Origin of the sequence: Campylobacter concisus, from assembly GCF_003048835.2 — a bacterium.
Taxonomy (GTDB): domain Bacteria; phylum Campylobacterota; class Campylobacteria; order Campylobacterales; family Campylobacteraceae; genus Campylobacter_A; species Campylobacter_A concisus_D.
Window position 1 is genome coordinate 1 of the sequence record NZ_CP060705.1, and the last position, 55,411, is coordinate 55,411.

The window sequence follows — 55,411 nt, forward strand, 5'->3', positions numbered from 1 at the left end:
TTGCTAGCAGACGAGATTTTAGAGCTTTTACAGACAAAAATATCAGCTAATGAATTTGACTGCTACATCAAACAATTAAAATTTAATGAAAAGGCTTCAAACGAAGATTTTATAGTTTTTAACGCCACGAGTGAATTGATGGCTAAATTTATAAAAACTAGATACGCCGAAAAGATCGCCTACCTTTACGAAGTAAAAACCGGCAAAAAGCCAGAGGTCGAGATAACAAGCCAAACAAAGCTAAAAAATATAAAACAAAGCCAAGTAAATGTAAAGCAGATCAAGGCGCAAAGCAGCATCTTAAACCCTGGATATACATTTGAAAATTTTGTCTGTGGCGACTCAAATCAGTTTGCATTTTTAAACGCAAAAGCAGTCGCAGACAAACCTGGCGTGCTTTACAACCCACTTTTTATATACGGCACAACTGGTCTTGGCAAGACGCACTTGCTTCAGTCAGTTGGCAACTACTGCCTAGATCAAGGCAAAGTAGTCATCTGCGTGACGAGCGATCAGTTTATGATTGATTTTACCACGCATCTAAATAGCCACTCGATGACTAAATTTCGTGAAAAGTACCGAAACTGCGACGTTTTACTAATAGACGACGTGCAGTTTCTTGGCAAAACAGATAAAATTCAAGAGGAGTTTTTCAACACCTTTAACGAGCTCATTGCTAAAAAAGGTCAGATCGTCATGACCTCAGACCGCCCAGCAAAGATACTAAAAGGCTTTGATGAGAGGCTAAAGTCTAGGTTTGAACAAAGCATCATGGCTGATATCACGCCACCTGAGCTTGATACAAAGATAGCTATCATCATAAAAAAATGCGAATTTGACAAAATTTATCTAAACAAAGAGGTCATCGACTACATCGCTACAAACATGGGCGATAATATCCGTGAGATCGAGGGCGCTATCATAAATTTAAACGCCTATGCAAGCTTGATGAGAGTTGAGATAACGCTTGAATTTGCTAAAAACACACTAAAAGATCTCATCAAAGAGAAGCATGAAAATATAAATCTTGAAACCATTATAGAGATCGTTAGCAAAGAGCTAAACATCAAGCCAAGCGACATAAAAAGCAAGTCAAGAGTGCAAAACATCGTAGAAGCCAGACGCATCATCATCTATCTTGCGAAGATGCTCACGACAAATTCGATGCCACAAATTGCAAACTATTTTGGTATGAAAGACCATAGCGCCGTTAGTCACAACATAAAAAAGATAAACGAGCTCATGGAGAGCAACGAAATTTTCAACCTCAGAGTAACTGAGATAAAGAACAAAATTTTAACAAAAGGATAAAAACAGAATGAAATTCGTGAATAAATGTGAAGAAATGAAAAATTCTTTTCACATTTTAAATAACGATGCTGGCGTGAGAAAAGATGGTTTTCACACTTTCACGCTACCAACTAATACAACAAAAAGAAAATTAAAAATAAGAGGGAGTATTTAATGAAGGTTTTAATAAACAAAAACATGCTTGAGAGCATAGTAACAAACACTAATCCATATCTCGAAAAAAGAGATCTTAGTGCTATCACTTCTCACATCTACATTTCAGCAAAAGATGGAGTTTTAAACATAAAAGCGACTGATCACGAGATAGGACTAGCATATAAACTAAGCAACGCAAAGATCGTTGATGAGGGCTATGCAACAGCAAATGGCAAAAAGCTACTTGACATCATCAAAAGCCTAAAAGATGAAGAGGTAACGCTTGAAACTGTTAATAACTATCTTTACATCAAACAAAAAAACTCAAAATACAAACTTCCTATGTATAAATTTGAAGATTTCCCAGAGTTTCCAACGATAGAAGGCAAGGCTAAATTTAACATAGACGCCATAATGCTAGGCAGAAGCTTAAAGAAAATTTTGCCATGCATTGATAGTAACAACCCTAAATTTGAGCTAAACGGCGCTTTACTAGATATAAAACAAAACTATATAAATATAGTAGGCACCGATACAAAAAGGCTAGCTGTATTTAAATTTGCAAATGAAGCGAGCAATGAATTTTCACTGATCATCCCTAAAAAGGCGATAAATGAAATTCAAAAGCTATTTTTTGACAAGATAGAAATTTACTATGATGAAAACGTCCTCATCGCTCAAAGCCAAAATTTTGAGTTTTTCACAAAGCTGATAAATGGCAAATTCCCTGATTATGAGCGCGTTATACCAAAGGATATTGCTATAAGATTTGAGCTAAGCAGAGATAAGATGGTTGAGGGTATCAAGACTATATCGATGCTAAGCGATCAGATGAAGATAACTTTTTCAAAAGAGAGCATCACATTTGAGAGCATAATAGAGGACAACTCTGAAGCCAAAACGATGATAGAGTTTCAAACTGGACTTGAAGAAGATATCAGCATAAATGTCAAAAATAGAAATTTAATAGACTTCTTACAAAGCATAGAAGATGAGAAATTTGAGTTTGGATTTAAAGATAAAAATTTACCTTTCGTTGTTAGCTCAAAAGAGCTTTTAACGGTTATAAGTCCATTAAATATATAAGTTAAAAAAGGTTTATGATGGAAAATAATTACGGCGCAGAAAATATTAAAGTACTAAAAGGGCTTGAGGCGGTCAGGAAGCGCCCAGGCATGTATATAGGCGATACTAACATAAGCGGTCTTCACCATATGATCTACGAAGTCGTTGATAACTCTATCGACGAAGCGATGGCAGGATACTGCGATACGATAGATGTTGAGCTTACACGTGATGGCTCAGCGATCATTAGTGATAATGGTCGTGGTATCCCAGTAGATATGCACCCGACTGAGAAAATTTCAGCTGCGACTGTTGTTCTAACTGTGCTTCACGCTGGTGGTAAATTTGACAAGGACACTTATAAAGTCTCTGGTGGTCTTCACGGCGTTGGTGTATCTGTCGTAAATGCTCTTTCTAAAAAGCTAATCGTAAATATCAAACGTGATGGCAAGCTTCATAGACAAGAATTTTCAAAAGGTATCCCACAAAGCGACCTTGAAGTGATAAAAACTACAAATCGCACAGGCACGCAAGTCGAGTTTTGGCCAGATGATAGCATATTTGAAGTGACTGAATTTGACGATGAAATTTTAACAAAAAGATTTCGTGAGCTAGCCTATCTAAACCCAAAGATAACTATAAATTTTAAAGATCAAAGAAATGGCAGAAGCGAGAGCTTTCATTTTGAGGGCGGACTTGAGAGCTTTGTAACTGATATGAACAAGGCAAATGCTGTCAGCAAAGCGGTCTCATTTAGCGGCGGCGAAGATGATGTTATGGTTGATTTTGCCCTGCTTTACAACGACACTTATAGTGAAAATTTACTAAGCTTTGTAAATAACATCAAAACTCCAGATGGCGGTACGCACGAAGCTGGCTTTAGAGCGGGCCTTACAAGAGTTATCACAAACTATGTTCAAGCAAATGCTGCTGCACGTGAAAAAGATACAAAGATAACTGGTGAAGATATCCGCGAGGGACTTATCGCAGTTGTGAGCGTAAAAGTGCCAGAGCCGCAGTTTGAGGGACAAACAAAGGGCAAACTAGGTTCAAGCTACGTAAAACCTATCGTTCAAAAGATGGTTTTTGACGTGCTTACAAAGTATTTTGAAGAAAACCCTATCGAAGCAAGAGCGATAATGGAAAAAGCCCTAATGGCAGCTCGTGGTAGAGAAGCGGCTAAAAAAGCTAGGGATCTAACTCGCAAAAAAGAGAGCATGAGCGTAGGCACACTCCCTGGCAAACTAGCTGACTGCCAGAGTAAAGATCCAATAATTAGCGAGCTATACCTAGTGGAGGGCGACTCTGCGGGCGGTTCTGCAAAGCAGGGTCGCGATAGAGTTTTCCAAGCGATATTGCCGCTTAAGGGTAAAATTCTAAACGTTGAAAAGGCAAGACTGGATAAAATTTTAAAGTCTGATGAGATAAAAAATATGATAACAGCTCTAGGCTGCGGTATCGGAGATGAATTTGACGCTGAGAAGCTTAGATATCATAAGATCATCATCATGACCGATGCCGACGTCGATGGTAGCCACATTCAGACACTGCTTTTAACCTTCTTCTTTAGATTTTTAAATAAAGTTGTAGAAAACGGCCACATCTACCTAGCTCAGCCGCCACTTTACCGCTATAAAAAAGGTAAAAAAGAAATTTATCTAAAAGATGAAAAGGCACTAAATGAATTTCTTATCGAAACTGGTATCGAGGGCGTTGATATAGAGGGTATCGGCAGTGCGGATCTCATCGACTTCTTAAAGATCGTTGCAGCTTATAGAAGCGTCTTAAAAGAGCTTGAAAAACGCTTTAACGTCCTTTCAGCGATCCGCTATATGATAGAAAATCCAGATATCGTATCAAAAAGCTACAATGAAATTTTTGAAATTTTGAGGGATTTCTTAAAAGCTGAGGGTCATAACATCTTAAATCACTACGTTAGCGAAGATGAGATTAGAATTTATGTGCAAACAGAGAGCGGCTTAGAAGAGCTTGTGGTAAATGAAAATTTATTTACAAACCCACTCTATGAAGAGGCACTTTACATCAGCCAAAAGATAAAAGAGCGTGGCCTAGACTTGCATAGTGACGTTATAGACGTACTTGATGAAGTAGAGAAAAATGCGAAAAAAGGTGCATATATCCAGCGCTACAAAGGTCTTGGTGAGATGAACCCTGAGCAGCTTTGGGAGACTACGATGAACCCTGAGAATAGAAGACTTTTAAAGATCGATATAAACGACGCTATAAGTGCTTCTGACACGTTTAATCTCTTCATGGGCGATGAGGTTGAGCCAAGAAGAAACTACATCCAAGACCACGCAAAAGACGTTAAACACTTGGATATTTAAAAGGTGATCAAATTTAAATTTGACCTGGTTAGTAAAAATATAAAGGATAAAAAATGAGCGAAGAGCTAGATATAGAGATGAAATATGGCGAGAAAATTTTGAAAGAATTTGACGTAGAGAGTGACCTTGAGGTCTGGGAAAATAAGCAAACAAGGGACTATGTCATAAAGATCACTCTGCCTGAGTTTTGCTGCCTTTGCCCTCGCTCTGGTTATCCTGACTTTGCGACCATATACCTTGAGTATATCCCAAACAAGCTAGTTGTTGAGCTAAAAGCGATAAAGCTTTATATAAATAGCTTTATGAACCGCAACATCAGCCACGAAGATAGTATAAATGAAATTTACTCTGTTTTAGAGAAAAAGCTTGAGCCAAAATTTATGAAGATAGTTGGCGACTTTAACCCACGTGGAAATGTCCATACGGTTATCGAGATTAGCTCTGATCTAGTCGTAAAAAAGCCAGCAGAAGAGAAAGAATTTACTCCAAGAACTAGAGAAAGAAGTAGCTTTGGTGATAAGCCACGTGAAAGACGTAGCACGAGTGATCGTGGCAGTAGCAGGGTCAGCAGTAGGGCTGGTGGCAGCAGAGGTGGCAGAGATGATAAATTTAAAAAAGATGACAAGCCAAGAAGAAGCTCAAACAAAGAGGGCTTTAGAAAGATAAGCTACGCCGATGATAAGAAGCCAAAAGTAGTCAAAAAGGATAAATAATGATAAGTGCTAAGCTTATAGAACATATCTTTAAAGCAGCATCTATATCACGTTGGAACGACTATCCAAAGATGACAAATTTAGTCGAGCTTGACAAGCAGGCTCATAAATTTATCATCGCTTATTTCATAGCAAAACAAGAGCAAAACGCCGATATGAACTACATCATCGAGGCTGGAATTTTTGAGTTTTTAAGCAGGGTCGTAGTCACAGACATACGACCAGACGTCTTTCACCACATTCAAAAGACAAAAAAAGAGCAGATAAATAGCTGGGTTTTAAGCAACCTTGAGACACTCATCTCAGATATCGAGGGTGGCGAGTTTTTAGAGAGATTTAAAAACCACTATAAAAACGATAAAACTCACGAAAAAGAGCGCCTCATCTTAAAAGCAGCCAGCTATCTTGCCACGAGGTGGGAATTTTCTATCGTCTATCAAACTAGCCAGTTTTTAAGCGATATCGACGAGCTTAAGGCGAAGGTTGAGGAGGAGATGGAGGATTATTACGAGTTAATTGGCGTTAGAAAGATCGCTATGAATCAAAAATTAGCCCGTCTTGTTGATCTAAGTGGCAGGCTAAGGTTTCAAAAGCGCTGGGCACAAACGCCTCGTATCCCTGAAACTGCGGTCTTAGGACATATGCTAGTTGTTGCGATACTTAGCTACTTTTACTCACTCAAAGCAAAAGCTTGTAAAAAACGCCTAGAAAATAACTTCTTTTGTGCCCTTTTTCACGACCTACCAGAGAGCCTTACAAGGGATATCATAAGCCCTGTAAAATACGGCGTAAAGGGGCTAAATGAGATCATCAGCGAGTATGAGATGAGGCTTATTGATGAGAGGATTTTGCCATTTGTGCCTGAAAAGATCAGAGATGAGTTTAGCTACATCCTTGGTATCAGAAAAGATGGCGAGAAATTTATCAAAGATGAGTTTGAAAATAGGACATTCGAGCGCAAGATCATCTGCCACGAAGGGACTATGGAGAACGTAAATGAGGATAAATTTAACCCAATAGACGGCAAAGCGCTAAAATACTGCGATAAGCTCTCAGCATACATCGAAGCCGGAATTTCCATAAGCTATGGTGTCAAGTCAAAAGAGCTAACTGATGGCTTTAATAATATGTATAAATTTTTTAGCGAAAAACCTAAGATCGACGGAGTGGATTTTTTAGAAATTTGCGATGATTTTAATGAGCATTTTGGTTTAGAAAGACCCCCTCTCAGATGACTGCGGCACACACTTAATACAAGTGCTCTGCTGTGTTCCCACCCTGAAGCGGTGCTCATAAAAAGCATTGCACAGGTCTAAGAAGGAGCTTCGCAATCATACAAAAACTATACTTAAATTTAGTTTTATAGTTACATTTTTAAAAATTTAGCTTTAAGAGTATATAATCTCACATAAATTTCACCAAAAGTAGGGCAATGCCAGGAAAGATCAAACTTCGTTTTTTATCGGCTTTTAGGGATTTTTTCATCTATCACCACAAGTCTTTAGAGTTTCGTGCCAAAATTTTTGCTGCTATGATTTCAGCTAAATTTGACCCAGACGAGGATGATTTTTCCATCTTAAATGACATCGTAAATGAAATTTATGAAAACGACCAAACTAGAAAAGACTTCTTAATCCAAACCGTTAGAGAGTACGTTGCAAGGGTCAAAAGAAACGATAGAATCACGCTTGACACGCTTCTTTTATGCATAGATAAAGATATGAAAGACCACAAAAGATACGCTAAAAAGATAGACTTTTCGCACCTTCGCCGATTGATGAGTGGCTGTGAGGAGGAAATTTTAGTGCAGCAAAGGGTCTATGAGTTTTTGATAAACGAGGTCAAACTCTACTCGCAAAGCGCTTAAATTTTCATCTAAATTTAATCAAAATTTTTCGTGGCTTGTAGCTAAATTTTCTCGTTTCTGACCTTGTTTTTTCTTTTTAACTCGCTAGTTTAGGCGATTTATGACTAAAATTCGAAACAAAACTTCATAAGCTAAATTTACATTTATAAATGTAAATTATTTTGTGATAAAGCTGTTACTAAGATAAAAAATAAGCGCATAGATTAGTCCGCTTGTGATGAGTGGGACTGGTTGCACTTTCTTGGCGTCGCTTGCTTGTTACCTTGCAAAGGGTAAGAGCCTAGAGGAGGCTATAGGGCTTTCAAAAGAGTATATCTGCTCCATTATAAAAGAGAGTATCGACACAAAGCTAGGCAAAAACCGCCTTCTTTGGCACGGAGCGAAGTAAATTTAAGCTGCTTTTTGCACGGCGGCTGAGTGGGTTATGATGTCGTGCAAATTTAGTCTGTCTTTTCTGAAAAAACAAAGGCAAAGTCCGATGATGCTAAAGCCAGCAAATGCAAAGCAAATTTGACGCAAGATCGCGTGAAGAAGGCTTAGTTTTTTGCCAGTTTGTAAATTTATGAGATAAATTTCTTGCGCTTTGTAGCCTGGAGTTTGCGCCTTTATGCTAAAAAATAGACACATTATAAATGAAATGAGGCTATTTACGCCAAAGATCGCAAGCTGGTTGTGTAAAAACGCCTCTTTGCCGTCAAGCAAAAGATAGGTCGTGGCGTAAAATATCGGCATGCCGATGATAAAAAGATCGATGATAGAGGCCTTTACTCTAGCCCAGATCGGTGCGATTTTTGCCTTTTGCTTTGCCAAGTTATTTTCCTGTGTTTGTGTAGATACGGCTAAATTTCTCCCAGTCATATAGGTAGATAAGACAGTTGATCACCTCGCAGCTCTCATCGTAAAGATCGCCGTCCTCGCCGTTGTCTTGCATGATGGGCAGCATGCCTGATCCTCGCGAGACCTCACACCAATACTCATAAAAATCAAGCTTTTTGATATCGCTCTCTAGCACGCCAAACATGCCTAAAAACTGATAGACGCTAAGGTTAAAAAAGCTCTTATTTTCAGTTTTTTGCAGGCGTTTTACGCTATTTGTGTGCATCAAACTAGCTCTACGCCCTTGCCGCCTATCACTTCGCCGATCACGTAGCCATCGCTATTTGCTAGGACTGCATCAACGTTTTCTTTAGGCACAACAAGGATCATGCCAACGCCCATATTAAATGTCCTCATCATCTCGCTATCTTCTACTTTTTGCGCGAGGATTTTAAAAATTTCAGGCGTTTTTATAGCGCTTTTTTGCACCTTCGCACCAAGCCCAGCAGGAAAGACGCGAGGCAGGTTTTCAACTATGCCGCCACCAGTTATATGCGCCATTGCTGTGATCTTATCTTTTAAGCTTAAAAAGTCGCTCACGTAAATTCTAGTTGGCTCAAGAAGCACGTCGATGAGCGCTCTATCGCCCACTTTTTCGTCAAATTTTAGTCCAAGCTCGCTTACTACTTTTCTTGCCAATGAAAAGCCATTCGAGTGTAGGCCGCTGCTAGGAAGTGCGACTAAAACTTCACCAGATTTTACAAATTTGCTTCTATCGATCTCATCAGCCTCGGCTATACCCACGGCAAATCCAGCAAGGTCAAAGTCGCCCTTTTCATACATCGACGGCATCTCGGCTGTCTCACCACCGATTAGCGCGCACTGCGCCTTTTTGCAGCCATTTGCGATGCTTTTCACCACCTCTTTAGCGCTTTCTATCTCAAGCTTTGCAGTCGCATAGTAGTCGAGGAAAAAGAGTGGTGTGGCGAAGTTGCAGATGAGGTCATTTACGCACATAGCGACTAGATCCTCGCCAACGCCCTCAAATTTCTTAGCGTCGATAGCTAGACGAAGCTTCGTGCCAACGCCGTCTGTGGCACCTAAAATGGCTGGATTTTTATATCCGCTTGGCAGTCTGACCGCACCTGAAAATGATCCGATGCCGCCTATGACGTTTGGTGTTTGCGTAGATTTTACGAAAGGCTTGATCGCCTCAACAAAGCTATTTCCAGCATCTATATCAACTCCGGCATCTTTATAACTTATCATTTTCGCCCTTTTGGTTATTTTTTAAAACTTTAGCCAAAAGTTGCTAAAATTGTTATCAATTTTCAAAAATGGAGCGGCTTTGCAGAAATTTCCAAATGCCTACGTCATCACAGGCTCGATCGCCAGCGGCAAAAGCACGGTTGTAAATTTACTAAAAGAGCGAGGTTTTAGCGTGATCGACGCAGACGTGATCGCACACGAGCAGCTTGAAATTTGCAAAGGCGAGATCGTTAGAGAATTTGGCGAGCAAATTTTAGATGAGGCTGGTAAGATAGATCGCAAAAAACTGGGTGCGATCGTCTTTCGTGAGCCAAAAAAGCTTAAAAATTTAGAGCGAATTTTGCACCTAAAGATAAAAGCTGAAATTTTATCAAAGGCCTCGCAGATTGAGCGCTTAGAGCGGGTTTATTTTATAGATATTCCGCTATTTTTTGAAAAAAAGGAGCGTTACGCTGAGTTTAAAAATGTAGCCGTGATTTACGCGCCAAAAGAGCTTTTACTAAGCCGTCTAATGAGCCGAAACGCTCTAAGCTTAGAGGATGCAAAAGCTAGAGTAGAGCTTCAGATAGATATAGAGCAAAAGAGAGAAATGGCAAATTATCTTATCGATAATAGTGGTGACAGGGAGAATTTAGAGCTGGAGCTAGAGAAATTTCTAAGGCAAATTTGCGCTATTTCTTGATAAATTTACTAGCAAATTTATATGTTTGCAGGGTCTCTTTGCTTTGCAAATTCCAGCTTTCAAGCTCGGCTTTTACTAAATTTGGAAATTTCTTGCTTATATCTTTTAGGGCATTGCCAACTGATTTTCTAAGATACTCGCTCGCATCGTCTTTTAGGCTAGAAAGCCGCCAAATGGCCTCATCTGGGTTATCTTTAAAATAAGGCCTACTAGTCCATATCCTAAGCCCCTCGCTTACAGCTCTTTTTGCATTTGCGTTGCCATTTTTTAGCCACTCATCGATGACAAAAAGTGCCTGCTCGTAGCCAACTTTTTTACAAAACTCGTCAAACGCCTTTGCCAAAATTTCTTGAACTCGCCAGTTTTCATCTTTTGAAACCTGATCTCTCATAAACGTCAAAATTTCTTCACGATCCGAAAGGTGTCCAAAGAGAAAAACCGCATACATCCGCACTTGATAGAGTTTTGAGCTGTATGCTAGGAGTGCAAGCTCTTTGCACTGCTCAGCTCCCTTTGCTTTATAGTCAGCCAAAGCCCTACTTTCTTGCTCTTTGAAGCCATTTTCTATCAAAGAAAACTCTTTTTCTAAATTTAAGATATAGCTCTTCAAAACAGCTCCTTTAAATTTATTAAAAACTCTTACCTAAATTTTAGTAAAATCACGCAAAAAATAAAAGGACAGCTCATGCAAGTCTCAAAGTACAACGCTAGCGGCAATGATTTTGTCATATTTCACACATTTTTGAGTAAAGATAGAAGTGAGCTTGCAAGGCAGATTTGCAGCCGAACAAACGGCGTGGGAGCTGACGGGCTCATCGTGCTTTTACCTTACGAAAAGGGCGTAAAATGGGAGTTTTACAACAGCGACGGAAGCTACGCGGCGATGTGTGGCAACGGCTCGCGCGCGGCTGCTAGATATGCCTATTTAAACGACCTTGTAAGTTCAAACGAATTTGTCCTGCTAACTGGCAGCGGCGAGGTGATGGCAAGCGTTAAAAGTGAGTGCGTCGAGGTCGTGCTAACAAGTCCAAAAATTTTAAGCAAACCGCTAAATGAAGGTGGCAAAACTTGGTATTTTTACGATACTGGTGTGCCTCATCTTGTAAATTTTACGCAAAATTTAGATGAATTTGACGTCAAAGCGTGCAGGGCGCTTCGTCAAAAATACAATGCAAATGTAAATTTAGCCAAATTTGAGGGCGGAGTTTTAAAGGTGAGAACCTATGAAAGGGGCGTGGAGGACGAGACGCTAGCTTGTGGCACTGGTATGGCGGCTTGCTTTTACGGTGCTACTTTAAATTTAAACGCACCGCAAAGCCTAAAAGTCTATCCAAAAAGCGGCGAGGAGCTTGGTCTTAGGCTGGAAAAAGGTAAAATTTTATTTAGCGGAGCAGTGAAACACTGCTTTGATACGAGTATTGAAATTTAGCTATTTTTGCTGCTGGGTAGTTAAATTTGGCTAGTAGTTTGTAAAAGTCGTGGGTAGTAAATTTAAATTTCATATCAAATTTTGTGTAAAACAAAGAGTTTTTGTTATTAAATTTTAAAGTGTATAAAAAAGAAGATCTCCGCCGAAGCGGAGAAAAGGTTTATTTCAAAGCATCTTTTGCTTGTTTTGCAAGTGCCGCAAATGCCTTCGCGTCATTCATAGCTAGATCAGCTAAAATTTTTCTATCAAGTTCTATGTTAGCTTTGTTTAAGCCGTTGATAAATCTTGAATAGCTAATGTCGTTTAGTCTGCAAGCTGCGTTGATACGAACGATCCATAAACGTCTGAAATCACGTTTTTTCTGGCGTCTGTCGCGGTATGCGTAAACTAAACTTCTCTCTAGTTGCTCTTTAGCTTTTCTAAAGTGTTTATGTCTAGCACTGAAAAAGCCACGTGCTAGCTTTAAAACTTTCTTATGGCGTCTTCTTCTAACTACGCCTGTTTTTACTCTTGCCATATTTATCCTTTTACAAATTGGCGCTCACGAAGTGAGTCTTGCCCCTAAATTTGGGGGAGTTTGAATGACTTTTTGTCAAAAACTTAAATCTACAGCTGCTTATACGCCGAGCATTTTGCGAACGGCTGGGACATTTGTGCTATCCACGTATTGTGGGCCACGCAAATCTCTCATACGCTTACTAGGTTTTTTTGTTAAGATATGGCTTCTGAAAGCAGAGCCTCTTTTTATCTTATTTTTACCTACTTTAAAGCGCTTAGCAGCACCGCGAACGGTTTTCATCTTTGGCATGCTAATCCTTTTTGAAATTTTATACGCAAGTGCGTAAGATTTGGATTATAGCGAAAAATCCTTTAGAAAATTTAAATTTCACTTAGACAAAATTTGCAATAAATTTACATTTAACTTAAAAAAGTTTTAAAATTTAGAATTAAATTATTAAATTTGAAATATAATCACATATAAGAAATTTATTTTACTAAAGGAGTAAAAATGAAAGGCAAAATTCTCGCATCTATCGTCGCTATGAGTGCGATTTTAGGCACAAGTAGCTTGGCATGCACTACTATTTTAGTAGGAGATAAAGCTTCAAACGACGGCTCTATGTTAGTAGCTAGAAGCGCTGATAGCAAGGCTATAAAGGCACAGGTCTTTTTAATACATCCAGCAAAGAAAAACCAAACTGGCATGCACAGCTCAAAGGCACATGACGGCGCAAATGATTTTACATATCCGCTTCCAAAAGATGGTATGAGATACACAACCATCGCAAACTCACACACAAAACTTCACGGAGCGGTCGGCTACAACGAGGCTGGCGTTGGACTAAGCGGCACTGAGACTATCTACGCAAAAGATGAGCTTTTAAAGATCGACCCATATAACGAAGAGACTGGTATCACCGAGGACGACATACCAGACGTGCTTTTGCCACGTATGAAGAGTGCAAAAGAGGGTGTTAAACTTCTTGGCGATATAGTGGAGACAAAGGGCGCTGGAGAGGGCTTTGGCGTGGTATTTATCGACGCAAACGAGCTTTGGTACTTTGAAACAGGTACAGGTCATAAATGGATCGCTTCAAAGATCCCGCAAGATGAGTACTTCGTTACCGCAAACCAAGGCAGACTTCACGCTTACAAAGAGAATGATCCAAATTTCATGGGTGTAAAAGATGTCATCAAATTTGCGATCGATAACAAGACTTATGACCCTGCAAAAGATGGCGAATTTAACTTTACAAAGGCCTATACAAGGGACGATGAAAGAGATGTGACTTACAACTACCCACGTGTTTGCTGGGTTCAAAGTATGTTTAACCCAAGCTTAAAACAAGACTTCGCTGACGGTCAGAAATTTCCAGTATTTTTAAAACCAGAGAAAAAACTGGGCGTTGAAGACCTAAAAGCTGCAATGAGAGCCCACTACGACGGCACTGCGTTTGACAACTACGCTAGCAAAGATGAAGATAAGAAAAACATCTATCGCGCTATAAGCGTCTTTAGAACATACGAGTCTCACGTCATGCAGGTGCGCCCATGGCTACCAAAAGAGATCGGCCGCGTGACCTACGTCGCTCTTGGCATGGCTGATCTTAGCGTTTATTTGCCGTATTATGAGGGGCTTGATGGCTTTATAAAAGGCTACTCAGATGGCTCATACGATGCTGATGATACTTCGATATACTGGGTTTATAGAAAGCTTCAAACACTTGTAATGACTGACTATGAGAAGTATTCGCCAGTAGTAAAAGAGGCATACGCTAAATTTGAAAAAGAGTTGGCGGTAAAACAGGCTAAATTTGAAGATGAGTACGTAAAACTTTATAAAAAAGATAAGAAAAAAGCGGACAAACTCCTAAATGAATTTAGTAAAAAGACTATGCAAGAGGCTAAAGATTTAACTCAGGAGCTTACAAACAAGGTCTTTACTATGCTTACAGCTGATATGGACGCTAAGCTAAAATCCCTAAATAAAGGCAAAAAAGACTAAAAGTTTTGGGCGTGAAATTTAGTAGCGCCCAAATTTAAACAAAAATTTGGCAAAGAGCGTTTATAATGCGGCAAAAATTCACTACAAAGGAAAAACGCTGATGCCTTGTCCCATGCATAAAGCTCGTTAATCTCGGCAAAAAACATATCAGCGATTTTCAAAAAACACGCAAATTTTTAAACAATTTTACATTTTTTCACATTGATATTAATCCATTTTTGCTAGCAGGTCCGCTGCATTGTAACTGCATTTTTAAAAATAAAACTAAGCAGTGTTTAAAATTTGGCAAGGATCTTTTTAGTAGGGTTTTTTATAAATTTTATTTTAGCTTAAGAAGAAGCGGGTGTCATCCACCGTGTTTGGGGTAACTCAGACTTGTGCGCAGCGCAACAACATTGAACGTGCTGGGGGTTTGGGTTGTAGGGATAATGGGGCGCTTTCGTAATTCTAGCCCCCTTGTACCTGTATAAAAATATTTAAGGTTGCTGTGCAGGGCGCAGATTTAATTAAAAAATAGAAATTTATAAAGGATAAAAATGATAAAAAGTTATGTTTTAGGTTTTCCAAGAATTGGAGAAAAAAGAGAGTTAAAGCGCGCGTTAGAGGGCTTTTGGGCTGGTAAAGAGGGCTTTAGTGAAGAGAATTTGCAAGAGACTGCAAAGACGCTTCGTCAAAGACACTGGAAATATCAACAAGACGCTGGGATTTCGGCTATTAGCGTTAATGATTTTTCATTTTACGACCTAATGCTTGATAACATCATCGCTTTTGGCGCTACACCTCCAAGATTTGCAAATTTAAGCGGCTCGGAGCAATATTTTGCTTGCTCAAGAGGCAACAAAAATGGCGTTGCGATGGAGATGACAAAGTGGTTTAACACAAACTACCACTACATCGTGCCAGAGCTTAGCAGCGAGAGTAAATTTAGCCTAAAAGCGGACAAAATTTTAAATGAATACAAAGAGGCGAAGGCCAACGGCGTAAAAGGTAAGGTAAATTTGATTGGCCCTATCACGTTCTTGGCTCTTTCAAAGGCGACCGACGGCAGTTGCCCATTTAAGCACCTTGACGCACTTGTAGGCGAGTACAAAAAGCTGCTTGAGCAAATTTCTAAGCTTGATGATGAAATTTTAGTGCAGTTTGACGAGCCGATCTTTGTAACAGACAAAAACGAAGAGCTACTTTTACCACTTATCACAAAGGTTTATAACGAGCTAACAGGCGTTGCGAACAATGTTAAAATCGTATTTGCGACATATTTTGAGCATGCGATCAAAGCAGTTAGCGAAGTGGCTAAAACTAAAATTTATGGTATCGCACTTGACTTTATCCACGGCAAGAGAAATTTTGAAGCACTTGAGACTATCAAAAACAGCCATTTAACGCTATTTGCAGGCGTGATCGACGGCAGAAATATTTGGAAAAGCAACATAGATGAGAAAGTAAAGCTTGTTCGTGAAATTTCAGAAAAAATAGGCGGCAAAGACTTTTATATCGGCACTTCATGCTCGCTTCTTCACGTGCCATACACGCTAAAATATGAAGAGAATTTAAACCCTGAGATCAAAAGCTGGCTAAGCTTTGCGGTTGAGAAGCTTGACGAGATCAAGATCATCACAAAACTTGCAAACGGCGAGAAGCTTGATGAGAGCGAAACAAAAATTTATGAAGAGAACAAAAATGCTGTTAAAACCCGCGCTACTTCAAAGCTTATCCACTCAGATAGCGTTCAAAGCCGTATCAAAAATTTAAGCAAATTTGAGCGTGACGAGAAATTTGAAGACCGCATCAAAATCCAACGCGAAACGCTAAAATACGGCATATTACCAACAACAACGATAGGCAGCTTCCCTCAAACGGTTGATCTTCGTGTACTCCGCCAAAATTTCAAAAAAGGCGAGATCGATGCGGCTGCATATGAAGCAGGCATCAAAAAATATATCGATCACTGCGTGAAATTTCAAGAAGATATCGGCCTAGACGTGCTAGTGCACGGCGAGCCAGAGAGAAACGACATGGTCGAGTACTTTGGCGAGCAGATCAGCGGATACGCATTTAGCCAAAATGGCTGGGTGCAAAGCTACGGCAGCCGCTGCGTCAAGCCACCACTTCTCTTTGGTGACGTGAGCCGCCCAGAGCCGATGACTGTTAAGTGGATGAAATACGCTCAAAGCATCACAAAACACGTAATGAAGGGCATGCTAACAGGTCCTGTAACGATGTTAAACTGGAGCTTTGTGCGTGACGATCTACCAAGAAGCGAGGTAGCAAAACAACTTGCACTTTGTATCTATGACGAGATCGCAGACCTTCAAAATGCGGGCATCAGAGTGATCCAAGTCGATGAAGCAGCGTTTAAAGAGGGCTATCCGCTAAGAGCTGAAAATATCCCCGCCTATGAGAAATTTGCGGTTGATTGCTTCAAGCTTTCAGTGAGCTCAGCCGAGGCAAAAACTCAGATCCACACGCATATGTGCTACTCTGAATTTAACGACATCATCAAGACCATCGAAGCTATGGATGCTGATGTTATCAGTATCGAGACTGCAAGAAGTGGCAACGAGCTACTTAAAATTTTCAAAGCCGTTGGCTACAAACAAGAGGTCGGACCTGGCGTTTACGACATCCACAGCCCACGTGTGCCAAGCGTCGAAGAGATCGTCGCTCAGATCAAAGCTCTGCTTGAAGTCTTGCCAAAAGAGCAACTCTGGATCAACCCAGACTGCGGCCTAAAAACCAGAAAATGGGAAGAGGTCGAGCCGAGCCTTAAAAACATGGTAGAAGCCGTTAAGATCGTAAGAGGTCTATAAATTTTAATTAAAAAGGATTTGAAAAATGAAAAGGATTTTTCTATTTGTAATATTAGTTATCTTTGCGTCCGGATGTAGTTCTGGACGCCACTCTATACCACTCAACAAAGGTGCGTACAAGCAAACAAATATCTATAGTATCAGTGAGGCTTTAAATTTAGAAGCTGCCAAAAAAGAGCTAGCAGGCTTTGAAAATGTGAGGCTTGAATTTGGCTCAAACGACCAAAATAAAAGCGTCATCAAGGCAAATGTAAAGGTTCAAAGATTTATCACTGATAGCGGAGATATAAAGGGCTATTGCCAAGAGGCTTTTGTTGCCGTCATAAAAAGATATATGATAGCTGCTAAAAAGCAAAATGCCGACGTGGCAAATATCGTGAGCTTTTGGCGAGCCGACGCGAAACACCTAAAAGACGAGTTTGTCTGCATGTCGTCAAAAAGTTCTGTTGGCGTGGTGATGAGGGCTGATCTAGTTCAAAAGTGAGAAAATGCTAAAAGAAAAAATTTTAAACAAAGAAAAAGGGCTCGTGCTCTATGGTCTCACGCCGCCAAAGGCTGAGTTTGAAGAGGCAAAGCTACGTGAGATCTCAGAGCGCTGGAGTGGGCGGATAAATGATATCAAGGCCGACGGACTCGTGCTTTACGAGGTGCAAGACGAGAGCGAGAGAAATGATAGCGAGAGGACATTTGAGTTTAGTGGGACGCTAAGCCCAGAAATTTACTACAAAAAGTACCTAAACGTCGCTACTCCTAGTATATTTTACCGCGTGGCTAGCGGATACGGCGAGGATGATTTTCGCGCAGCACTTAAGGCTCAAAGCTCAAATTTAAACGTGCTAGTGGGGGCAACTTCAAGCACGCAAAAAGTGAGGCTAAATTTAGCTCGCGCCTACGAGATCGCTAGCGAATTTAAAGAGTTAGCAGTAGGCGGCGTCTGTATAGCAGAGCGTCACGCTAAAAAGGGCGATGAGCCACAAAGGATGCGTGAAAAGATCGCAGTTGGGGCTAAATTTTTCATATCGCAAGCGATCTTTGACGTACAGCTAGCACGTAAATTTTTGGAGGATTGTGCGGCTGCAAAGATAAGCGAGCCGATATTTCTTACATTTAGCACAGCGGGTAATGCAAAAACGCTTGAATTTATCAAATGGCTCGGAGTAAGCGTGCCAAGCTCGGTTGAGGAGAGGCTAAATTTAAGCTCTGACTACCTAGCTAGTAGCTGCGAGATCATCAAAGAAATTTGGTGCGAGCTAAAGAAATTTGGTGATGAAAATGGGCTAAATTTAAGCATAAATATAGAAAGCGTCATGGCAAAACGCGCCGAGATCGAAGCGAGCCTGGAGCTTACAAAAAGCATAAGAGAGTTGGTGTAAAGCCAGCTCTTGCTATAAATTTATACAAATTCTTTCTTGATGACCTAGTGGCACCACAAATCCACAAAGAATAGTCGTTATGATTAGCGATCACAAGCTGTTTTAAAGGTCGGTTGGCTACTGCTTGGCAAATTTTCAAAAAGCTGTTATAGCAAAAATGATATGGCTTTGGCGAGATATATGATACGGCAGGCGCTACTACTATTTAAAATATAAAAAAGGGCAGGTAAATTTTTCAAAGGTGCTGTGAAAATCGTTGCAATAAAATAGTCAAACAAGGCAAGAGTTTTTGCAAATTTAAGCAAATTTGATCCAAAAGTATAGAAATTTAGCTTCAAATAAGATCTAAATTTGACTAAATCCCTCTCACTCCACCTTATATCCAGTGCCTCGTACGGTTTTTAGGCAAATGGCTGGGATCTTAGCTCTGATCTCCATTGCGAGCGATCTTATGCGGTCTTGTGATAAGGTTTCGTTTTTATATAGATGATGATCTATCTCGTCGTAGGTGACGACGTGGGGCGAGTTTTTACATAAAATTTCAAGCAGCTGGCTCTCTTTTTTGCCAAGGTAGATGACCTCGTCTCTTTTCTTATGCAAAGGGAGTCTTTGTCAAATACTAGGCCATTTTTTAGCTCAAATTTAGAGCCTAAAAGCACCTTGCAAAGCTAAAGGCGTGAAATAAAAACTCTTCAGGGTAAAATGGCTTGATGATAAAGTCACTCACATAGCGTAGTAAATCCTCTTAAAAACGCTAGGGACGCTAACGCCCCGCAAAAGCATAATGGGAGTGATATTTTGGCTATCTCTTATAAATTTAACCAGATCAAGGTTTAAATTTCTAGCCTTTACGTCAAAAACGTACAGATCATATCTGTTGCCACACTCAAAGTCCTTGATGACTGAGCACGCACTTTTGAGCTGGATCATCCTAAACTCAAAGCGGTAAAGCGATGCATTTAGGATGATATTTTGCCAAAAGTCGATTAAGAGCAAAGAGCAGCAAAGCTTCTTCATCAGCCAGCCATGCCACCGCCAGCTGGTTTTTTGGCGTCTTTTTCAGCCTTTTGTTTTAAAAATTCTTCTTCGTCTTTTGTAGGTTTGTATTCATCTTTGAAGAATTTTTGCTTAGTTTCGATCCTCTTTTCGATCATCTTTTTATCATAAATTTTATATGACGGCTTCCAGTACTCAAGGTAGTTTCTAAAGCCAGCGCTGTGACCTGCGTCGTAGTGGCAGTTTACACATTTTAGCTCTTTAGGAGTGCCAAGAAGCTTTTTGTAGTGAGCGTGCATCTTTTGAGCCTGCGCTGAAGTGCTATTGCTGTCTATCACGTTTGTGTGGCAGCTTGTGCAGCCGTTGTCAAAGACAAAATGCTCGCGATTTTTGAGGTTTTTGTGCCAGTCGATTGCGTTAGGATCGCCAAAGAAATGCACCCAGCCCTCTAAAATGCCATTTTTCGCCTTTGTTAGGGCGTATTTTGCGATGTTGTCATGTGGTATATGGCAGTCGACGCATCTTGCTTTGATGCCGGTTTTGCCCTTGCCGCTGTGGATGTCGTCGTTATAGGCGATCACCATAGGATCCATCTCGTGGCAAACTACGCAGAATTTATCCCCACTTGTCTCATCAAGTGCGTAATGAACTGGCAGAACGACTAAAAATCCAACAATTCCGCTTATGAAGATTATAAGCGCTAGTAATTTTTTTGAAATTTTCATGGTGTTACTCCATTCATCCATTGTGGCACCTCGTGTTCATGGCACTCAGAGCACATGTTTGTAGATGGTTTGTGCTCGTTGTGGCACTCGTCGCAATACAAAGTTGGACCATCGTGAACAGAGTTGTGAGGATTTGCCTTTAGAGTATCCATAAATTTTAGTCTATCAGCTAGGAGTTTTTTACTCTTGTGGCAAGATAAACAGCCAGCGTCGCCGATCGCTTTAAATTTGCTAGGATCATCGCCTTGGTTTTGGTGACAATCAACGCAGTCAAAGCTTAGATGTTCGTGATGAGGTTTGATCTTATACTTGGCTCTTAGCTCATCAGAGACTGCTACTTTTGTGACGTTTAGATCGCCCTTTGGCATATCGGCACCAAAGAGATGAAACGAAAATAAACAGGCAAAAATAGCGATGAATTTAAGCTTATTCATACCCTTTTCCTTTCTATTAAGATTTATAAACATCAAATTTCAATGAAAAACTAATATTTTTACTTAAACTTACTTTTATGAAATTATAGTCCTTGCTTGATTAAATCTGCATTAATAATATTTTAGAGTGCTAAAATATAGACTAGTTTTATGAAGTTGAATTTTAAAGAAAATGGCAATTAAGCTAAATAAAATGGAAAATAAAATATAATCCCAAATCTTTGGTCCCGTAGCTCAGTTGGTAGAGCACTACCTTGACATGGTAGTGGTCGATGGTTCGAGTCCATTCGGGGCCACCATTTCTATATCAAATTCTCCAAAACACAAAAATCCAAAAAATAAAATTTAAAAATATTTTTTTGTAACTCTACCATTTTTAAATTTTTAAACTAAATCCCTAAAATACGGCAAATTTTTACTAAATTTAACTCAAAAATTTATAACTTCATATTTCTAAAATGTCACAACTGTACCAAAGTACAATAGCAAAGAACTAAAATATTTACTTATAATTGCAGCATAAAAACTAAAAACATAAAAAGGAAATGTTATGAGTAAAGTTAAAGGACTAATAAAATCAATAATCGGCACGGATGCCATCGTCGCAGTTGATGCTAACGGAAATCAAAGAACTCTAAAAGCAGGCGACGTGATCTATGACAACGAGGTCATAAAAGAGCAAGATGGCGTAAAGGTTGAGGTGCAGGCTGCGCAAACTCAAAATGAAAATGCTAGCGATGAGACTGGCAAAGAGATAGCATCGCTACAAGAGCAATTATTAAATGGTAAAAATATCTCTGATCTTGAAGAGACTGCAGCTGGCGGCACTCAATCAGCAGGTGGAGTAAGCTCGAATGGCGTGAGCCTTGGCGCTGCTGGCTTTACAAATGGCGGTCACTACTCAAACGTAAATGCAAATTTTGGCGATCTAAGCTCTCAAGCAAATGCTAGCGTAGAGGCTTTTACAAATGTAAGCGGTGGCGCAAGCGAGGAGGACTTTAGTCTTGACACACTTGCAGCTGCGATAGATAATGCATATAACAATATATTGCCACAGACTCTAGAAGTATCTGCCACAGCAGTTGATGATAACGTAGTGACTGGTAATACAGATCAGGCAGTAAGCAGCAACCTTGACATCGAGGGCAATATCTTAGAGCATGAAAATTCACAAAGAACAGGTCTGCATATCACAAACGATAGCACTCCAGCTTTAGTTGGCAAGGCTACTTCAAACGCTACTATAAGCATATTTGATGGCGAAGGTGAAAATGCACCACTGCTTGGCACGACAACTGCTGATAATGATGGCAACTGGTCATATGCTCCAACTTCGCCTTTAGCTGATGGAGATCATAAATTTACTATCGAAGCTAGTAAAGTAGCTGCAAATGGCGAAGAACTAAAAGCTACAAGTACGCAAGAGATAACTGTCGATACAGACAATAGCACCTTGTCTATCACAAAAATATCTACTGATGACTTTTCTGACCTGTCACACTATAACGCAATGTATGATAGCAATAAAGAATATGACTTCTCGCCGACTATCGAGGGCAAAGCAGAGGCATTTGCCGATGTAAATTTAGTTGTGAAAACAGCTGATATTCACTACTCAGATGGTAGTGTTAAATGGGGTCACGTAGTAGAAGAGTTAAGTGCCAAGGCTGACGCTGAAGGCAACTGGAAAGTTGAGAGTGGTGTTTTAAACAATAGAGATTTTGAATACAAAGTTGAAGCATCATCAGTAGACGAGGCTGGCAACAAATACTCTGAGCCACAAGCAACGACATTTTATATGCCACTTGAGCCTATAACCGTCGCTCCAACAGACCACCTATAAAACATAAAATTAATGTGGAGAGCCTTTCTCCACTCACTCTTAAATTTACTTCAAATACTCTTTTACGTCGTACTCTTTGCCGGTATCGTGATCTTTTAAAAGCCTTGCTACGACGGGGCTTAGAAGGATAATGGCGATCAAATTTGGCACAACCATAAGACCGTTAAACATATCAGCTAAACTCCAGACAAAATCGACCTTTTGCAAGCTGCCTAAAAAGACAAAAACGACAACTAAAATTTTAAAAATTTTAACCGCCTTTGCGCCAAAAAGGTAGCGCACGTTGATCTCAGCGAAGTAGTACCAGCCAATGATCGTCGTAAATGCGAAGAAAAATAGGCAGATCGCCACGAAGCTATAACCGCCAGTTTTGCCAAAGATATGCGACGAGAAGGCCTCTTGCACCAAGGTGATGCCTGTAAAGACCGCCTTGCCGTTTTCAAAGCTGATGACGTTTGCTGTTAGCACCACAAAAACGGTTATATTTAGGATGACAAAGGTGTCTATAAAGACGCTCATTATGCCAAGGACAGCTTGATCGACTGGGTGTTTGACGTTTGCAGCAGCGTGTGCGTGCGGAGTAGAGCCCATGCCAGCTTCGTTGCTAAAAAGTCCCCTTGCGATGCCGTATCTCATAGCAGCTGCGATGCTAGCGCCAGTTGCGCCGCCCCAAGCAGCCGAAGGATCAAATGCAGCTCTAAAGATTAGTGAGATCGCCTCTGGGATTTGGTGAAAATTTAAGGCGATTATAACCACGCCAACGACGATGTAAAGTAGCGCCATTAGCGGCACGATCTTTTCAGCGACCCTTGCGATCGCTTTTACGCCACCTATGAAAATTAGCGCGCAAATGAGAGCCAAAAACGCCCCTGTTAGCCACTGCGGTATGCCAAAAGCGCCACTAAAGCCATCAGATATGGAGTTTGCTTGAACCATGTTGCCGATAAAGCCAAGTGCGATGATGATAGCGATAGCGAAAAATCCAGCTAGAAATTTCGCCCACTTTCCATTTAAGCCGCGGCTTATGTAAAAGGCTGGACCGCCTATTGTGTGGCCGCTGTCGTCCTTCGTGCGGTAAATTTGAGCGAGGCAAATTTCAGCGAAATTTGTAGCCATGCCCAAAAAGGCTGCGCACCACATCCAAAAAATGGCTCCAGGACCGCCCATGATAAGAGCTGTCGTCGCACCCACGAGGTTTCCAGTGCCAACTTGCGCGGCGATAGCGGTTGCTACTGCTTGAAACGAGCTCATACCAGCCTTGCCAGCAGCCTCGCCGTGAAGCGAGAAATTTCCAAAAAGCTTGCCTAAACCCATTTTAAATTTAAAAATTTGAACAAAGCCAAGTCTAATGGTAAAAAATAGTCCAGTACCGCAAAGTAGGGCGATAAGGAAGTATGGACCCCAAAGAAATGAATTTATACTTTCAACACAATTATTTAAAATTTCAGCAAAATTTGTAGGCATTTTCTTGACTTTCATTGGTGTAGTTTAGAGAGCGAGTATATTTAAAAAAATATAAAATTAGAATAAATAAGAAAAATTTTTTAGCTTGGCTTAAAATTTCGTGCTAGTTTTCGGCTTACTCGCGGTGAACTTGCTTTTCTAGCAAGATTTTACGACCAATATTTTTACGCTCTAAGGCGTTTTTTGATTGAAAATTTCTAAATTTATCTCACAGTGAAGGTTTAGAATGGCTAAAATTATTTCTTGATTTTTGGATTTTAAAATTAGGTTTTTGCGTTTTTTAGAAGGCTTTTACAAACAATTCGCTGTTTTTCCTGCGTGGGCATAGCTTGGCAAAACGTATTTGACTATTAGTTTTGCTAAAAATTTTATCAAAAGCGTTTAAAAGGCTTTGGCTATTAAATTGCTTAGTCATCTTTGTAAAATTTGCCCGTCTTTTGTTTAACTGGGTTAAATTTACCGCTTTGCACCGATTTTTATAAAATTAGGCAAACTAGCAAAATACCTTGCAGACTACCAGTAAGTTTTCTTTCTGGTTTAAGTTTAATGGTAAAATTTTCAGCCTTACCGCGTAATTTTAACGCTATTCTATAGGCTTAAACTGCGTAAAATCCACACCGGTCGCGTCAAGAACCGCACGCGAATAAAAGTAAAAACTATAAAACAAATCATCATCGTAAAAGTGCTCTTCCCAAAGCTCCTCGTCGTTTTCATCGCTTTGCGGCCACAGGTATTTTTCGGCTAGCATATCAGCAAAGCTACCCAGTGGTGTAGTATGATTAATTTTATCGGCATCGCTACAAACCATAAGCATAAACGCGAAAAATTCACCCAGACGGGACACGATAAGCTCTGCCACCTCGTCTTTATCGCCGTTATCAGCGACCAACTTCGCCCGCATAAAAATTCTCGCCAAAAATACAAGTGCAAAAGGCGTAGCGTGCCAAAAAGTACTTTGATGCTCTATTTCTTTAAAAATTTTATCAAGCACGTCACAAGCAGCTTTGGCGTTAAATTTTGCTTCATTGTTATTTGCTGGATTTGCCGTATTTTGTCCGCTATTTGACTTGCTGGTAGTCAAACTTTGCGTCAAATCTTTCTTGCCGATCGCTGCCGAAAGCTGTTTAAAAATTTCTGGAAATCTGCTTGCTCTGCCATAAGTCGTCGTTAATCTACTCCAAGGCACGTCTTCTATCTTTAAATTTGCGATGTACGCTAAAATTTGCTTGTTCATCTGCATTCCTTTTAAAATTTACTCTTATACTTGCCATAAATAAATCTGACAGAGTAAAGCCTAAATTTAGCCTTTTGACTTTATCTTTTCTAGCCACTCATTTAGTGTTTTTTCAAAGCCTATGCCCTTGCTTTTGTAAAAAACGAGCGGTTTTTCTAGGTATTTTTGCTCGACCCAGCCGCCAAAATCATGCGGATAAATGTAGTCTTTGCTCTCTTTTGTGTGATTTTTTAGATATGGCGGAATTTTTAAAATTTCCTCGCTTTGCACGTATCTTAGGGCGGCATTTATCGCGTTGTAGCTGGAGTTTGACTTTGGCGAGCTGGCTAGATAGATAGCGCACTGAGCCAGTATGATCCTAGCCTCTGGAAAGCCTATCTCTTTTACCGTGCTTAGCGTGCTTGCGGCTAAATTTAGCGCATTTGGGTTTGCGTTGCCGATGTCTTCGCTGGCAAATATCGCCATCCTTCTAGCGATGAAGTCCGCACTCTCGCCAGAGTCTATGAGCCTTGCAAGGTAGTATATGACGGCGTTTTCATCGCTTCCACGCAGACTTTTTATAAAAGCGCTTGCTAGCTCGTAGTGCGTGTCATCCTCTTTTGCTCCCTCTTTTAGGGCATTTTGGCGAAGTGTTTTTAAATTTTCTAAGCTTACATTTTCATCAAGTGTGACGGCAAATTCTAGTAAATTTAGCATGGCTCTTGCGTCGCCGCCACTACTTTTAAAGAGATATTCCTTTGCCTCCTCGTCTATGCTAAATGAAATTTGCTCTTTGATCTTGCCAAGAAGCTCCTCAAAATCTCTACTACTAAGCGGTCTAAACTCAAAGAGCATCGAGCGACTTCTGATGCCTGAACTTAGCGTGAAAAAGGGATTTTCGGTGCTAGCGCCGATAACTAGGGCTTTGTAGTTTTCCATGGGTATAAGCAGTGCTTCTTGCTGGGTTTTGCTAAGCCTGTGGATCTCGTCTATGAAAAAGAGTGGCTTGTTTAGGGCGTTTTCGTAGTTTTTTAAAATTTTGCGAAAGTCATCTATCTTTAAATTTCCGCCGTCAAACTCGTAAAAGTCGTAGTTTGCCCCACTTGCCACAGCCCTTGCAAAGCTCGTCTTGCCACAGCCTGCTGGACCATAAAATATGGAGTGCGGTATCTTGCTTGTGGCTATAAATTTTAAAAAGGCTGCTTTAACCGCCTTTTGGCCGCAAATTTCATTCAAGTTTTTTGGTCTAAACATCAGTGCAAGTGAGCTCAAATTTACTCCTTTGCCGCTTTTGGCAAAATTTTGGCCTTTGCGCTAAGGCTCTCTATCTTTAGCTCGTAAATTTTCATGTTTTTTAGCCCATACTCGGCTGCCACGTCAAAGGTGCTCATCGCGTAGGCGGTGTATTTTTGACTGAGAATTTTTAAAATTTCATATCTTTTTGCATCATCTGTCACTTCGTAAGCTCTTGTTTTTGCGATGGCACTTTTGTATTCAGTCGTAAAGACTTTGCCGCCAAGCGCCTTGCCGTCGTTCTTTATCGCTTCTAGCTCGCTATCATTTAGGTGCGGGACTTTATTAAAGCTAACGCAGACAAACTCCACTTTTCGCCCATTTTGTAGCAGTTTTGCCTTGCTACCAGCGGTCGCTCCGTGCACAAAAATGCTCTCACCAAACCTAACAGGCGAGATAGGCACGCTAAAAATTTCTCCCTCTTCATCAATGCATGAGATTACGCCGTATTCGCAACCATCGATGATCTCAAGCGCCTCGTCAGGGCTTAGTTCTCTATCTTTTCGCCTCATTTTCATCCTTTTTTTGCAAATTATTTTAAAATTTAAGTGCTTAAAGGCTAGTATAACGCAAAAATTTCAAGGAAAAATATGAAAAAATTTGCCATTTTTGCCCTTTTTTTGGGCGTAAATTTACTTGGTGCAAGCGAGGTTTGCAAGGAGTATGTAAAGCAAAGCAGGCTCTATCTTGACGAGCTTTACGCCAAAGAGAGCAAGAAGCTTGCAGGTGATGAGAAAGCGCTAAGGCTTTTTGAGCTTAAATTTGATGAGTTTAAGCAAAGGCAAATCGGCCAAGAGGCGATGATAATGCAAAATAACGATGAGAAATTTTGCAAAAGCGAGCTAGAAAAGGTAAATAAGCTTCTTACTGAGCTTAAAAAATAGCTCAAATTTAAGCGTTTAAGTCCCACTCAATGGGCGTTTTGCCGTGGTTTGCTAGGTAGATATTTGCCTTTGAAAAGTGTCTGCAGCCAAAAAATGCCCCACGAGCTAGCGGACTTGGGTGTGCTGCTTCTAAGATGAGGTGCTTGCTGGCGTCTATTAGTGGCGCTTTTGCCTTGGCTGGGTTGCCCCAGAGCATAAAGACTACGTTTTGTAAATTTTCACTTATCTTTCTTATAACTGCGTCTGTAAAGCCCTGCCAGCCAAATCCTGCGTGAGAGTTTGCCGCTCCCGCACTTACGCTAAGGGTCGAGTTTAGAAGCAGCACGCCTTGTTTTGCCCACTTTGTAAGATCGCCACTATTTGGCTCTTTTATGCCAAGGTCGGCGTAAATTTCTTTATAAATATTAACAAGGCTTGGCGGCACTCGCACGCCACTAGGCACTGAAAAGCTTAGTCCCATGGCTTGATTTGCACCGTGATATGGGTCTTGGCCTAGGATGACTACTTTGACGTCGTGAAATGGCGTTAGGTTAAATGCGTTAAAAATGAGCCCGCTTGGTGGATAGACGACGCCAGCGCTCTTTGCTTTTAGGAAATTCTCTTTGATATGAGCGAAATTTTCGCTCAAAAACTCATCTTTTAGCACCTCTTTCCAGCTTGGCTCGATCTTTACGTCATCTAAATTTATCTGCATTTTCCTGCCCTTTTTTGGTTTTAGCGGTATAATTTTAACTAAATTTATCCAAAGGAAAGAGCTGTGTCAGAGCAAATTTTTAATAAAATCCACGATCTTCTTAGCAAAAATGGGGCTAAATTTAGAGTGATAGAGCATGAGAGTGCGAGGACTTCAGATGATGTTGCCAAGATAAGGGGCACGAAGATGAGCCAGGGCGCAAAGGCGCTGGTGTGCTCTATAAAAGGCATTGATAAAGCTAAATTTAGAGAAATTTTTAAAGATGAAAACGTACTTGTTGGCTACTTGCTAGATGACGAAAGACCAGCAATGAAGGCTGGTAAAATTTACTTGCTAGCGGTCTTACCAGCGGACGAGCAGGCTGATCTTGACGCGCTTACGCAAAAATTTGATGGTAAAAGAGCAAGCCTTGCTAGCCCAGAGGAGGTTGCGGCCTTGGCTGATTGCGTATTTGGCTCGGTTCCGCCATTTAGCTTTCATAAAAATTTGCACCTTGTTGTGGACGAGAGCTTGCTAGAGCGAAACGAGGAGATCGCCTTTAATGCAGGGCTTCTTGATAGATCTATCGTCCTAAACGCAAAAGACTACGCCAGGATAGTAAAGCCGGTGCTTGTTAAATTTGCAAAAGAAAAAGTGCTAGGCTAACCACTTCCTAGCACTAAATTAGTCGGGAGAAAAATGAATTTAAGTAATGCAAAGACGAGAAATTGCTAAATTCATTTCAGGAGCAAATATTATCAGGGGTAATCTTAAAATATAATAAAATATATTGATAAAATATGCATACTTTAGGGATATTTATCTTTATATATAAAAAAATATATTTTAAAATACAAAAATTTTGGCTCAAATTTTACTAAATTTAAAAAGAATTTATAAAAATTTGCTTAGCAATTATTAAGTTTAGCTTAAAGCCCATTTTGATAAAATCCTTAATCGTTCTTTTATCGTAAAAAAGACAATTTGATATAAGGAAAAACAATGAGCGATATCATCGCATACAAACTAAATGGCGAAATAGTCGATACTCAAAGTATCGCAGGGCGTGAGAGTAGTGCTGAGCCTGTCTATTTTGAAAACTCAAAAGAGGCACTACACGTTATCAGACACTCCTGTGCGCACCTCATGGCACAAGCTATCAAGTCACTCTATCCAAAGGCAAAATTCTTTGTCGGACCAAACGTAGAAGATGGATTTTATTATGATTTTAGAGTTGATGATGAGGGCACGAAGCTAGGCGAGAGCGATCTAGCAGCGATCGAAGATAAGATGAAAGAGCTTGCTGAGAAGAAATTTGACATAGTTAAAACTTGCTCAACCAAAGCTAATATGAGTGAGAAATTTAAAAACGACGATCTAAAACAAGAGGTCTTAAAAAGAATTCCAGATGGCGAAGTGAGTAGCTACGCACAAGGCGATTTTGAAGACCTTTGCCGCGGACCACATGTGCCAAATACTAAATTTTTAAAATTCTTCAAGCTTACACGCGTAGCTGGTGCATATCTTGGCGGAGATGAGAGCCGTGAGATGCTAACTAGAATTTACGGCACAGCTTACGCAGACAAAGAGAGCTTAAAAGAGCACATCCGCATCATCGAAGAGGCTAAAAAGCGCGATCACAGAAAGCTTGGCGTCGAGATGAAGCTATTTACATTTGATGAGGAAGTGGGTGGCGGTTTGCCGATATGGCTACCAAATGGCGGACGCTTAAGATCAAAACTAGAGCAACTTCTATACAAAGCTCACAGAGATCGCGGCTACGAGCCAGTGCGAGGTCCTGAGCTTTTAAAGGCTGATGTGTGGAGAAGAAGCGGCCACTACGCAAACTATAAAGAAAATATGTATTTTACAACGATCGATGAGACAGAATATGGCATCAAGCCGATGAACTGCGTTGGCCACATCAAAGTTTATCAAAGCGATATCAGGTCTTACCGTGATCTACCGCTTAAATTTTTTGAGTACGGCGTTGTGCATCGCCATGAGAAAAGCGGCGTGCTTCACGGACTTTTTAGAGTTCGCGAATTTGCACAAGATGACTCACATATCTTTTGTATGCCAAGCCAGATAAAAGAAAATATCTTAGAAATTTTAAAATTTGCTGGCACGATAATGGAAAATTTTGGCTTTCATTATGAGATGGAGATTTCAACCAAGCCAGCCAAAGCTATCGGTGGCGATGAAATTTGGGAAACTGCTACAAAAGCGCTAAAAGAAGCTCTTGATGAAAACGGCTTTAAATACGGCATCGACGAGGGCGGCGGCGCATTTTATGGACCAAAGATCGACATTAAGATAACTGACGCGCTTAAGAGAAAGTGGCAGTGCGGCACGATCCAGGTTGATTTTAACTTGCCAGAGCGCTTTGATCTAGGCTACATCGACGCAAACAACGAAAGACAGCGCCCTGTAATGCTTCACAGAGCATTGCTTGGTAGTTTTGAGAGATTTATAGGAATTTTACTTGAGCACACTGCTGGCGAGCTGCCATTTTTTATAGCGCCAACGCAAGTCGTCATCGTGCCTATTAGTGATGCGCATTTAGACTACGCAAAAGAAATTTCACGCGAGCTAAGAAAGATCAACGTCGATAGCGAGATCGCAAGTAAAAATGAGAGTTTAAATAAGAGAATAAGAACGGCAGAAAAACAAAGGGTGCCTATGATAATCGTGCTAGGAGACAACGAAGTAGCGAACAAGAGCGTTGCTTTGCGCGACAGACAGGCTAGGACGCAGAGCGATATGAGCTTGGCGGAATTTATAAATTTAACGAAGGAGAAACTTAGTGAGGTACATTTTTGAGTAAGGAAAATGAAGTATTGCTCAATGAGGACATAAGGGCGAGAGAGGTAAGATGTGTAGGGGATGATGGCACGGCATACGGTGTCATCTCAAGAGATGAGGCTTTAGAGATCTCAAACAAGCTTGGGCTTGATCTAGTGCTTATAGCGCCAGACGCGAAGCCGCCAGTTTGCAAGATAATGGACTATGGTAAATTCCGCTATCAGCAAGAGAAAAAGCAAAAAGAGGCCAAGAAAAAGCAAAAAACCATCGAGATAAAAGAGATAAAACTCTCTGTCAAGATCGCCCAAAACGATATAAACTATAAGGTTAAACACGCAAGCGAGTTTTTGCAAGATGGCAAACACGTTAAATTTCGTGTATTTTTAAAGGGTCGCGAGATGAGCACCCCAGAGGCTGGCGTAGCCATGCTTGAGAAGGTCTGGGAGATGATCAAAGATGAGGCTGACCGCGACAAAGAGCCTATAATAGAAGGTCGTTATGTAAATATGCTTGTAACTCCAAAAAAGGGTTAAATTCTCACAAAGAGCAGGCTAGCGCTTGCTCTTTTTTCATTAAATTTTTAATACAAAAACTCATAAATAACTATTTTCAAAAATTCTATCATTTTTATATTTTCTAAATTTAAGCAAGAGCGTTTGCAGTTGATGTGGCTTGCGGTTAAATTTTTGTAGGATGAATTTAGTCGTGTTTAAATTTAGTAAATTTTGATTTTTACTTGCTGGGATTTATTCGCTTTGTTATCACTCGCATAGGCGCTGTGCTGAGAACATCTTGCGAGTTTGTAAATTTAAGTGTTTGCGTGGGTGTTTGAAATCAAATTTTGTCTAATTGCAGGCTAAATTTGGTAAGAAACTTGATTATTTGTAGCTTAAATTTAGTAAATTTTAAATTCTCTTGTCCGAATTTGATTATCTTGCTGCCACTCGAAAAAGCGCTGTGCTGAAAACTTCTTGTAAGTTTTAAAATTTGTTTATAGCTTGTATGGGTGTTTTAGGCTAAATTTGACAAGATATATGCTTGTTTGTAGCTTAAATTTAGTAAATTTTAATTTTTATTTGACGGAATTTAACCGCATTTTCGTCACTCGCATAGGAGCTAAAATTTGACTAGGCAAGAGATCGTCTAATAGAGTAAATTTGATAACTTCTTTCGATTTCTAAATTTATGGTGCGTGTGCGAGTGTCGTGAGCTAAATTTGGCAAGAAATTTCTTTGTTTATAGCTTAAATTTATAAAATTTTAATTTTTGCTTGCTGGAATTTGTTTGACTTTTTATTGTTCGCATGGGTGCTTTGCTGAAATTTGACTGGGTGAGAGCCGCATACTAGAGTAAAAATGAAAGCTTCTTTTGAGTAAATTCGATATTTGTAGTGTTTATGCGAGCGTTTTGAGCCAACTTTTGCTTAATAGCTGGCTAAATTTAATAAGTGAAATTTGGTTTTTCTTGTAAAAATGCGAGCAGTTTTTATCGCTTTAAAATGCTTTTTGCAAAGGATTTGACTGCTTTTGTTTTATGCGGTAGTAAAATTTGATAAGAGAAATTTAGGTATGGCTTAAATTTATAAAATTTAATTATCTCTTGCCAAAAATGAAACTCTTTGTCGTCTGCTTGGACAAAATTTAGGAGTTGCTCGGCTGATGGTAGGACTTCATTGTTTAGCCTTACTACGTCGAAGTTGCAAGTGCCATGAAATTTTTCGCTCGCAACGCATTTGCTGCAAATTTCTTCATCGCCAAGTAGTCACGCATAGACTGCACCACCCACGCAATCAAGCAAAAATATCCACATGATGCTCCATGGCAAAAACTTTCAATTTTACTGGATGAGCCTCGCCATACCACCATTTGCCACTATATTAGCTCTTTTGACAAAATTTCTATAAAAAGCCCTAAAAAATGTGATCTGCTAGCCACCCTAATGAAATTTAGTCAAACTTCAAATTCGCATCTGCCACGCCAGCAAAAATTTTTTAAAACGAACGCCGCATAAAATGCTTCAAAGCAGCGTAAATTTGATAGTTTGTTAGTAAAATTTGCCGTGCAAAAACCAAACTCTCTTTTAGTTAAAATCATAGCCTGCCTCGTATCGATTTACGCCCAAATTTAACTTGGACGTAAATTTACAGAGCCAAATTGGACTACACATATCCTTGATCTATCATCGCATCAGCCACTTTTCTAAAGCCAGCGATATTTGAGCCAAGCACCAAGTTGCCCTCATCGCCAAACTCTTTACTCGTTTCGTAGCTTAGCTCAAAGATGTGATTCATAATGCCATGAAGTCTGCGATCGACCTCTTCAAAGCTCCACGAAGTCATGCCGGCATTTTGCATCATCTCAAGTCCGCTCGTGCCCACGCCGCCAGCGTTTGCTGCTTTTGCTGGAGCAAAGTGGAAGTCTTTTTGCGCAAGCATGAAATTTATCGCATCAAGCGTGCTTGGCATGTTCGCGCCCTCAGCCACGAAGCGGCAGCCATTTGCGTAAAGCACTTTTATGTCAGCTAGGTGAAGCTCATTTTGTGTCGCACACGGGAAGGCTCCGTCGCATGGCACGTCCCAGACGCCGTTTCTGCCCTCTTTGTATTCGCTCACGCTTACATATTTTGCGTTTGGTCTAAATTTGGTGTATTCGCTAAGGCGCGCGCGCTTCACTTCTTTTAGCTCTTTAAGTACCGCTAGATCGATGCCCTCAGCGTCATAGACGTATCCGTTTGAGTCAGAGACGGTGATAGGCAGTGCGCCTGCTTGATAGAGCTTTTCGACCGTGTAGATGGCGACATTTCCGCTACCGCTGACGCTGCATTTTTTGCCCTCCAAGTCAAGTCCAGCTTTTTTTAGCATGTTTTGAGTGAAATATACTAGTCCGTATCCAGTAGCCTCTGTGCGCGCTAGGCTGCCGCCCCAGTTTAGCCCTTTGCCAGTTAGGATGCCATCAAACCTGCCAGTTAGCTTTTTATACTGGCCAAACATATAGCCGATCTCTCTAGCGCCCACGCCGATATCGCCTGCTGGCACATCCACGGTGTTGCCGATGTGGCGGTAAAGCTCACTCATAAATGCTTGGCAAAATCGCATTATCTCGCCCTCGCTCTTACCCTTTGGATCAAAGGTGCTGCCGCCTTTTGCGCCGCCGATATTTACGCCAGTGAGCGAGTTTTTGAAAATTTGCTCAAATCCAAGAAATTTTAGCACGCCAAGATCGACGCTTGGGTGGAGTCTTAGACCGCCCTTGTATGGGCCAACAGCTGAGTTAAACTGCACGCGGTAGCCGTTATTTACCTTTGGTCTGCCATCATCGCCTGTGTATGTGACGCGAAAGATCACCGTGCGCTCAGGGATGACGATGCGCTCTAGGATCGCGTGTTTTTGGTACTTGCTCTCTCTTTTGATAAGCGGCTCTAGGCTGTTTAGAACCTCAGTCGCAGCTTGGACAAAGACGCCTTGACCTGGGTTGGTCTTCTTTATCCACTCCATCGTTTGTTCGATGTACTCGCTCATTTTTGCTCCTTTTTCCTTTTTTTTGTAGTTAAATATTAACTCGGCTAGAAAAAATTTTTATTTAAAGATATTTTAATATTTTTATTTTGGGCAATGAGTGTTACATATCGAAACTAAATTTATAAAAAGTGGTTTTTGCTTTGGTTGCTAGGATAAATTTATAAAATTTACTAAATTTGCGCCATCTCTTGCCAAAAATCAAGTTCTGTGTCGTCTGCTTGGACAAAATTTAGTATTTGCTGGGCTGATGGCAGGGTTTCATCATTTAGCCTTGCTATATAGGTGCTGGCAAGCGCTATGAAAAATTTTTCAAAGTCACTCGCAACGCACCTGCTGCAAAGCTCGTCATCTTCAAGTAGCCACGCATAGACCGCACCACTCGCGCAATCAAGCAAAAATATCCAAGGATCTCCCACGGCAAAAACTATCAAATTTGCTGGCCTCTCCTCGCCCTGCCACCATTTACCACCAAACTCATCTACGCTGTTTAGACGCACTAACTCGCTCGCGTAGTCGCCTCTACAGCCAAAGCTGACATTGCAAATTTCAAACTCTCCAAGGTCAAATTTGCTTAAAAGCTCTTTAAATTTAGCTGGGAAATTTACGCCAAGGCACTTTTGCGCTTGCTTAAACGCCGAAACGTCCTTTTGCGGCAAAAGTCTCATGCCAGTCATACCCTCTTGCTCTAGCGGCAAGAAAATTTGATCTAGTTTTTAGCGATCTCGTCTAGTTTTAAAAACATATCGCTCCTTAAATTTGCTAAATTTGGCAAATTTTATCAAATTTAGCCCAGCGCGCTTTAAAATTTGAGTTATAATCGCCATAAATTTAAGGAGCTAGCGTGGTTAGATCATATCCTCTTGATATGCCTGGCGTGGAGTTTCGCGGGCACGGCGTAACTGGCATTTACGAGATGGGTGAGCGCATTGCATTTGTACATTTTGCTTTTGGGGTGCCTAGCGAGCTAGAGATAGCTCAAAAGCTAACGCCAAACTACGTGCTACTAGATACATTTTCACGCGACTTTAGCGAGCATAAACGATCAATGCTTGCCTACAAACAAAGCGAAATTTTTATAGCTAGCAGTGCGCGTTGCTACCCAGAAAATGGCTACTTCGTGCTAAATACTAGATACTACAAGGGCTACATAAACTCCCCAGCAAAGCTTATAAAGATAAGTGACGGGGAGATGAGCGAGCTCGGCGTTGCTAATGAGCCTATAAAAGAGATATATAACGACGCTAAAACGTATGAATTTGATGGTTTTTGCGTGCGAATGAGCTCGCCATTTATGATGGAGTGCAAAGAAATTTTGGGCGGCGCAGAGTTCAAAAGCGAAGCAAAAGATGAAAATTTAAACGCTAATTTGCCGCCCAAAGAGCAGAGCGCAAGGATAGGCAAGACCATCTGGCGGCTAAAGCTTGGCGCATATCTCTACACGCCAGTTTGCCTGAATGATGGGGTGCTTTACTTTGGCACCGCTGGCAAGGGCGGAGATCTATACGCCGTGGATGCAAAAAGCGGCGAGGTGATGTTTAAGTTTAAAACCAGCGGCACGGAGCATTTTGTTTGGATCAAAGGTCAAATTTTGCTCGCGAACCGCAAAAATAAGCCAGTTTTGATAAGCGCCAAAGATGGCTTGCTATTAAAAGAGATAGAGTTTGAGAAATTTAGCCTTAGCGCAGATCAGATCATGCTAGTAAGTGGTGGCAGACTCTATGCTGTGGCAAATGACGGAGCTAAAATTTACGCAGTTTGCGCGGAAATTTAGCTTTGGCGAATTGATCGCCAAAGCCGCAATTAGATAAATTTATCTCTTCTTTTTATATCTTTTTATCGCCTCTACGATGACTTCTTCTAGGTCGTCATTTGGCTCTTTGTTCATATCATCATAGGTGTTTTCAAGGATAGTTTTTAAGTTTTTCTCGACGTAGCTAGTATCGAAAAATCCTCTTCTAAACTCCTTGCTTTTGCTGATCGTTAGCAAAAATGGAATGATCGTTCGCACGCCCTCGATAGTAAATTCTTCAAGTGCTCTTTCAAGCTTATTTACCGCGAGATCGTAGTCAGTCGCCTTGACGATCAATTTTGCGATAAGTGAGTCGTAAAATGGCGGTATGGTATAGTCTTTATAGACGTGGCTATCGACGCGTACAGATGGGCCAAGAGCTGGGTAGTAGCCTTCGATAGTGCCTGGTGCTGGTATGAAATTCTCCCAGACGTTCTCAGCTGTGATCCTTGCTTCTATCGCGTAGCCGCGCGGTTTGATGTCGCTTTGCTCGATCTCTAATATCTCACCCGAAGCGATCCTTATCTGCCTAACGACAAGATCGTGGCCTGTGATCTCTTCGGTGATGCCGTGCTCCACTTGGATACGAGTGTTCATCTCCATGAAGTAAAAGTTGTTGTAGTCATCTAGTAAAAACTCGATAGTTCCTACGTTTGAGTAGCCCACAGCCTTTGCAGCTGCCACTGCGGTCACGCCCATGATCTTTCTTAAATTTTCGCTAATCGATGGACAAGGTGCGATCTCGATGATCTTTTGGTGGCGCCTTTGGATAGAGCAGTCACGCTCGCAAAGGTGGATGATGTTGCCGTAGTTATCACCTAAAATTTGAAACTCGATGTGGCGAGGGTTTACGACAAGTTTCTCCATAAAGACTTCGTCGTTGTTAAAGTATGCTTTTGCCTCTCTGGTGCATGATTCAAAGGCATCTTGCATATCTTCTTCTTGCCAGACCTCTCTGATGCCACGGCCACCACCACCACCGCTTGCTTTTAAGATGACTGGATAGCCGATGCGTCTAGCGTGCTCTTTTATGGCATCCATGCTCTCATCATTTAGCTTTTCAGTGCCTGGAACTATCGGTATGCCGTTTTTCTTCATCAGATATCTAGCGATGTTTTTATCGCCCATTTTTTTGATGACTTCAGCCTTTGGACCGATGAAGATGAGCCCAGCATCCTCAACCGCCTTTGCAAATTCGTAGTTTTCGCTTAAAAAGCCGTATCCTGGGTGTATAGCATCAGCTCCGCACTCTTTAGCAAGCTTTACGATAGCTTTGGCGTCAAGATAGCCCTTGATCGGATCTTCACCCACTTGATAGGCCTCGTCAGCGATCCTGACATGCAAGCACTCGCTGTCTGGTGCTGTGTAAATTCCTACGCTTTGGATGTGTAAATCCCTACAAGCTCTGACTATCCTAACTGCGATCTCACCACGATTTGCGATAAGAATTTTATGTATCATAGGCTATCCTTTTTGAGTTTTTCTTATCATATAACTATTCGTTTTATTTTTAGATAAATTTGTTAAGTCTGGTTTTAAAATTTGAGTGCAAAGGCTAAATTTACACTCAAATTTCTTTATTTGCTGATGATTTGTGGGAAAGGTGTGGCTAGGGCTTTTTTGCTAAAGTCTTGCGACTCGATCGTGAAATTTGTAGCAAATCTTTGAATGCCCTCTTTTTTATAAGCACGCCTTTGGATGGTAAAAAGGACTAAATTTCCGCCTTGTTTGGTGTAGCGATATATCGAGTGCTCGGCTGTTGGAGTGCCATTTAAATTTGAAAATATCGTGATATCAAGATAAATTTCATTTGCGAGCGAGCCCTTTTTATAAGCCACTTTTAGCCCTTTTGCTTTTAGCTCTTTTAGATCATTTATCTTTTGCTCGACCGCTTGCTCTGGCGTAGCGTCAAATTTAAGGGTATTTAGCGAGAGCATGTAGCTAAAACTATCTATCTTCTCGCCAGGCAGCAAGTACTCCTGCGTGAATAAATTTGGCACAGGCTTGGCTGAGCCTGCTAGAGAGTAGAGTCTGTTGTCAAATTTTATCTGCATCGGCTCAAAATACTGAGTTGCTGCGAGCAATAGCGCTGGCAAAGCGATAAATGCTAAAAATTTCTTCATCAAATTCCTTTAAAATGGATTTACTATCATGACCCAGATGATGATGAGCATCGCGATAGTTGGCACTTCGTTGTAAGCTCTAAAGAAGATGCCACTTTTGTTGCAGCGTTTCTCTTTAAGCTGCTTCATGTAGCGTCCAAGGTCTAGGTGATAGATAGCCATTAAGATGACAACTAAAATTTTGACGTGGATGTGACCAGTTTTTATAAGATCAGGCATCGCGATAAGTATCAAAATGCCAGTGACAAATGAGCCAATGAGTGCGACCCAGCCGATGTAGTGATACATCTTGTACTCCATCACCTCTACCACTTTTACAAAGTCTGGCTTGTCCATGTTTTCTACGTGATAAACGTAGAGCCTTGGCTGATAAAACAGCACTGCCATCCACGAGATGAAAAACAAATAGTGGAGGTATTTTAAGTAAAGATAATATTCTGCCATAACGTCTCCTTATCTAAAAAGTATCTCTTTTCTAGCTTCAAATTCAGCCTTGCTGATCGCACCACTCTCAAAAAGCTCGTAAAGCCTTTTGAGGTCATCCTCTTTATCTTTTAGTTTTAGTCTCTCTTTTAGCTCGACTTTTTGTAAATTTTTCTCTACATAAGCACCAACCAAAAATGCATCGATAAGCCACCAAATGCCCCAAATAGCCAAGAATGGTATGCCTATAATGAAATAAAACGTAGAGTAGCCAACGAAAAATAGTCCCATCATTAAAAAGCCAGTGATAAATTTACCAAGGTAAATTCTATGCGCCCCAAGCCAGCCAGTAAGTAGCCAAAGCGCGTATGCGACGTAGATATTATTTCCCACTCTCTCTCCTTTTTCTAAAACTTTGCCAAAGTATCATCACAACGCAAAGATCGATCATCACATCAGCGAAGTTAAAGACCGCAAAGTTAAACCACTTGTGCCAAAAGACATAATCCACGACGCCGCCATGGATAAATCTATCTGTGATGTTTGAGCTGCCAGCTCCTAGCAAAGCTCCAAGCCAAATGGCATGCGAGTAAAGCAGTTTTTTTTCAACGACTAGATATACAAAAACGCCTAAAATGAGGGCGATCTGGATAAATTTCAGCCACTCATCTAAAAAGGCAAACATCGAAAATGCAACGCCCTTATTATATGTAAGCACTAGCGAGAAAAACTCGCCGTCCCAAGAAAAACCATCTATAAATATCATCTTTATCACTTGATCAACGACAAAAATGATAAAAAACGCTATGAAAAATTTAACCAAATTTCTACGCATTTAGGGCTTTTACAAAAAATTTCTCAACTTCATCCATGCGTTTTTCAACTAAAGTTTGATTTTTGCCCTCAAGCAAAAGTCTGATCAAATTTTCAGTGCCAGAGTATCTAAAGAGTGATCTTATGCCCTCTTTTGCAAGGCTAGCCTCAAGCTCTTTTAGCCCCTCTATCTTATCAAGCGGCTTTTTCTCTGTAATCTTTAAATTTAGCAAAATTTGCGGATACGGCTTTAGCTCGCCAAAAATTTCACTAGCTTTTTTGCCTTTTTTAAGCATCATCGCAACAACTTGCATCGAAGTAACAAGTCCGTCGCCAGTCTTGGCGTAGTCGTTAAAAATGACGTGTCCGCTTTGCTCGCCACCAAAATTTATGCCATTTTCTTTCATCATCTCAAGCACGTATTTATCGCCTACGTTTGAGCGAAGTAGCTTGATCTTGTGAGCTTTTAGATAGTCATCAAGCGCGGCATTACTCATCACTGTAGCCACTATGGCACCGCCTTTTAGAGTCTTTTGCTCGTGCAAAAAAGCAGCCAGTGAGCCAAGTATCGCATCTCCATGCACTACTTCTCCGTTTTCATCGACCACGACAAGCCTATCAGCATCGCCGTCAAATGCAAAGCCGATGTCAGCACGAAGCCTTTTTACCTCACTTGCTAGATCTTCTGGATGAAGCGCGCCGCAGTTTTGATTGATATTGCTACCATTTGGCTCGTTGTTTATGACGATGACGTCAGCTCCAAGCTCGCTAAATACGGTTGGTGCGACCTTGTAAGCAGCTCCGTTTGCCACGTCTAAAACTACTCGTAAATTCTTTAAATTTAACTCTTTTGGGAATGAATTTTTGATCTGCACGATATATCTGCCGATAACATCGTCGATCCTCTTGTTTGCGCCGATCTCTGTCATCGTCTTTTGAGCGCTTGCGATGAGCTCATCGTCGTAGAAAATTTTCTCTATCTCAGCTTCTATCTTTTCATCTAGCTTGTTGCCAAAACTATCAAAAAATTTGATGCCGTTGTCGTAGTATGGGTTGTGTGAGGCGCTTATCATTATGCCAGCGTCACAGCGCATATTTTCTGTTAAAAATGCTATCGCAGGTGTTGGCATAGGGCCTATTTGAAGGACGTTGTAGCCAACTGCAGTTAGCCCTGCGACGATGGCAGTTTCGATCATATAGCCGCTTTTTCTAGTATCTTTTCCAACCAAAATCACATTTGTCGCTGAGGTCTTTCTAAAGTAAATTCCAGCAGCCATTGCAAGGCGCATAGATGTCTGAGCTGAAAGCTTTTCGCCAGCCTTACCACGAACTCCGTCTGTTCCAAAAAGTTTCATAAAATTATCCTTTTTATTATAAAATGGTGCTATTTTATCAGAAATTGTCAAATTTAAAATCTAAAATTTTATTTGTTTTAAAGCAGACTTAAATTCAGTTACAATTAAATATATTTTTCATATAATCACGGACTAAAATTATCAAAAAAGGTATATTATGGCAAACCATAAATCTGCTGAAAAAAGAGCTAGACAAACTATAAAAAGAACAGAAAGAAATAGATTTTACCGCACTAGACTTAAAAATATTACAAAAGCAGTGCGCGTAGCTGTAGAAGCTAAAGATCTAAATGCTGCAAATGAAGCTTTAAAAGTTGCTAACAAAAGTATTCACAGTTTTGTAAGTAGAGGCTTTTTGAAGAAACAAACTGCTGCTCGTCGTGTTAGTCGCCTTGCTCAATTAGTAAATACTCTAAAAGCTGCTTAATCTATTAAATTTTAATGTTTGCTGATAAACTTCATCCATTTTTGGATCGCTATGATGAAATTTCTACACTTCTAAGCGATCCAAATATAGCAAACGATATCGAAAAGATGACAAAGCTCTCAAAAGAGCAATCATCTATCGAGCCAGTCGCAACTGCTGCAAAAAAATATCTACAAATTCTAAATGATATCGACGAGAACAAAGCCCTGCTTGAGGACGCTGAGCTTGGCGAGCTTGCAAAAGACGAGCTTAAAAATTTAGAAATTTCAAGAGAGAAGCTTGAAGAAGAGATCAAAATTTTGCTTCTTCCAAAAGATCCAAACGATGATAAAAATATATTTTTAGAAATTCGCGCAGGTACTGGCGGCGATGAAGCGGCACTTTTTGCTGGTGATTTATTTAACGCATACATTAGATACGCAGAGCTTCGTGGATATAAATTTGAGATCGTTAGTCAAAGCGAGGGCAACACTGGTGGTTTTAAAGAGATCATCGTGCTTATAAAAGGCAAAGGCGCTTACTCTAGGCTAAAATTTGAAGGTGGCACACATAGAGTTCAGCGTGTGCCAGAGACTGAGAGCCAGGGCAGGGTGCATACTTCGGCTGTGACTGTGGCTATCATGCCAGAGGTCGAAGATAGCGAGATCGAGATCAATCCAAATGATATAAGAGTTGATGTTATGAGAAGCTCAGGTCACGGCGGCCAGTCGGTCAATACAACTGATAGTGCCGTTAGGATCACGCACATACCAACTGGACTTGTTGTGACAAACCAAGATGGCAAGAGCCAACACAAGAATAAAGAAGCTGCGATGAAGGTGCTAAAAGCTAGACTTTACGAGATGCAAGAGCAAGAGAGGCTTGCAAAAGAGACTAGTGAGCGAAAGAGCCAAGTAGGCACTGGAGACCGCTCAGGCAGGATAAGAACTTATAACTACCCACAAAACCGCATAAGTGATCACCGCATCAATTTAACTCTTTACCGCCTTGATGCTATCATGGCAGCGGGGCTATTTGACGAGATCATAGAGCCGCTCATCACTCACTATCAAGCTGAAGCTATGCTTGAAGCTGGCATTTAAACACCCTAACTTCTATTATTTCTAAACTCAAATTTATAAATTTCTCTTGTTTAAATTTAAAATTTAGAGTCGAATTTTATAAAAATAAGGTAAAGGTAATATTTTAGTAATATTTATTTGAAAAAATTATTTAAATTATTTTTGTAAATTTGACCTTATAAATAGCGTTATTTTAGCGTTTGAGAAGTTTTAAATTTTAATTTTTGATATTATAAAATTTCATATAACAATTTTAAGTTTGCATTAAAAATATTACTTTACAATGTCAAAACAATTTAAATCATAAAAAGGAAAAATATGTCACTAAGTGCAAGAAATCAACTAAGCGTTGAGATATCAGAAGTAAGAACAGGCGCGGTAAATTCGCTAATAGCTGGTAAAATCGCAGGTGGTGAGGTGCTAAAAGCAACTATTACGGTTGATAGTGAGAAAGCTCTTGATCTTAAAGTTGGCAAAAAAGCTATATTTTTATTCAAGGCTTCAAGCGTTATCGTTTCAAAAGATGACAGCATAAAACTTAGCGCAACAAACCAAATTAAAGGCGTTGTTAGCGAGATAAAAGACGGCGCTGTAAATGCTGAGGTTATCATCGACGCAAATGGCAGCAAAATTTCAGCTATCATCACTAGAGAGTCAGTTCAAAATTTAGCTTTAAAAGTAGGCGACAAAGTAACTGCTATCATTAAAGCAACTCAAATAATAGTTGGCGTTAAATAATTTCTCGGAGCAAATTTGCTCCGATCTCTCTTTAAACTAATATTTTTTATTAAGCTATAAAAGAAAATCCTCTCAAAAATCTAAAAAAATTGATCTATAAAAAATTTAATTCATATTCATTTCTGGCAAATTTTAAAATTTAAATTTCTAAACTTTATGCTAAATTTACTTTAAATGCCTATTTTACGTCAATCCAAAGTCAAATTTGGATAAAAATAGTGTCAATAAATATTACCAAACTACGCTCTAATCGCACTTAGCTTTAATAAAATTTAATTTTAAAAATTAATTAGACTATTTTAATAAAAAAATCGTATAATCTAGTTAGTGAATATCTTACTTCAAAGGAGAGAGCATGAAAAATTCAGGTTTATCTAGAAGAGATTTTGTCAAATTTAGCGCTATCGGTGCTACGGCACTAGGCATGGGCGCAACAAATTTAATGGCCACACCAATGAACGAAAAAGATGTCAAATGGGACGAGGAGTATGACGTAGTCATCATCGGCTCAGGCTTTGCAGCTCTTGCAGCTGGCGTGACATCAGCCAAAAAAGGCAACAAAGTCGTTCTGATCGAAAAAATGGGTCGCACAGGTGGCAACTCTGTCATCAATGGCGGAATTTTTGCCGTTCCAAACAGCGACATGCAAAAGAAAGCTGGCATCAAAGATAGCACTGAGCTATTTATCAAAGACTGCTTGAAAGCAGGTCGCGGCATCAACCACGTTGATCTTTTGGCAAAGATCGGCGAGAGAGCGCAAGATGCTTACAAACTCACAATTGATTGTGGTGCAAAATATATCGACCAGATCACTCACGCGGGCGGTCACTCAGTACCAAGAAGCCTTCAAACAGAGGTCGGCAGCGGCGCTGGCATCGTGCTCCCTATGACTGCGACATTTGAAAAGTTAGATGGCGCATCGATCAAAAAAAGGACAAAATTTGATGATTTCGTCTTTGACGACAAGGGCGCAGTTGTGGGCGTCATCGTCAGAGAAAACTACAAATTTGATGGCAATTTGATGAGTGACGATGTCGAAAACAAAGGTGGCGATACAAAATATATAAAAGCCAAAAAAGGCGTCGTACTAGCAGCTGGTGGCTTTTGTAGGGATAAAATTTTTAGACGTCTTCAAGATCCAAGGATCACACCTGAGACAGACTCAACAAACCAACCAGGCTCAACAGCAGGCGCGCTTCTAGCGGCATTTAGAGCTGGTGCTTATCCAGTTCAGCCAAGCTGGATCCAATACGGCCCTTGGGGATGTGCTGATGAGACAGGCTTTGGCGTGGGATCGATGTTTAACGTAAATGGCTCTTTTCCGTTTGGAATTTCAGTCAATCCAAGAACTGGCAAACGCTACATGAACGAGCTAGCTGACCGCAGGACAAGAACAGAAGCTATGTTTAAAGTCATTCATGAAAAAGGCGAAGACGATAAAAATTTCCCTATCAACTTCTGTGACTCAAGAGCACTTCCTCACATGCTTCCAGCTCACTATGAAAAGGCTATCGCAGCTGGAATTTGCAAGAAATTTGACACACTTGATGCCTTGGCAGCTGAGTATAAGATCCCAGTTGATGAGCTCAAAAAAACAGTCGCAAGATACAATGAATTTGTTAAAAAGGGCGTTGATGAGGACTTTGGCAAACCAGTTGTTGCGACTACGACAAAGGGCATTGATATCTCAGTTCCGCCGTTTTACGCAGAGCGTGGCACACCAAAAGTTCACCACACAATGGGTGGCCTAAATATCAACACAAAAGCCCAAGTCATGAACTCTCAAACAGCTATGCCTATACCAAATTTATATGCAGCTGGCGAGATCACAGGTGGCGTTCACGGAGCCAGCCGTCTAGGATCAGTTGCGATAACTGATTGCTTGACATTTGGTATGATCGCTGCTGAGACTATAGGCTAAAACTACTAGTGGCAGGCATTTGCTTGCCACTATAAATTTTTAAATCTATAAACCCCGTTTTTTACCCGTTCAAAAATTTTCTTCTCTTCAAGCAGCTTAAATGTGCTTATCACAGTTGGTTTGCTAACATTTAGCTTTTCGCAAATTTCTGAAATTTTAAGCACGATAAAGCCATTTTCATCGCCTAGCTCGCAAAGTAAATTTATGATCTCTACCTTTTTCTCGCCAAGAAGCGCTTTGTAAATTTCTTTTTCTAGCCCCAAATTTTATATCCTATCGCTACGCACCAAAGCGCGCCACATAAGAAATTTGCGATCATCACAGCCGCACTTCCAGCGTCCTTTGCCGCTTTTGCTAGGGCGTGATAGTCTGGGCTCGCAAGATCAGTCACTCGCTCTAGACTCGAGTTTAGGCACTCGCAAACTAGCACAAATGCCATGCTAAAGATCAAAAATAGGTTAAAAATAAGGTCAAATTTCCAAAAAAATAGTGAGATCGTAGCTACCAAAAATATGCAAATTTCTATGCGAAAGCTCTTTTCGTTTTTAAAAATTTCAGCCAAACCCTCTCTTGCGTAGCCAAAATTTTTAAAAAATTTATAAGTTGGCTGGTTTCTCATAACCTTCCTTTTTGTGATTTTTGGCATAATTATAATTAAAAAAAGGATGAAATTTGAAACTTATTAGTTGGAACGTAAATGGGCTGCGCGCAGTCGTGGCAAAAGAGGGCTTTGCTTGGCTTGATGAGGTTAGGCCTGATTTTCTAGGACTTCAAGAGATCAAGGTCAAAGAGGACGACGTCCCAAAAGAAATTTACAACCTTGGCTTTAAAGATATCAGTGTAAACTCAGGCGCAAGGGCAGGATATTCTGGCGTGATGAGTCTAGCAAAATTTGACGTACAAACGCAAAAGGCGGCCTTTTTTGACGACAGGGAGGGGCGAGTTTTGGAGCATAGATTTGGCGATATCGTGCTTTTTAACATCTACTTTCCAAACGGCCAAAAGGACGACGAGCGCCTGGCATTCAAGATGGACTTTTACGAGAAATTTCTAGCTTACTGCAAAGAGCTGATAAAAAGCGGCAAAGAGGTGATATTTTGTGGCGACGTAAATACCGCTCACCGCGAGATCGACCTGAAAAATCCAAAGGCAAATGCCAAAACTTCGGGCTTTTTACCTATCGAGCGAGCGTGGATAGATGAGGTGCTAAAAAGCGGCTTTATAGATACATTTAGAGCCGTAAATGGCGACATTGCGGACGCTTACTCGTGGTGGAGCTACCGCTTTAACGCAAGGGCGAAAAACGTCGGCTGGAGGATTGATTATTTCTTCATCTCGCAGGGGCTAAAAGATAGGCTAAAAGACGCCTTTATCTTGCCAGAGATCACTGGCAGCGACCACTGCCCAGTTGGCATAGAGATAGAAATTTAGAGCACTCCCTCTTCTAGCAGGTGGGTGATGAGGATTTTAAAGCCTAGAAATATAAGTATCGCTCCGCCTAAAAATAGTGCCTTTTTCTCTAAAATTTCACCCATAAATTTACCGATATAAAAGGCGGCTAGGCTTAGCACAAAGCAGACTATGCCGATGATGAGCGCACTCTCAAATACATTAACCGCCTCAAAGCTAAGCGTGACGCCAACGGCAAGTGCGTCGATACTCGTGGCAAATGCGCCTATAAAAATGGTCTTAATATCCATGCCCAAAGAGTCGCTAGCCTCGCTGCTACAGGCCTCTTTTAGCATTTTAAAGCCAAGAAAGCAGAGTATAAAAAATGCGATGAAGTGATCGATAGAGCTTATAAATTTAGCAAAGCTAATGCCTAGAAAATAGCCAAAAAGCGGCATGAGAAACTGAAAAAAGCCAAGCATGAAAGCTATAAATAAAATTTTGCCAAGGGCAAGACTTTTATACCTTGCGCCGTTTGCCATATTTAGCGCTGTGCTATCCATGCTAAGAGCGAAGCTAAGAAGTAAAAGTTGCATAATCTTCCTTTAGAAAAAGGGTGAATTCTAGTGCAAAAATATTAAATTTATTTTAAGCGTTTAGATATTTTTTGTATGATTTTGCTTTAAATTTGTAAAAAGGAAAGAAAATGAAAAGATCACTTGTTATTCTTTGTGGTGCGCTTGCTTTAAATCTGCAAGCCGCAAGCATGGATGATATGATAAATAAAGGTGTGAAAATTGCCACTCACGCATCAAACGGCGACTATAAAAGTCTAGTTAGCGAGGCGCTAAATGCTGCTGTTAGCGAGCTTTCAAAAGAGGGCTTTATGAACAACGCCACAGCTAAAATTCCACTCCCAAAAAGCCTTGAGATGGCGTCAAATTTAGCCAAAAAAGTGGGCGGCGAGAAATGGGCGCAGGACCTTAGCAAGTCGATAAACAACGCTGCGACCACGGCCGTGCCAAAGGCTGCTGAAATTTTTAGTGAGAGCATAAAAAATATGAGCGAGGCTGACGTTAAAAAGCTCTTTAACGGCGGTAGCGACAGCGTTACGAAGTATCTGCAGGAAAGCTCCAGCCAAAAGCTAAAGGCGGCATTCACGCCGATAATTGAGAAAATGATGAGCGATAATAGCTTTGCGACCGCCTATAATGGGCTAAATTCTTTCATCGGCAACTCAACAAAAAACAACGAAACGATAAAATCAGTAAAAAACCTAGCTAAAAATTTAGGTGCTGGTGAGTACGTGCCAGAAGATAGCGAGGATCTAAACTCATACATTACGAGAAAGACGCTAGATGGGCTATTTAACGTGATGAGCGAGAAGGAAAAGGGACTAAGAAGTGGCTTAAACCTAGATAGCGGCAAAAAGGTGCTAGACTCGATATTTAAATGAGAAATTTGACCGCTCAAAACAAAGCCGACATCGCTCTTATCGTAGTTTCCATCGTTTGGGGCGCTACGTTTTTACCCATGGCAAACGCACTAAAGACAAATGGCGTCTTTGTCATGCTTTTTTGCCGGTTTTTTCTCTCGGCTATCTTTATGGGCTTTGTCGCGCTTAAATTTGCTAAGAAATTTGATAAAAAGAGCGTCTTCTACGGCGTTATCCTTGGTGTGGTGCTGTTTTTGTCATTTACAACGCAGACTTATGCCCTAAAGCTTACATTTAGCTCGAGCGTTGCCTTTATTACGGGGCTTGAGTGCGTGATAGTCCCTTTTATGGCAGCTATCTTTTTTAAAAATAAGATAAGTATTTTTGCAATTTTAGGCGCTATCATCGCTATTTTTGGGCTTTGGCTCTTAAGTGGTGCCACACTCGCACTTGGGGCTGGAGAGGCACTAGCGCTTGTTTGCGCCATATTTTACGCACTTTACACGACGCTAAATGGTCACTTTGTAAGAAAGAGTGAGCTTTATCTGCTTGTTTTTGTGGTCTTTCTCACAAATGCCATGCTCTCGCTTGTTTTTGCGCTTTTTCAGGGCAGTATCGTGCCAAATTTCGATAGGGAATTTTTCATAGCGATATTTATCACGACTGTGATTGGCACCATATTTTGCTACTTTGTGCAAACTATCGCCCAAAGATATACGACCGCTAGCAAGGCGGCCTTGTTTTTCTGTCTAGAGCCAGTCTCTGCTGGGCTAATAGGCTACTTTATAGCTGGCGAGATACTTAGCGTCTGGCAAATTTTTGGAGCCATGCTCATCATCTTTGGCGTCATTTTTAGCGAATTTGGCAAGCAAATTTGCTCTAAAATTTAAAAGACAAAAAGCTTCATTTGAGAGTCTATTTTCTCGTCTATAAACTCGCCGTCAAATCTCTCTTTTAACATCGCTAAAACCGCCTTTTCATCGTAGTTTTTAGCTCCGTTTATCTCAAGGTGCCAGCAGATGTTCTCAGCAGCTTCTTGCACGCTTCGTCTAGCGATCCTAGTTTCGTTTAAAATTTCACTCTTATAAGCGATGCCTTGCTCATTTAGCCACGCTTCAAGCCTATCTACAACGTTTTTTTGCGAGAGTGTGCGGCCAAATTTTTCAAAAAATGGCTCAAGCAAGTCAGAGCTTCTAGGCTTGTCCCAGCCAAGATAAAGCTTTTGCTTGGCACAGTTTTGAAATTTATCAAAGTCCCAGTCGCTTGCAATGGCCGGGCTCATCGTGCAAATGGCGATATCAAAGTGTCTTGCTGGCTTAAATTCTCTCCACGAGCAAACCTCGCTACTTAAATTTGTCACGCCAAATCTCTTTGCATCTTCGTTTAAAATTTCTATCATCTTTTCTGAGCTATCAATACCTGTTATATGTTTAGCCGTTTTTGATAAAAATATGCTCCAAACGCCCGTGCCACAGCCTATATCAAGGATATCTTTGCCACTAAAATCAACTCCCCAAGCCAAGGCTTTGGCAAAAATTTGCTGCTGGATAGCGCTGATCTTGCCGTCAAATCTTTGGTAGTTTGACGCCTTTTTATCCCATAAATTTTGCATTTTAGCTCCTCTTTTTGGTTATAATTTTAGCAAAAAAGGCTAAAAATGAGAGATTTTATATATCACGTCACTATCCCGCCACAAGCCATAGACATGCACGGACACATGAACAATGTCTATTATTTCACGCTTATGCAAGAGGCCGCATTTGCCCACTCTGCCGCTGTTGGCGACACGGTCGAGGCGCAGTATAAAAGGGGTGAAATTTGGCTCATTAGAAAAAATGAAGCAAAATATATAAAAAGTGCAAAGCTGATGGATAATATAGAAATTTACACCTACACGCAGGCCGATGGCAAGGCCACTTCGAGCAGATATTTTGAGTTTAAAAAGTATGGCGAGCTAATAGCAACTGGCAAGACGGAGTTTGTCTATATCGATCTAAAGACAAACCGCCCAAAAGCTATCCCAGCTGAGATCATCGCGCTTTACTCGTGACCACATTCGTCGCAAACGCCCTTTATCACGGCGCTTTTTATATTTTTGGCAACGTTTAGGCGGGGCATATCGATGTTTGTTACTTTGTGACAGACGTCGCAGATGAAGTAGGCTTTGGCTTCATTTGCTAGCTCGTAGTAGCTCTTGTGGTTGTTTTCGGTTTTTATCACGAGATTTTCTTTTTCAAAAATTTCCATACTTCTATAAAAGGTCGTCTTGTTTGCGTCAAGAATTTGTAAAATTTCATCATAGCTTAGTGGTGCTTTGGCGTTTTGCAAAATTTCAACAAGCTTTATGCGAAGCGTCGTAGCCTTGATATTGTGCTCTTCTAAGAAATTTCTCGCGTTCATCTTTGCCCTTTTTATTTTTCGTATATTAACGCTAAAAGATTTAAACTATATTTAAAAGAAAAGGCTAAATTTAGGCTTTTGAACTTTAAGTTGCAACCAAGTTGCATTTTGCTAAACTTCGCAATTATTTTTTTAAAGGAGAGATAATGAGAAAAATTATCGTTTTTTTAGCTGTTTGTGCTTTGTCTCTTTTTGCAAAGCCGGTTGTAACTACTAGCATACTGCCAACGAAATTTTTTGTCGAGCAAATCGCTGGAGATACGCTAGATGTAAATACGATGGTTGGCAAAGGGGCTGATCCGCACACATACGAGCCAAAACCAAAGCAGATGAAGGAGCTTGAAAAGAGCGAACTTTACTTTGCTATCGGCATCGAGTTTGAGGACGCGTGGCTTGATCGCTTCTCAAAGACGTTTAAAAATTTACGCATCGTAAAGACGCAAGAGGGCATCGAAAAGATCGCTATGAGCGAGGAGCATGAACATGAAGAGCATCACGAGCACAAGCACGAGGGCGAACATAAGCATGAGCACCATGACCACGAGGGAGAGCACCATCACCACCACGACGGCCTTGATCCGCACATCTGGCTTGACCCTATCTTGGTAAAAACTCAGGCTGATAACATCGCTAAGGCGCTAATAGAGAAATTCCCGCAAAATGCAAAGCTTTATGAGGAGAATTTGGCTAAATTTAAAGCTAGCCTTGACGAGCTTGATAGCTTTATCAAAAATGAGCTAAAAGATGTTAAAACTCGCGAATTTATCGTATATCACCCATCTTGGGGCTACTTTGCAAAGCGCTATGATTTAGAGCAAATCGCCATTGAAATAGAGGGCAAAGAGCCAAAGCCAGCTGAGCTAAAAGAGCTTATAGAAGAGGCTAAAGAGCACGGTGTAAAGGTCATTTTCGTAGCTCCGCAGTTTCCAACAAAGGCTGCAAATTTGATCGCAAAAGAGACTGGCTCAAAGGTCGTCATGATAGATCAGTTGCCTGAAAACTGGCTAGCCGAGATGAAAAAAACGGCTGAAATTTTCGCAAAAAGTCTATAGAAATGTTAGCACGCCTGATCGTCATTTGCCTACTAGCGATAAATGCTTTCGGGTGTGCTTTATGCTCGCTTTATAGCCCAACAGCTCATGTTAGTGCGAAATTTGTCGCGCAAGAAAATAACATCAGCCAGATAGCCTTTACTTGGACCTTTTCGCAAAATTTCTCAGACCTGATGAAGCAAAATTTTGACCTCAATCAAGATGAAAAGATAGACGAAAAAGAGCTTAGAAAGATCCGCTTAAATTTACTAGACTACCTCGTGCCAAGGCACTATCTAACGGACATTGAGTACTATTATAAGGACGAAAATGCCACTAAAATAGAGCCAAATTTAAATAATTACAAACTCTACTTTGATGAGGGCAGACTTAAATTTGACGTGAGTTTTAAGACAAATTTAGTGATCGCTGACGGACTTGTCGTGTCGGTTGATATGGAGGATAAAGAGGGCTATTTTAACTTCAAATTTACGCAAAATAACGCATTTTCGGTTGGTGAGCGATTTTGGGCGATACCAAATTCAAACTCAAATTTGATATTTTTTACATTTTCAAGCAAAGAAGCAGCCAAAGCTCACAACCAAAAGCCAGCGCTTAAAGAGCTGCTAAAAGAGCCAGTGGCAGGCGCGAGCGATGAAAATTTAAGCCAGATAGACAAGATCGATGAGGCTAAATTTGACATCGTCTCAAAAACTAGCCTAAGCTTGCTTGATAGGCTAAAGCAAATTTTAAGAAGCGTGGATTACAAAAGTCCGCTTGCGCTGCTATTTTTAGCGTTTATCTCATTTGGCTATGGCTTCTTGCACGCTGCTGGCGCAGGTCATGGCAAGGTGCTAACAAGCTCATATTTTGCTGCGACTGGTGGCAGCTACAAAAGGGCGTTTTTATTTGCCTTAAAGATCGGCTTTTTGCACGTCGTGGGCGCATTTGTCTTTGTCTTTGCTAGCTTTTTGCTGCTTCGTGAAGTAAGTAGCGACCTCACAAGAGATACTGCTAGCATAACGACTGCGTTTTCTGGAGTTGTGATCTTTTTTGTGGCGATTTTTATGCTTGTTAAAAAGATCAAATTTTATCTCTCAAGCAAAAATGAGACTAAATTTTATATTTTTAGATCAAATCTAAGCCAAAATTTGAGTAAAAATACAAAATTTAAAAGTGAATGTGGCTGTCAAATTTGCTCAACCAAAAAGCCAAAGAGCAAAGAGGAGTGGCTAGTAGCGGCTGCTGCGGCTCTTGTGCCCTGTCCTGGTACGATACTAGTCTTTGTGCTGGCAAATGAGATAGGTAGCTACTTTGCAGGCGTGATAAGTGGCCTGTTTATGGCGCTTGGCATGAGTGTGGTGATATTTGTAGCGGCAGTTTTTGGCTCAAAGATCAGCACAAACATTAAGCTAAAAAAGTTTAAAATCTACGCAGAATTTGCAGCCCTTGGCATTATGCTTTGGCTTGGACTTTTCATTTTTGTCACGACATTTACGCAAAAGAGCCTGTTTTGAAAGATATTATAAAAATTAGAAATTTAAACTTTAGTTACGATAAGCAAGTCGTTTTAGAGGGTATTAACTTAGACTATAGTAGCGACGAGTTTTTGGCGATAATCGGTCCAAATGGTGGGGGCAAAAGTACGCTTTTAAAGCTCATTTTGGGTCTGCTTAAACCTCAAAGTGGCGAGATCAAGCTCTTTGGTAAAGAGCCAAGCGAGGTAAGTAAATTTATAGGCTACGTGCCGCAAAATTTCCTCTCAAATCAAAGCTTTCCGATGATGGTTTTAGAAGTTGTATTAATGGGGCTAATCGATAAAAAAATCTTTGGTTTTTACTCAAAAGATGAAAAAGCTCTAGCGCTAAGTGCCCTTGAAAAGGTCGGTATGAGCGAGTTTGCAAACGCGAGGATCGGTGAGCTAAGTGGCGGTCAAAGGCAGCGCGTCTATATCGCTAGAGCGCTTTGTGCAAATGCAAAAGTGCTCATCCTAGACGAGCCAACAGCGAGCATCGACACAAAAGGGCAGGCTGAAATTTATGAAATTTTAAAGGGCATAAATGCAAATGGCGTTGGCGTGGTTTTAGTTAGTCACGACCTAAATATCGTGCTAAATTACGCTACAAAGATCGCTTACGTGAGTAAAAATTTACACATTCATAAAACGCATGAAAACCTTGCAAAGAGGGAATTTATCGAGCATCTAGCTAGAACGCATAGCCATTTTTGTGATGTTGAGATCGCACTTGGCGAGTGTGGCTGCGAAAAAACAAAGAGCAATGTTTTTAAATTTTAAAGAGAGAAAATGAGTGAAATTTTAGAGTTAAATTTTATGCAAAATGCCTTTATTGCGAGCATTTTAGTAAGCATAATATGCGGCATGATAGGCTCGCTTGTGGTGATAAACAAGATGACTTTCATCGCTGGAGGCATCGCACACGGCGCATATGGCGGCATAGGACTTGCCTTTTTCTTCTCACTCGAGCCGCTGCTTGGAGCGAGCATATTTTCGCTGCTTCTAGCGCTCATCATCGCCACGATCACGCTAAAAGATAAGACAAACATCGACTCTGTAATAGGCGCTATTTGGGCGATTGGCATGGCGATTGGTATTATTTTCATCGATCTAACTCCTGGCTATAACGCCGATCTTATGAGCTATCTTTTTGGCTCGATCCTTGCAGTTAGCGGCACAGATATTATCTTTATGAGCGTTTTAGACCTCTTGTTTTTGGCACTCATCGCGCTTTTTTACCGCCAGTTTGTGGCGATTAGCTTTGATGCGGAGTTTGCAAGGCTAAGGGGCGTAAATACCACTTTTTTTCACTATTTGCTAGTTTGCATGATGGCGCTTTGCGTGGTGGCTACGATCCGCGTGGTGGGGCTAATACTTGTCATCGCACTACTTACCATACCGCCTTATATTGCGCAAATTTTTGCCAAAAGACTTGGGCTCATGATGCTTATCTCAACCATTTTTTCTATCATTTTTTGCTTTATCGGCCTTGTGATCAGCTTTTATTTCAACCTCACAGGCGGAGCTAGCATCATCTTAGTCGCCTCGCTTTGCTTTTTTGCATTTAGCTTTAAATTTAAAAGCTTGCGCTCGTAGCTCTTTTTAACCTAAAAAGCGTCCAAGCCAAAAAGCAAATCGCCGTAAAATAGACGCTAAAAAAGAGCGCTAGCCACATAAATTTGATCTCAAGTCCTAGACAAAAGACCACCACGTAAAAGAGCGAGCATTGAAGCACGAGCTGTCTAAAGCCATTTAGCAAAAAGATCGCCACTGGGCGTTTTATCGCTTGTAGCGTGCTGCCTGAGATGTTTATCGTGCCGTAAGCCATGTAGGCAAGTGAGTTGATGCCAAGGTAGAGTTTGGCTACCTCAAGCACGGCTGGCGTGCTGTCAAAGAGTTTGATCGCGCTCTCACCAAAAAGCCTGATGAAGATGTAGGCAAAGACGCAGTAGATGAGCAAAAAAAGAAGTGATAATTTGTAGCACTGCAATACTCTTTGAAAGCTCTTAGCGCCGTAGTTTCTTGAGATGATGCTAAGCACCCCTGCTGCCATGCCGATGGTCGGAAGCACTAAAATTTGCTCGATCCTTAAGGCTATGCCATAGCCTGCCACTGCATTGACGCCGTAAAAGCTTACAAATTTTAAAAGCACAAGCGAGCCAAGCGACATTGAGAGGTAGTTTAGACAAGCTGGCAAGGCTTGCTTTAGTATCTTTGCCCAGACGGCGAAATTTGGCACGAAGTAGCCTAAATTTCTAGGCTCTATCATCTTGCTCTTTCTTACTTTAAGAAAGAGATAGATCATGCCTAAAAACTGCACGCTAGCCGTTGCTAGTGCAAGACCTTTTACGCCAAGAGCAAAGATAAAAGCAAAAAGATAGCAAAAAAATGCGTTGATAAAAAGGCCACAAAATAGCCAGTTGCGGTAGCTTTTAGTATCGCCAAGTGCGACTAGAACGCCATTAAGCGATTTTATAAGTAGGAAAAATGGAGCTGCAAGAAAGATGACACCAGCGTAGTCAAGTGCTTCTTTGATGTAGTGATGATCAGCACCTAAAAGCACTAGCAGATCTGGCGCTAGCAAGTAGCCACAAAGCCCAATAAATAAGGCAAAAAGAAGCACAAAAACGATGCCATTTGCCGCATAAAGTTTAGCCATTTTTGGTTTGTTTGCACCTAGGCTGTTGCCTATTAGCGCGGTGAGTGCCGAGCCAAAGCCAAGACCGATGCCAACGACACTTAGATAGAGCAAAAAGCTCATCGCCATGCCAGCAACTGCAAGGGTAGAAATTTTAGCGGCGAAAAATGTGCCAGTGACA

Annotated in this window: 61 protein-coding genes, 1 tRNA gene and 1 other RNA gene (1 of these 63 cut by a window edge); 32 read left to right on the top strand and 31 right to left on the bottom strand. The window is 40.8% G+C overall.

The genetic code is table 11. From position 1 onward, the window contains the following. The 5 genes from dnaA (at position 1) to CVT08_RS00025 (ending at position 6,807) form a co-directional block, all read left to right on the top strand. Complete coding sequence (gene dnaA / locus CVT08_RS00005; RefSeq protein WP_103567040.1) at positions 1-1,311, top strand: chromosomal replication initiator protein DnaA; 1,311 nt, start codon at positions 1-3, stop codon at positions 1,309-1,311. Between the two features lie 153 nt (positions 1,312-1,464). After that, positions 1,465-2,532, top strand: a complete 1,068-nt coding sequence (gene dnaN / locus CVT08_RS00010; RefSeq protein WP_021087099.1) for a DNA polymerase III subunit beta — start codon at positions 1,465-1,467, stop codon at positions 2,530-2,532. 17 nt (positions 2,533-2,549) lie between these two features. Continuing rightward, positions 2,550-4,859: a DNA topoisomerase (ATP-hydrolyzing) subunit B gene (gene gyrB / locus CVT08_RS00015; RefSeq protein WP_107856343.1), complete on the top strand. Its 2,310-nt coding sequence runs from the start codon at positions 2,550-2,552 to the stop codon at positions 4,857-4,859. Between the two features lie 53 nt (positions 4,860-4,912). Further along, positions 4,913-5,572: a preQ(1) synthase gene (gene queF, locus CVT08_RS00020; RefSeq protein ID WP_230855939.1), complete on the top strand. Its 660-nt coding sequence runs from the start codon at positions 4,913-4,915 to the stop codon at positions 5,570-5,572. Further along, complete coding sequence (locus CVT08_RS00025; RefSeq protein ID WP_107856344.1) at positions 5,572-6,807, top strand: HD domain-containing protein; 1,236 nt, start codon at positions 5,572-5,574, stop codon at positions 6,805-6,807. Before queF ends, CVT08_RS00025 begins: the two co-directional genes overlap by 1 nt. On the opposite strand, the gene ffs is transcribed toward CVT08_RS00025, so the two are convergent. Continuing rightward, positions 6,794-6,891, bottom strand: an RNA gene (gene ffs, locus CVT08_RS00030) — signal recognition particle sRNA small type. The two genes, CVT08_RS00025 and ffs, sit on opposite strands and share 14 nt — an antisense overlap. Positions 6,892-7,004: 113 nt before the next feature. Between ffs and CVT08_RS00035 the strand changes: the two genes are divergently transcribed. After that, a complete protein-coding gene (locus tag CVT08_RS00035; protein WP_107856345.1) occupies positions 7,005-7,439 on the top strand; it encodes a hypothetical protein in 435 nt (144 codons plus the stop codon). Positions 7,440-7,656: 217 nt separating this feature from the next. Then, positions 7,657-7,827 carry a bifunctional hydroxymethylpyrimidine kinase/phosphomethylpyrimidine kinase gene (locus CVT08_RS00040; RefSeq protein WP_230855940.1) on the top strand — a complete coding sequence of 57 codons (171 nt, stop codon included), beginning with the start codon at positions 7,657-7,659 and terminating at the stop codon, positions 7,825-7,827. Positions 7,828-7,829: 2 nt separating this feature from the next. On the opposite strand, the gene CVT08_RS00045 is transcribed toward CVT08_RS00040, so the two are convergent. The 3 genes from CVT08_RS00045 to purM are packed head-to-tail and all read right to left on the bottom strand — an operon-like array spanning position 7,830 to position 9,524. Further along, a complete protein-coding gene (locus CVT08_RS00045) occupies positions 7,830-8,249 on the bottom strand; it encodes an RDD family protein (RefSeq protein ID WP_107856347.1) in 420 nt (139 codons plus the stop codon). A gap of 1 nt (position 8,250) precedes the next feature. Next, positions 8,251-8,544, bottom strand: a complete 294-nt coding sequence (locus CVT08_RS00050; RefSeq protein ID WP_196381006.1) for a hypothetical protein — start codon at positions 8,542-8,544, stop codon at positions 8,251-8,253. Further along, on the bottom strand, positions 8,541-9,524 hold the full coding sequence (purM, locus tag CVT08_RS00055; protein WP_107856349.1) for a phosphoribosylformylglycinamidine cyclo-ligase: 984 nt from the start codon (positions 9,522-9,524) through the stop codon (positions 8,541-8,543). The genes CVT08_RS00050 and purM overlap by 4 nt, the downstream gene beginning before the upstream one ends. A gap of 79 nt (positions 9,525-9,603) precedes the next feature. Here purM and coaE point away from each other — a divergent pair, with 79 nt between their 5' ends. Further along, positions 9,604-10,206 carry a dephospho-CoA kinase gene (gene coaE, locus CVT08_RS00060; RefSeq protein ID WP_103608714.1) on the top strand — a complete coding sequence of 201 codons (603 nt, stop codon included), beginning with the start codon at positions 9,604-9,606 and terminating at the stop codon, positions 10,204-10,206. Here coaE and CVT08_RS00065 read toward each other — a convergent pair. Beyond that, on the bottom strand, positions 10,196-10,816 hold the full coding sequence (locus CVT08_RS00065; RefSeq protein WP_107856350.1) for a DNA alkylation repair protein: 621 nt from the start codon (positions 10,814-10,816) through the stop codon (positions 10,196-10,198). The two genes, coaE and CVT08_RS00065, sit on opposite strands and share 11 nt — an antisense overlap. 75 nt (positions 10,817-10,891) lie before the next feature. Between CVT08_RS00065 and dapF the strand changes: the two genes are divergently transcribed. After that, the gene (dapF, locus tag CVT08_RS00070; RefSeq protein WP_107856351.1) at positions 10,892-11,635 is read left to right on the top strand and encodes a diaminopimelate epimerase; all 744 of its coding nucleotides are present in this window, start codon (positions 10,892-10,894) and stop codon (positions 11,633-11,635) included. A 160-nt stretch (positions 11,636-11,795) separates the two neighbouring features. Here the strand turns inward: dapF and rplT are convergent, their stop codons facing one another. Continuing rightward, positions 11,796-12,152: a 50S ribosomal protein L20 gene (gene rplT / locus CVT08_RS00075; RefSeq protein WP_009295119.1), complete on the bottom strand. Its 357-nt coding sequence runs from the start codon at positions 12,150-12,152 to the stop codon at positions 11,796-11,798. Positions 12,153-12,251: 99 nt separating this feature from the next. Then, positions 12,252-12,443 (bottom strand): 50S ribosomal protein L35, encoded by a 192-nt coding sequence (gene rpmI / locus CVT08_RS00080; RefSeq protein WP_012000969.1) that lies wholly within the window; start codon positions 12,441-12,443, stop codon positions 12,252-12,254. A 201-nt stretch (positions 12,444-12,644) separates the two neighbouring features. On the opposite strand from rpmI, the gene CVT08_RS00085 reads away from it, so the two are divergent. From CVT08_RS00085 to CVT08_RS00100, 4 genes are all read left to right on the top strand, one after another. Then, the gene (locus tag CVT08_RS00085) at positions 12,645-14,141 is read left to right on the top strand and encodes a C69 family dipeptidase (protein WP_107856352.1); all 1,497 of its coding nucleotides are present in this window, start codon (positions 12,645-12,647) and stop codon (positions 14,139-14,141) included. 536 nt (positions 14,142-14,677) lie between these two features. Continuing rightward, complete coding sequence (gene metE / locus CVT08_RS00090; RefSeq protein WP_107856353.1) at positions 14,678-16,951, top strand: 5-methyltetrahydropteroyltriglutamate--homocysteine S-methyltransferase; 2,274 nt, start codon at positions 14,678-14,680, stop codon at positions 16,949-16,951. Between the two features lie 25 nt (positions 16,952-16,976). Further along, positions 16,977-17,435 carry a hypothetical protein gene (locus tag CVT08_RS00095; RefSeq protein WP_107856354.1) on the top strand — a complete coding sequence of 153 codons (459 nt, stop codon included), beginning with the start codon at positions 16,977-16,979 and terminating at the stop codon, positions 17,433-17,435. Between the two features lie 4 nt (positions 17,436-17,439). Further along, positions 17,440-18,324 carry a methylenetetrahydrofolate reductase gene (locus CVT08_RS00100; RefSeq protein ID WP_107856355.1) on the top strand — a complete coding sequence of 295 codons (885 nt, stop codon included), beginning with the start codon at positions 17,440-17,442 and terminating at the stop codon, positions 18,322-18,324. Between the two features lie 366 nt (positions 18,325-18,690). Here the strand turns inward: CVT08_RS00100 and CVT08_RS00105 are convergent, their stop codons facing one another. From CVT08_RS00105 to CVT08_RS00120, 4 genes are all read right to left on the bottom strand, one after another. Continuing rightward, positions 18,691-18,924 (bottom strand): winged helix-turn-helix domain-containing protein, encoded by a 234-nt coding sequence (locus tag CVT08_RS00105; protein ID WP_196381007.1) that lies wholly within the window; start codon positions 18,922-18,924, stop codon positions 18,691-18,693. Between the two features lie 123 nt (positions 18,925-19,047). Beyond that, complete coding sequence (locus CVT08_RS00110) at positions 19,048-19,341, bottom strand: hypothetical protein (protein ID WP_196381008.1); 294 nt, start codon at positions 19,339-19,341, stop codon at positions 19,048-19,050. Then, positions 19,341-20,045: a cytochrome c3 family protein gene (locus tag CVT08_RS00115; protein ID WP_107856357.1), complete on the bottom strand. Its 705-nt coding sequence runs from the start codon at positions 20,043-20,045 to the stop codon at positions 19,341-19,343. The genes CVT08_RS00110 and CVT08_RS00115 overlap by 1 nt, the downstream gene beginning before the upstream one ends. After that, entirely contained in the window at positions 20,042-20,479 is a 438-nt protein-coding gene (locus tag CVT08_RS00120) for a cytochrome c3 family protein (RefSeq protein ID WP_107856358.1), read from the bottom strand. The genes CVT08_RS00115 and CVT08_RS00120 overlap by 4 nt, the downstream gene beginning before the upstream one ends. Before the next feature lie 223 nt (positions 20,480-20,702). Here CVT08_RS00120 and CVT08_RS00125 point away from each other — a divergent pair. Together CVT08_RS00125 and CVT08_RS00130 are read left to right on the top strand one after the other, a co-directional pair. Continuing rightward, a tRNA-Val gene (locus CVT08_RS00125) sits at positions 20,703-20,778 on the top strand. 251 nt (positions 20,779-21,029) lie between these two features. Then, entirely contained in the window at positions 21,030-22,322 is a 1,293-nt protein-coding gene (locus CVT08_RS00130; RefSeq protein ID WP_107856359.1) for an Ig-like domain-containing protein, read from the top strand. Positions 22,323-22,367: 45 nt separating this feature from the next. Here the strand turns inward: CVT08_RS00130 and CVT08_RS00135 are convergent, their stop codons facing one another. From CVT08_RS00135 to CVT08_RS00150, 4 genes are all read right to left on the bottom strand, one after another. Then, positions 22,368-23,786 (bottom strand): alanine/glycine:cation symporter family protein, encoded by a 1,419-nt coding sequence (locus tag CVT08_RS00135; RefSeq protein ID WP_107856360.1) that lies wholly within the window; start codon positions 23,784-23,786, stop codon positions 22,368-22,370. A 583-nt stretch (positions 23,787-24,369) separates the two neighbouring features. Further along, on the bottom strand, positions 24,370-25,020 hold the full coding sequence (locus tag CVT08_RS00140) for an ATP-dependent DNA helicase RuvA (RefSeq protein WP_107856361.1): 651 nt from the start codon (positions 25,018-25,020) through the stop codon (positions 24,370-24,372). Between the two features lie 66 nt (positions 25,021-25,086). Further along, positions 25,087-26,253 (bottom strand): replication-associated recombination protein A, encoded by a 1,167-nt coding sequence (locus tag CVT08_RS00145; RefSeq protein WP_230855962.1) that lies wholly within the window; start codon positions 26,251-26,253, stop codon positions 25,087-25,089. Between the two features lie 20 nt (positions 26,254-26,273). Next, the gene (locus CVT08_RS00150; protein ID WP_107856363.1) at positions 26,274-26,804 is read right to left on the bottom strand and encodes a pyridoxamine 5'-phosphate oxidase family protein; all 531 of its coding nucleotides are present in this window, start codon (positions 26,802-26,804) and stop codon (positions 26,274-26,276) included. Between the two features lie 78 nt (positions 26,805-26,882). Between CVT08_RS00150 and CVT08_RS00155 the strand changes: the two genes are divergently transcribed. After that, entirely contained in the window at positions 26,883-27,176 is a 294-nt protein-coding gene (locus tag CVT08_RS00155; RefSeq protein WP_107856364.1) for a hypothetical protein, read from the top strand. Positions 27,177-27,183: 7 nt separating this feature from the next. Here CVT08_RS00155 and ung read toward each other — a convergent pair whose 3' ends face one another. Further along, a complete protein-coding gene (gene ung / locus CVT08_RS00160; RefSeq protein ID WP_107856365.1) occupies positions 27,184-27,870 on the bottom strand; it encodes a uracil-DNA glycosylase in 687 nt (228 codons plus the stop codon). Positions 27,871-27,933: 63 nt separating this feature from the next. Between ung and CVT08_RS00165 the strand changes: the two genes are divergently transcribed. From CVT08_RS00165 to infC, 3 genes are all read left to right on the top strand, one after another. Then, a complete protein-coding gene (locus CVT08_RS00165; RefSeq protein WP_107856366.1) occupies positions 27,934-28,515 on the top strand; it encodes a YbaK/EbsC family protein in 582 nt (193 codons plus the stop codon). 336 nt (positions 28,516-28,851) lie between these two features. After that, the gene (gene thrS, locus CVT08_RS00170) at positions 28,852-30,672 is read left to right on the top strand and encodes a threonine--tRNA ligase (protein ID WP_107856987.1); all 1,821 of its coding nucleotides are present in this window, start codon (positions 28,852-28,854) and stop codon (positions 30,670-30,672) included. Next, entirely contained in the window at positions 30,669-31,187 is a 519-nt protein-coding gene (gene infC / locus CVT08_RS00175) for a translation initiation factor IF-3 (RefSeq protein ID WP_009295104.1), read from the top strand. The genes thrS and infC overlap by 4 nt, the downstream gene beginning before the upstream one ends. A 1,416-nt stretch (positions 31,188-32,603) precedes the next feature. On the opposite strand, the gene CVT08_RS00180 is transcribed toward infC, so the two are convergent. The 3 genes from CVT08_RS00180 to CVT08_RS00190 all read right to left on the bottom strand — a co-directional run bounded on the left by CVT08_RS00180 (position 32,604) and on the right by CVT08_RS00190 (position 34,836). Beyond that, positions 32,604-32,747, bottom strand: a complete 144-nt coding sequence (locus CVT08_RS00180; RefSeq protein ID WP_159070991.1) for a hypothetical protein — start codon at positions 32,745-32,747, stop codon at positions 32,604-32,606. Between the two features lie 65 nt (positions 32,748-32,812). Then, a complete protein-coding gene (gene gdhA / locus CVT08_RS00185; protein ID WP_021084055.1) occupies positions 32,813-34,171 on the bottom strand; it encodes an NADP-specific glutamate dehydrogenase in 1,359 nt (452 codons plus the stop codon). Positions 34,172-34,341: 170 nt separating this feature from the next. Further along, positions 34,342-34,836, bottom strand: a complete 495-nt coding sequence (locus CVT08_RS00190) for an SMI1/KNR4 family protein (RefSeq protein WP_230855941.1) — start codon at positions 34,834-34,836, stop codon at positions 34,342-34,344. A 176-nt stretch (positions 34,837-35,012) separates the two neighbouring features. Between CVT08_RS00190 and CVT08_RS00195 the strand changes: the two genes are divergently transcribed. Further along, positions 35,013-35,942 (top strand): PQQ-binding-like beta-propeller repeat protein, encoded by a 930-nt coding sequence (locus tag CVT08_RS00195; protein WP_107856986.1) that lies wholly within the window; start codon positions 35,013-35,015, stop codon positions 35,940-35,942. A gap of 39 nt (positions 35,943-35,981) precedes the next feature. Here CVT08_RS00195 and CVT08_RS00200 read toward each other — a convergent pair whose 3' ends face one another. From CVT08_RS00200 to glmM, 6 genes are all read right to left on the bottom strand, one after another. Continuing rightward, positions 35,982-37,421 carry an acetyl-CoA carboxylase subunit A gene (locus CVT08_RS00200; protein WP_103650001.1) on the bottom strand — a complete coding sequence of 480 codons (1,440 nt, stop codon included), beginning with the start codon at positions 37,419-37,421 and terminating at the stop codon, positions 35,982-35,984. 116 nt (positions 37,422-37,537) lie between these two features. Next, a complete protein-coding gene (locus CVT08_RS00205; protein WP_021088832.1) occupies positions 37,538-38,083 on the bottom strand; it encodes a hypothetical protein in 546 nt (181 codons plus the stop codon). 9 nt (positions 38,084-38,092) lie between these two features. Further along, positions 38,093-38,527, bottom strand: coding sequence for a CopD family protein (locus tag CVT08_RS00210; RefSeq protein ID WP_004317437.1), 435 nt, complete (start codon positions 38,525-38,527; stop codon positions 38,093-38,095). Positions 38,528-38,536: 9 nt separating this feature from the next. Next, the gene (locus tag CVT08_RS00215; RefSeq protein ID WP_012000991.1) at positions 38,537-38,899 is read right to left on the bottom strand and encodes an NINE protein; all 363 of its coding nucleotides are present in this window, start codon (positions 38,897-38,899) and stop codon (positions 38,537-38,539) included. Further along, a complete protein-coding gene (lspA, locus tag CVT08_RS00220) occupies positions 38,889-39,341 on the bottom strand; it encodes a signal peptidase II (protein WP_107856985.1) in 453 nt (150 codons plus the stop codon). Before lspA ends, CVT08_RS00215 begins: the two co-directional genes overlap by 11 nt. Continuing rightward, entirely contained in the window at positions 39,334-40,674 is a 1,341-nt protein-coding gene (gene glmM, locus CVT08_RS00225) for a phosphoglucosamine mutase (protein WP_107856984.1), read from the bottom strand. The genes lspA and glmM overlap by 8 nt, the downstream gene beginning before the upstream one ends. A gap of 157 nt (positions 40,675-40,831) precedes the next feature. Here glmM and rpsT point away from each other — a divergent pair, with 157 nt between their 5' ends. The 4 genes from rpsT (at position 40,832) to CVT08_RS00245 (ending at position 44,821) form a co-directional block, all read left to right on the top strand. Further along, positions 40,832-41,101, top strand: coding sequence for a 30S ribosomal protein S20 (gene rpsT, locus CVT08_RS00230; protein WP_004317319.1), 270 nt, complete (start codon positions 40,832-40,834; stop codon positions 41,099-41,101). A gap of 14 nt (positions 41,102-41,115) precedes the next feature. Beyond that, positions 41,116-42,183: a peptide chain release factor 1 gene (gene prfA, locus CVT08_RS00235; RefSeq protein ID WP_107856983.1), complete on the top strand. Its 1,068-nt coding sequence runs from the start codon at positions 41,116-41,118 to the stop codon at positions 42,181-42,183. A 297-nt stretch (positions 42,184-42,480) separates the two neighbouring features. Next, positions 42,481-42,900 (top strand): TOBE domain-containing protein, encoded by a 420-nt coding sequence (locus tag CVT08_RS00240; protein ID WP_103635904.1) that lies wholly within the window; start codon positions 42,481-42,483, stop codon positions 42,898-42,900. Positions 42,901-43,255: 355 nt separating this feature from the next. Further along, on the top strand, positions 43,256-44,821 hold the full coding sequence (locus CVT08_RS00245) for a flavocytochrome c (RefSeq protein ID WP_107855980.1): 1,566 nt from the start codon (positions 43,256-43,258) through the stop codon (positions 44,819-44,821). Between the two features lie 29 nt (positions 44,822-44,850). Here CVT08_RS00245 and CVT08_RS00250 read toward each other — a convergent pair whose 3' ends face one another. Both CVT08_RS00250 and CVT08_RS00255 read right to left on the bottom strand, forming a co-directional pair. Next, positions 44,851-45,084, bottom strand: coding sequence for a winged helix-turn-helix domain-containing protein (locus CVT08_RS00250; RefSeq protein ID WP_107855979.1), 234 nt, complete (start codon positions 45,082-45,084; stop codon positions 44,851-44,853). Continuing rightward, the gene (locus tag CVT08_RS00255; protein WP_107855978.1) at positions 45,075-45,440 is read right to left on the bottom strand and encodes a diacylglycerol kinase; all 366 of its coding nucleotides are present in this window, start codon (positions 45,438-45,440) and stop codon (positions 45,075-45,077) included. The genes CVT08_RS00250 and CVT08_RS00255 overlap by 10 nt, the downstream gene beginning before the upstream one ends. Positions 45,441-45,493: 53 nt before the next feature. Between CVT08_RS00255 and CVT08_RS00260 the strand changes: the two genes are divergently transcribed. Further along, entirely contained in the window at positions 45,494-46,252 is a 759-nt protein-coding gene (locus CVT08_RS00260) for an exodeoxyribonuclease III (RefSeq protein WP_107855977.1), read from the top strand. Here the strand turns inward: CVT08_RS00260 and CVT08_RS00265 are convergent. Next, positions 46,249-46,806, bottom strand: a complete 558-nt coding sequence (locus tag CVT08_RS00265; protein ID WP_107855976.1) for a manganese efflux pump MntP family protein — start codon at positions 46,804-46,806, stop codon at positions 46,249-46,251. The two genes, CVT08_RS00260 and CVT08_RS00265, sit on opposite strands and share 4 nt — an antisense overlap. 110 nt (positions 46,807-46,916) lie before the next feature. Between CVT08_RS00265 and CVT08_RS00270 the strand changes: the two genes are divergently transcribed. Beyond that, positions 46,917-47,666, top strand: coding sequence for a DUF4197 domain-containing protein (locus CVT08_RS00270; RefSeq protein ID WP_107855975.1), 750 nt, complete (start codon positions 46,917-46,919; stop codon positions 47,664-47,666). Next, complete coding sequence (locus tag CVT08_RS00275; protein WP_107855974.1) at positions 47,663-48,535, top strand: DMT family transporter; 873 nt, start codon at positions 47,663-47,665, stop codon at positions 48,533-48,535. The genes CVT08_RS00270 and CVT08_RS00275 overlap by 4 nt, the downstream gene beginning before the upstream one ends. Here the strand turns inward: CVT08_RS00275 and CVT08_RS00280 are convergent. Then, positions 48,532-49,257, bottom strand: a complete 726-nt coding sequence (locus CVT08_RS00280) for a class I SAM-dependent methyltransferase (protein ID WP_107855973.1) — start codon at positions 49,255-49,257, stop codon at positions 48,532-48,534. The genes CVT08_RS00275 and CVT08_RS00280 overlap by 4 nt on opposite strands. Positions 49,258-49,302: 45 nt before the next feature. Here CVT08_RS00280 and CVT08_RS00285 point away from each other — a divergent pair, with 45 nt between their 5' ends. After that, positions 49,303-49,695, top strand: coding sequence for an acyl-CoA thioesterase (locus CVT08_RS00285; RefSeq protein ID WP_107855972.1), 393 nt, complete (start codon positions 49,303-49,305; stop codon positions 49,693-49,695). On the opposite strand, the gene CVT08_RS00290 is transcribed toward CVT08_RS00285, so the two are convergent. After that, positions 49,686-50,045, bottom strand: coding sequence for a Fur family transcriptional regulator (locus CVT08_RS00290; RefSeq protein ID WP_103598258.1), 360 nt, complete (start codon positions 50,043-50,045; stop codon positions 49,686-49,688). The two genes, CVT08_RS00285 and CVT08_RS00290, sit on opposite strands and share 10 nt — an antisense overlap. Positions 50,046-50,191: 146 nt before the next feature. On the opposite strand from CVT08_RS00290, the gene CVT08_RS00295 reads away from it, so the two are divergent. Genes CVT08_RS00295 through CVT08_RS00310 form a run of 4 tightly spaced genes read left to right on the top strand, consistent with a single transcriptional unit; the run spans position 50,192 to position 54,188 of the window. Then, on the top strand, positions 50,192-51,097 hold the full coding sequence (locus CVT08_RS00295) for a metal ABC transporter solute-binding protein, Zn/Mn family (RefSeq protein WP_107855971.1): 906 nt from the start codon (positions 50,192-50,194) through the stop codon (positions 51,095-51,097). A gap of 2 nt (positions 51,098-51,099) precedes the next feature. Continuing rightward, positions 51,100-52,593, top strand: a complete 1,494-nt coding sequence (locus CVT08_RS00300) for a nickel/cobalt transporter (RefSeq protein WP_107855970.1) — start codon at positions 51,100-51,102, stop codon at positions 52,591-52,593. Further along, complete coding sequence (locus tag CVT08_RS00305; protein ID WP_021092586.1) at positions 52,590-53,372, top strand: metal ABC transporter ATP-binding protein; 783 nt, start codon at positions 52,590-52,592, stop codon at positions 53,370-53,372. The genes CVT08_RS00300 and CVT08_RS00305 overlap by 4 nt, the downstream gene beginning before the upstream one ends. A gap of 9 nt (positions 53,373-53,381) precedes the next feature. Continuing rightward, on the top strand, positions 53,382-54,188 hold the full coding sequence (locus tag CVT08_RS00310) for a metal ABC transporter permease (protein ID WP_021092457.1): 807 nt from the start codon (positions 53,382-53,384) through the stop codon (positions 54,186-54,188). Here CVT08_RS00310 and CVT08_RS00315 read toward each other — a convergent pair. Continuing rightward, on the bottom strand, positions 54,169-55,411 hold the 3' portion of the coding sequence (locus tag CVT08_RS00315; RefSeq protein ID WP_107855969.1) for an MATE family efflux transporter. It continues 89 nt past the right edge of the window; the window shows 1,243 of its 1,332 coding nt (coding positions 90-1,332); its start codon lies beyond the right edge, outside the window; the stop codon is at positions 54,169-54,171. The two genes, CVT08_RS00310 and CVT08_RS00315, sit on opposite strands and share 20 nt — an antisense overlap.

Excerpts from the sequence above, each read along its gene's own strand:
- gdhA (WP_021084055.1), bottom strand. The coding sequence starts at position 34,171 with ATGAGCGAGTACATCGAACAAACGATGGAGTGGATAAAGAAGACCAAC.
- CVT08_RS00240 (WP_103635904.1), top strand. The coding sequence starts at position 42,481 with ATGTCACTAAGTGCAAGAAATCAACTAAGCGTTGAGATATCAGAAGTA.
- CVT08_RS00275 (WP_107855974.1), top strand. The coding sequence starts at position 47,663 with ATGAGAAATTTGACCGCTCAAAACAAAGCCGACATCGCTCTTATCGTA.
- CVT08_RS00200 (WP_103650001.1), bottom strand. The coding sequence starts at position 37,421 with ATGATACATAAAATTCTTATCGCAAATCGTGGTGAGATCGCAGTTAGG.
- CVT08_RS00310 (WP_021092457.1), top strand. The coding sequence starts at position 53,382 with ATGAGTGAAATTTTAGAGTTAAATTTTATGCAAAATGCCTTTATTGCG.
- CVT08_RS00155 (WP_107856364.1), top strand. The coding sequence starts at position 26,883 with ATGAAAAAATTTGCCATTTTTGCCCTTTTTTTGGGCGTAAATTTACTT.
- rpsT (WP_004317319.1), top strand. The coding sequence starts at position 40,832 with ATGGCAAACCATAAATCTGCTGAAAAAAGAGCTAGACAAACTATAAAA.
- CVT08_RS00035 (WP_107856345.1), top strand. The coding sequence starts at position 7,005 with ATGCCAGGAAAGATCAAACTTCGTTTTTTATCGGCTTTTAGGGATTTT.
- CVT08_RS00180 (WP_159070991.1), bottom strand. The coding sequence starts at position 32,747 with ATGATTTTAACTAAAAGAGAGTTTGGTTTTTGCACGGCAAATTTTACT.
- CVT08_RS00095 (WP_107856354.1), top strand. The coding sequence starts at position 16,977 with ATGAAAAGGATTTTTCTATTTGTAATATTAGTTATCTTTGCGTCCGGA.
- CVT08_RS00210 (WP_004317437.1), bottom strand. The coding sequence starts at position 38,527 with ATGGCAGAATATTATCTTTACTTAAAATACCTCCACTATTTGTTTTTC.
- CVT08_RS00270 (WP_107855975.1), top strand. The coding sequence starts at position 46,917 with ATGAAAAGATCACTTGTTATTCTTTGTGGTGCGCTTGCTTTAAATCTG.
- CVT08_RS00290 (WP_103598258.1), bottom strand. The coding sequence starts at position 50,045 with ATGAACGCGAGAAATTTCTTAGAAGAGCACAATATCAAGGCTACGACG.
- gyrB (WP_107856343.1), top strand. The coding sequence starts at position 2,550 with ATGGAAAATAATTACGGCGCAGAAAATATTAAAGTACTAAAAGGGCTT.
- thrS (WP_107856987.1), top strand. The coding sequence starts at position 28,852 with ATGAGCGATATCATCGCATACAAACTAAATGGCGAAATAGTCGATACT.
- CVT08_RS00280 (WP_107855973.1), bottom strand. The coding sequence starts at position 49,257 with ATGCAAAATTTATGGGATAAAAAGGCGTCAAACTACCAAAGATTTGAC.
- rplT (WP_009295119.1), bottom strand. The coding sequence starts at position 12,152 with ATGGCAAGAGTAAAAACAGGCGTAGTTAGAAGAAGACGCCATAAGAAA.
- CVT08_RS00025 (WP_107856344.1), top strand. The coding sequence starts at position 5,572 with ATGATAAGTGCTAAGCTTATAGAACATATCTTTAAAGCAGCATCTATA.
- prfA (WP_107856983.1), top strand. The coding sequence starts at position 41,116 with ATGTTTGCTGATAAACTTCATCCATTTTTGGATCGCTATGATGAAATT.
- dapF (WP_107856351.1), top strand. The coding sequence starts at position 10,892 with ATGCAAGTCTCAAAGTACAACGCTAGCGGCAATGATTTTGTCATATTT.
- CVT08_RS00265 (WP_107855976.1), bottom strand. The coding sequence starts at position 46,806 with ATGCAACTTTTACTTCTTAGCTTCGCTCTTAGCATGGATAGCACAGCG.
- queF (WP_230855939.1), top strand. The coding sequence starts at position 4,913 with ATGAGCGAAGAGCTAGATATAGAGATGAAATATGGCGAGAAAATTTTG.
- CVT08_RS00190 (WP_230855941.1), bottom strand. The coding sequence starts at position 34,836 with ATGAGACTTTTGCCGCAAAAGGACGTTTCGGCGTTTAAGCAAGCGCAA.
- CVT08_RS00115 (WP_107856357.1), bottom strand. The coding sequence starts at position 20,045 with ATGAAAATTTCAAAAAAATTACTAGCGCTTATAATCTTCATAAGCGGA.
- rpmI (WP_012000969.1), bottom strand. The coding sequence starts at position 12,443 with ATGCCAAAGATGAAAACCGTTCGCGGTGCTGCTAAGCGCTTTAAAGTA.
- dnaN (WP_021087099.1), top strand. The coding sequence starts at position 1,465 with ATGAAGGTTTTAATAAACAAAAACATGCTTGAGAGCATAGTAACAAAC.
- CVT08_RS00085 (WP_107856352.1), top strand. The coding sequence starts at position 12,645 with ATGAAAGGCAAAATTCTCGCATCTATCGTCGCTATGAGTGCGATTTTA.
- ung (WP_107856365.1), bottom strand. The coding sequence starts at position 27,870 with ATGCAGATAAATTTAGATGACGTAAAGATCGAGCCAAGCTGGAAAGAG.
- CVT08_RS00140 (WP_107856361.1), bottom strand. The coding sequence starts at position 25,020 with ATGAACAAGCAAATTTTAGCGTACATCGCAAATTTAAAGATAGAAGAC.
- CVT08_RS00150 (WP_107856363.1), bottom strand. The coding sequence starts at position 26,804 with ATGAGGCGAAAAGATAGAGAACTAAGCCCTGACGAGGCGCTTGAGATC.
- CVT08_RS00135 (WP_107856360.1), bottom strand. The coding sequence starts at position 23,786 with ATGCCTACAAATTTTGCTGAAATTTTAAATAATTGTGTTGAAAGTATA.
- CVT08_RS00255 (WP_107855978.1), bottom strand. The coding sequence starts at position 45,440 with ATGAGAAACCAGCCAACTTATAAATTTTTTAAAAATTTTGGCTACGCA.
- glmM (WP_107856984.1), bottom strand. The coding sequence starts at position 40,674 with ATGAAACTTTTTGGAACAGACGGAGTTCGTGGTAAGGCTGGCGAAAAG.
- CVT08_RS00040 (WP_230855940.1), top strand. The coding sequence starts at position 7,657 with ATGAGTGGGACTGGTTGCACTTTCTTGGCGTCGCTTGCTTGTTACCTT.
- CVT08_RS00100 (WP_107856355.1), top strand. The coding sequence starts at position 17,440 with ATGCTAAAAGAAAAAATTTTAAACAAAGAAAAAGGGCTCGTGCTCTAT.
- CVT08_RS00245 (WP_107855980.1), top strand. The coding sequence starts at position 43,256 with ATGAAAAATTCAGGTTTATCTAGAAGAGATTTTGTCAAATTTAGCGCT.
- metE (WP_107856353.1), top strand. The coding sequence starts at position 14,678 with ATGATAAAAAGTTATGTTTTAGGTTTTCCAAGAATTGGAGAAAAAAGA.
- CVT08_RS00120 (WP_107856358.1), bottom strand. The coding sequence starts at position 20,479 with ATGAATAAGCTTAAATTCATCGCTATTTTTGCCTGTTTATTTTCGTTT.
- CVT08_RS00300 (WP_107855970.1), top strand. The coding sequence starts at position 51,100 with ATGTTAGCACGCCTGATCGTCATTTGCCTACTAGCGATAAATGCTTTC.
- CVT08_RS00295 (WP_107855971.1), top strand. The coding sequence starts at position 50,192 with ATGAGAAAAATTATCGTTTTTTTAGCTGTTTGTGCTTTGTCTCTTTTT.
- CVT08_RS00145 (WP_230855962.1), bottom strand. The coding sequence starts at position 26,253 with ATGTTTAGACCAAAAAACTTGAATGAAATTTGCGGCCAAAAGGCGGTT.
- purM (WP_107856349.1), bottom strand. The coding sequence starts at position 9,524 with ATGATAAGTTATAAAGATGCCGGAGTTGATATAGATGCTGGAAATAGC.
- CVT08_RS00285 (WP_107855972.1), top strand. The coding sequence starts at position 49,303 with ATGAGAGATTTTATATATCACGTCACTATCCCGCCACAAGCCATAGAC.
- CVT08_RS00110 (WP_196381008.1), bottom strand. The coding sequence starts at position 19,341 with ATGAAGAAGCTTTGCTGCTCTTTGCTCTTAATCGACTTTTGGCAAAAT.
- CVT08_RS00130 (WP_107856359.1), top strand. The coding sequence starts at position 21,030 with ATGAGTAAAGTTAAAGGACTAATAAAATCAATAATCGGCACGGATGCC.
- lspA (WP_107856985.1), bottom strand. The coding sequence starts at position 39,341 with ATGCGTAGAAATTTGGTTAAATTTTTCATAGCGTTTTTTATCATTTTT.
- CVT08_RS00205 (WP_021088832.1), bottom strand. The coding sequence starts at position 38,083 with ATGAAGAAATTTTTAGCATTTATCGCTTTGCCAGCGCTATTGCTCGCA.